At 37.2% G+C, this 57671-nt stretch carries 52 protein-coding genes, 1 pseudogene and 3 CRISPR repeat arrays (2 of these 56 running past the window's edge); of the genes and pseudogenes, 32 read left to right on the top strand and 21 right to left on the bottom strand.

All coding sequences use genetic code 11. From position 1 onward, the window contains the following. Nucleotides 1–888, top strand: the 3' portion of a protein-coding gene (locus D9780_RS17390) for a methyl-accepting chemotaxis protein (RefSeq protein ID WP_121640996.1). 1122 nt of this gene lie to the left of the window's left edge; 888 of the gene's 2010 nt are visible here — the last part of the coding sequence; its start codon lies beyond the left edge, outside the window; it ends in the stop codon at nt 886–888. A 306-nt stretch (nt 889–1194) separates the two neighbouring features. Here D9780_RS17390 and D9780_RS21475 read toward each other — a convergent pair. Then, nucleotides 1195–1329 (bottom strand): annotated as a pseudogene (locus D9780_RS21475) (helicase); the annotation flags it as partial. 338 nt (nt 1330–1667) lie between these two features. After that, entirely contained in the window at nt 1668–1943 is a 276-nt protein-coding gene (locus tag D9780_RS17380; RefSeq protein ID WP_121640994.1) for a hypothetical protein, read from the bottom strand. A gap of 108 nt (nt 1944–2051) precedes the next feature. Here D9780_RS17380 and D9780_RS17375 point away from each other — a divergent pair, with 108 nt between their 5' ends. The 7 genes from D9780_RS17375 to D9780_RS17345 all read left to right on the top strand — a co-directional run bounded on the left by D9780_RS17375 (nt 2052) and on the right by D9780_RS17345 (nt 8396). Then, nucleotides 2052–2435 (top strand): hypothetical protein, encoded by a 384-nt coding sequence (locus D9780_RS17375; RefSeq protein WP_121640993.1) that lies wholly within the window; start codon nt 2052–2054, stop codon nt 2433–2435. A 159-nt stretch (nt 2436–2594) separates the two neighbouring features. After that, nucleotides 2595–3137, top strand: coding sequence for a GbsR/MarR family transcriptional regulator (locus D9780_RS17370; protein WP_121640992.1), 543 nt, complete (start codon nt 2595–2597; stop codon nt 3135–3137). Nucleotides 3138–3719: 582 nt separating this feature from the next. Then, complete coding sequence (locus tag D9780_RS17365) at nt 3720–4988, top strand: PTS sugar transporter subunit IIC (RefSeq protein WP_073008290.1); 1269 nt, start codon at nt 3720–3722, stop codon at nt 4986–4988. 68 nt (nt 4989–5056) lie between these two features. Continuing rightward, nucleotides 5057–7012: a BglG family transcription antiterminator gene (locus D9780_RS17360; protein WP_121640991.1), complete on the top strand. Its 1956-nt coding sequence runs from the start codon at nt 5057–5059 to the stop codon at nt 7010–7012. 91 nt (nt 7013–7103) lie between these two features. Then, entirely contained in the window at nt 7104–7409 is a 306-nt protein-coding gene (locus tag D9780_RS17355; protein ID WP_077701844.1) for a PTS sugar transporter subunit IIB, read from the top strand. A gap of 3 nt (nt 7410–7412) precedes the next feature. After that, a complete protein-coding gene (locus D9780_RS17350; protein ID WP_073008281.1) occupies nt 7413–7727 on the top strand; it encodes a PTS sugar transporter subunit IIA in 315 nt (104 codons plus the stop codon). A gap of 60 nt (nt 7728–7787) precedes the next feature. Next, on the top strand, nt 7788–8396 hold the full coding sequence (locus tag D9780_RS17345; RefSeq protein WP_121640990.1) for a hypothetical protein: 609 nt from the start codon (nt 7788–7790) through the stop codon (nt 8394–8396). A gap of 207 nt (nt 8397–8603) precedes the next feature. Here the strand turns inward: D9780_RS17345 and D9780_RS17340 are convergent, their stop codons facing one another. The 8 genes from D9780_RS17340 to D9780_RS17310 all read right to left on the bottom strand — a co-directional run bounded on the left by D9780_RS17340 (nt 8604) and on the right by D9780_RS17310 (nt 15591). Beyond that, nucleotides 8604–9278, bottom strand: coding sequence for a TetR/AcrR family transcriptional regulator (locus tag D9780_RS17340; RefSeq protein ID WP_121640989.1), 675 nt, complete (start codon nt 9276–9278; stop codon nt 8604–8606). A gap of 171 nt (nt 9279–9449) precedes the next feature. Further along, the gene (locus D9780_RS17335) at nt 9450–10598 is read right to left on the bottom strand and encodes an ABC transporter permease (RefSeq protein ID WP_121640988.1); all 1149 of its coding nucleotides are present in this window, start codon (nt 10596–10598) and stop codon (nt 9450–9452) included. After that, nucleotides 10591–10791 carry an ATP-binding cassette domain-containing protein gene (locus D9780_RS21710; protein WP_371413672.1) on the bottom strand — a complete coding sequence of 67 codons (201 nt, stop codon included), beginning with the start codon at nt 10789–10791 and terminating at the stop codon, nt 10591–10593. The genes D9780_RS17335 and D9780_RS21710 overlap by 8 nt, the downstream gene beginning before the upstream one ends. Nucleotides 10792–10807: 16 nt before the next feature. Beyond that, on the bottom strand, nt 10808–11353 hold the full coding sequence (locus tag D9780_RS17330) for an ABC transporter ATP-binding protein (RefSeq protein WP_371413671.1): 546 nt from the start codon (nt 11351–11353) through the stop codon (nt 10808–10810). 17 nt (nt 11354–11370) lie between these two features. Beyond that, nucleotides 11371–12108 (bottom strand): HlyD family secretion protein, encoded by a 738-nt coding sequence (locus D9780_RS17325; protein ID WP_121640987.1) that lies wholly within the window; start codon nt 12106–12108, stop codon nt 11371–11373. Nucleotides 12109–12474: 366 nt separating this feature from the next. Further along, nucleotides 12475–13359 carry an L-serine ammonia-lyase, iron-sulfur-dependent, subunit alpha gene (sdaAA, locus tag D9780_RS17320; protein ID WP_121640986.1) on the bottom strand — a complete coding sequence of 295 codons (885 nt, stop codon included), beginning with the start codon at nt 13357–13359 and terminating at the stop codon, nt 12475–12477. A gap of 80 nt (nt 13360–13439) precedes the next feature. Next, nucleotides 13440–14102: an L-serine ammonia-lyase, iron-sulfur-dependent subunit beta gene (sdaAB, locus tag D9780_RS17315; RefSeq protein ID WP_121640985.1), complete on the bottom strand. Its 663-nt coding sequence runs from the start codon at nt 14100–14102 to the stop codon at nt 13440–13442. Between the two features lie 814 nt (nt 14103–14916). Then, the gene (locus tag D9780_RS17310) at nt 14917–15591 is read right to left on the bottom strand and encodes a helix-turn-helix transcriptional regulator (protein WP_073008250.1); all 675 of its coding nucleotides are present in this window, start codon (nt 15589–15591) and stop codon (nt 14917–14919) included. Nucleotides 15592–16518: 927 nt separating this feature from the next. On the opposite strand from D9780_RS17310, the gene sdaAB (D9780_RS17305) reads away from it, so the two are divergent. The 5 genes from sdaAB (D9780_RS17305) (at nt 16519) to D9780_RS17285 (ending at nt 23048) form a co-directional block, all read left to right on the top strand. Next, nucleotides 16519–17211 carry an L-serine ammonia-lyase, iron-sulfur-dependent subunit beta gene (gene sdaAB, locus D9780_RS17305; RefSeq protein WP_371413670.1) on the top strand — a complete coding sequence of 231 codons (693 nt, stop codon included), beginning with the start codon at nt 16519–16521 and terminating at the stop codon, nt 17209–17211. Between the two features lie 24 nt (nt 17212–17235). After that, entirely contained in the window at nt 17236–18117 is an 882-nt protein-coding gene (gene sdaAA, locus D9780_RS17300) for an L-serine ammonia-lyase, iron-sulfur-dependent, subunit alpha (protein ID WP_121640984.1), read from the top strand. A gap of 208 nt (nt 18118–18325) precedes the next feature. Continuing rightward, complete coding sequence (locus tag D9780_RS17295; protein ID WP_121640983.1) at nt 18326–19654, top strand: aromatic amino acid transport family protein; 1329 nt, start codon at nt 18326–18328, stop codon at nt 19652–19654. A 584-nt stretch (nt 19655–20238) separates the two neighbouring features. After that, nucleotides 20239–21570: a 6-phospho-alpha-glucosidase gene (locus tag D9780_RS17290; protein ID WP_116279298.1), complete on the top strand. Its 1332-nt coding sequence runs from the start codon at nt 20239–20241 to the stop codon at nt 21568–21570. Between the two features lie 308 nt (nt 21571–21878). After that, nucleotides 21879–23048 (top strand): MFS transporter, encoded by a 1170-nt coding sequence (locus D9780_RS17285; protein WP_121640982.1) that lies wholly within the window; start codon nt 21879–21881, stop codon nt 23046–23048. Between the two features lie 169 nt (nt 23049–23217). On the opposite strand, the gene D9780_RS17280 is transcribed toward D9780_RS17285, so the two are convergent. Together D9780_RS17280 and D9780_RS17270 are read right to left on the bottom strand one after the other, a co-directional pair. After that, nucleotides 23218–24828, bottom strand: a complete 1611-nt coding sequence (locus tag D9780_RS17280) for an IS1182 family transposase (protein WP_121640981.1) — start codon at nt 24826–24828, stop codon at nt 23218–23220. A gap of 907 nt (nt 24829–25735) precedes the next feature. Then, on the bottom strand, nt 25736–26359 hold the full coding sequence (locus D9780_RS17270) for a spore coat protein (RefSeq protein WP_073008230.1): 624 nt from the start codon (nt 26357–26359) through the stop codon (nt 25736–25738). Nucleotides 26360–26505: 146 nt separating this feature from the next. Between D9780_RS17270 and D9780_RS17265 the strand changes: the two genes are divergently transcribed. Further along, nucleotides 26506–27447 (top strand): arginine deiminase family protein, encoded by a 942-nt coding sequence (locus tag D9780_RS17265; protein WP_240458720.1) that lies wholly within the window; start codon nt 26506–26508, stop codon nt 27445–27447. Nucleotides 27448–27452: 5 nt separating this feature from the next. Beyond that, entirely contained in the window at nt 27453–28748 is a 1296-nt protein-coding gene (locus D9780_RS17260) for an amino acid permease (RefSeq protein WP_121640978.1), read from the top strand. A gap of 39 nt (nt 28749–28787) precedes the next feature. Here the strand turns inward: D9780_RS17260 and D9780_RS17255 are convergent, their stop codons facing one another. Both D9780_RS17255 and D9780_RS17250 read right to left on the bottom strand, forming a co-directional pair. Then, entirely contained in the window at nt 28788–29546 is a 759-nt protein-coding gene (locus tag D9780_RS17255; protein WP_121640977.1) for a YqcI/YcgG family protein, read from the bottom strand. Nucleotides 29547–29639: 93 nt separating this feature from the next. Further along, nucleotides 29640–30266, bottom strand: coding sequence for a LysE family translocator (locus D9780_RS17250; RefSeq protein WP_073008462.1), 627 nt, complete (start codon nt 30264–30266; stop codon nt 29640–29642). A 260-nt stretch (nt 30267–30526) separates the two neighbouring features. Between D9780_RS17250 and D9780_RS17245 the strand changes: the two genes are divergently transcribed. The 4 genes from D9780_RS17245 (at nt 30527) to D9780_RS17230 (ending at nt 33843) form a co-directional block, all read left to right on the top strand. Then, nucleotides 30527–30910 carry an SLAP domain-containing protein gene (locus tag D9780_RS17245; RefSeq protein WP_121640976.1) on the top strand — a complete coding sequence of 128 codons (384 nt, stop codon included), beginning with the start codon at nt 30527–30529 and terminating at the stop codon, nt 30908–30910. 215 nt (nt 30911–31125) lie between these two features. Continuing rightward, nucleotides 31126–32088, top strand: coding sequence for a D-2-hydroxyacid dehydrogenase (locus tag D9780_RS17240; RefSeq protein WP_121640975.1), 963 nt, complete (start codon nt 31126–31128; stop codon nt 32086–32088). Between the two features lie 64 nt (nt 32089–32152). After that, a complete protein-coding gene (locus D9780_RS17235; RefSeq protein ID WP_073008196.1) occupies nt 32153–32716 on the top strand; it encodes an HAD-IA family hydrolase in 564 nt (187 codons plus the stop codon). Between the two features lie 308 nt (nt 32717–33024). After that, the gene (locus tag D9780_RS17230; RefSeq protein WP_073008194.1) at nt 33025–33843 is read left to right on the top strand and encodes a formate/nitrite transporter family protein; all 819 of its coding nucleotides are present in this window, start codon (nt 33025–33027) and stop codon (nt 33841–33843) included. An 80-nt stretch (nt 33844–33923) separates the two neighbouring features. Here the strand turns inward: D9780_RS17230 and D9780_RS17225 are convergent, their stop codons facing one another. The 3 genes from D9780_RS17225 to D9780_RS17215 are packed head-to-tail and all read right to left on the bottom strand — an operon-like array spanning nt 33924 to nt 36401. Then, the gene (locus D9780_RS17225; RefSeq protein ID WP_121640974.1) at nt 33924–34427 is read right to left on the bottom strand and encodes a hypothetical protein; all 504 of its coding nucleotides are present in this window, start codon (nt 34425–34427) and stop codon (nt 33924–33926) included. Beyond that, the gene (locus tag D9780_RS17220) at nt 34417–35904 is read right to left on the bottom strand and encodes a PH domain-containing protein (protein ID WP_121640973.1); all 1488 of its coding nucleotides are present in this window, start codon (nt 35902–35904) and stop codon (nt 34417–34419) included. Before D9780_RS17220 ends, D9780_RS17225 begins: the two co-directional genes overlap by 11 nt. Then, on the bottom strand, nt 35904–36401 hold the full coding sequence (locus D9780_RS17215) for a PH domain-containing protein (RefSeq protein ID WP_073008184.1): 498 nt from the start codon (nt 36399–36401) through the stop codon (nt 35904–35906). The genes D9780_RS17220 and D9780_RS17215 overlap by 1 nt, the downstream gene beginning before the upstream one ends. 273 nt (nt 36402–36674) lie before the next feature. Continuing rightward, a CRISPR array of direct repeats spans nt 36675–37770; the repeat unit is 32 nt; unit sequence ATTTCAATCCACGCACCTATACAAGGTGCGAC. Nucleotides 37771–38805: 1035 nt separating this feature from the next. Here D9780_RS17215 and D9780_RS17210 point away from each other — a divergent pair. Continuing rightward, nucleotides 38806–39063, top strand: coding sequence for a hypothetical protein (locus D9780_RS17210; RefSeq protein WP_121640972.1), 258 nt, complete (start codon nt 38806–38808; stop codon nt 39061–39063). On the opposite strand, the gene D9780_RS17205 is transcribed toward D9780_RS17210, so the two are convergent. Beyond that, entirely contained in the window at nt 39060–39515 is a 456-nt protein-coding gene (locus D9780_RS17205) for a hypothetical protein (RefSeq protein WP_116279809.1), read from the bottom strand. The two genes, D9780_RS17210 and D9780_RS17205, sit on opposite strands and share 4 nt — an antisense overlap. Nucleotides 39516–39649: 134 nt before the next feature. After that, nucleotides 39650–41412: a CRISPR direct-repeat array (repeat unit 32 nt; unit sequence ATTTCAATCCACGCACCTATACAAGGTGCGAC). A gap of 458 nt (nt 41413–41870) precedes the next feature. Between D9780_RS17205 and cas3 the strand changes: the two genes are divergently transcribed. The 7 genes from cas3 to cas2 are packed head-to-tail and all read left to right on the top strand — an operon-like array spanning nt 41871 to nt 49751. Next, nucleotides 41871–44300 carry a CRISPR-associated helicase Cas3' gene (gene cas3, locus D9780_RS17200; RefSeq protein WP_121640971.1) on the top strand — a complete coding sequence of 810 codons (2430 nt, stop codon included), beginning with the start codon at nt 41871–41873 and terminating at the stop codon, nt 44298–44300. 42 nt (nt 44301–44342) lie between these two features. After that, complete coding sequence (gene cas5c, locus D9780_RS17195) at nt 44343–45053, top strand: type I-C CRISPR-associated protein Cas5c (protein WP_073008178.1); 711 nt, start codon at nt 44343–44345, stop codon at nt 45051–45053. After that, entirely contained in the window at nt 45054–46937 is a 1884-nt protein-coding gene (gene cas8c, locus D9780_RS17190) for a type I-C CRISPR-associated protein Cas8c/Csd1 (RefSeq protein WP_121640970.1), read from the top strand. Beyond that, complete coding sequence (gene cas7c / locus D9780_RS17185) at nt 46934–47779, top strand: type I-C CRISPR-associated protein Cas7/Csd2 (protein ID WP_121640969.1); 846 nt, start codon at nt 46934–46936, stop codon at nt 47777–47779. Before cas8c ends, cas7c begins: the two co-directional genes overlap by 4 nt. Further along, nucleotides 47769–48425 carry a CRISPR-associated protein Cas4 gene (cas4, locus tag D9780_RS17180; RefSeq protein ID WP_121640968.1) on the top strand — a complete coding sequence of 219 codons (657 nt, stop codon included), beginning with the start codon at nt 47769–47771 and terminating at the stop codon, nt 48423–48425. The genes cas7c and cas4 overlap by 11 nt, the downstream gene beginning before the upstream one ends. After that, on the top strand, nt 48422–49453 hold the full coding sequence (gene cas1c, locus D9780_RS17175) for a type I-C CRISPR-associated endonuclease Cas1c (RefSeq protein WP_121640967.1): 1032 nt from the start codon (nt 48422–48424) through the stop codon (nt 49451–49453). Before cas4 ends, cas1c begins: the two co-directional genes overlap by 4 nt. 7 nt (nt 49454–49460) lie before the next feature. Then, a complete protein-coding gene (gene cas2, locus D9780_RS17170; RefSeq protein WP_073008164.1) occupies nt 49461–49751 on the top strand; it encodes a CRISPR-associated endonuclease Cas2 in 291 nt (96 codons plus the stop codon). Nucleotides 49752–49920: 169 nt separating this feature from the next. Continuing rightward, a CRISPR array of direct repeats spans nt 49921–50419; the repeat unit is 32 nt; unit sequence GTCGCACCTTTCATAGGTGCGTGGATTGAAAT. Nucleotides 50420–50477: 58 nt separating this feature from the next. On the opposite strand, the gene D9780_RS17165 is transcribed toward cas2, so the two are convergent. Next, nucleotides 50478–51038: a TetR/AcrR family transcriptional regulator gene (locus tag D9780_RS17165; RefSeq protein ID WP_121640966.1), complete on the bottom strand. Its 561-nt coding sequence runs from the start codon at nt 51036–51038 to the stop codon at nt 50478–50480. Between the two features lie 182 nt (nt 51039–51220). Here D9780_RS17165 and D9780_RS17160 point away from each other — a divergent pair, with 182 nt between their 5' ends. Then, the gene (locus D9780_RS17160; RefSeq protein WP_121640965.1) at nt 51221–52147 is read left to right on the top strand and encodes a DsbA family protein; all 927 of its coding nucleotides are present in this window, start codon (nt 51221–51223) and stop codon (nt 52145–52147) included. A 69-nt stretch (nt 52148–52216) separates the two neighbouring features. On the opposite strand, the gene D9780_RS17155 is transcribed toward D9780_RS17160, so the two are convergent. Next, nucleotides 52217–53110 (bottom strand): LysR family transcriptional regulator, encoded by an 894-nt coding sequence (locus D9780_RS17155; RefSeq protein WP_121640964.1) that lies wholly within the window; start codon nt 53108–53110, stop codon nt 52217–52219. A gap of 116 nt (nt 53111–53226) precedes the next feature. Between D9780_RS17155 and D9780_RS17150 the strand changes: the two genes are divergently transcribed. The 3 genes from D9780_RS17150 to D9780_RS17140 all read left to right on the top strand — a co-directional run bounded on the left by D9780_RS17150 (nt 53227) and on the right by D9780_RS17140 (nt 55500). Beyond that, a complete protein-coding gene (locus D9780_RS17150; RefSeq protein ID WP_121640962.1) occupies nt 53227–54240 on the top strand; it encodes a YeiH family protein in 1014 nt (337 codons plus the stop codon). 206 nt (nt 54241–54446) lie between these two features. Further along, nucleotides 54447–55013, top strand: coding sequence for a maltose acetyltransferase domain-containing protein (locus D9780_RS17145; protein ID WP_121640959.1), 567 nt, complete (start codon nt 54447–54449; stop codon nt 55011–55013). A 202-nt stretch (nt 55014–55215) separates the two neighbouring features. Further along, nucleotides 55216–55500 carry a phospholipase gene (locus D9780_RS17140; protein WP_121640957.1) on the top strand — a complete coding sequence of 95 codons (285 nt, stop codon included), beginning with the start codon at nt 55216–55218 and terminating at the stop codon, nt 55498–55500. 347 nt (nt 55501–55847) lie between these two features. On the opposite strand, the gene D9780_RS17135 is transcribed toward D9780_RS17140, so the two are convergent. Beyond that, nucleotides 55848–56561 (bottom strand): GntR family transcriptional regulator, encoded by a 714-nt coding sequence (locus D9780_RS17135; protein ID WP_240458719.1) that lies wholly within the window; start codon nt 56559–56561, stop codon nt 55848–55850. A 695-nt stretch (nt 56562–57256) separates the two neighbouring features. On the opposite strand from D9780_RS17135, the gene D9780_RS17130 reads away from it, so the two are divergent. Beyond that, a protein-coding gene (locus D9780_RS17130) for a class I mannose-6-phosphate isomerase (protein ID WP_121640955.1) crosses the window boundary here: on the top strand, nt 57257–57671 show its 5' end (the start). The gene runs 1316 nt beyond the window's last position; only the first 415 of its 1731 coding nucleotides appear in the window; the start codon lies at nt 57257–57259; the stop codon falls past the right edge of the window.

The following is a 57671-nucleotide window of genomic DNA, read 5'->3' as shown; positions in this document are numbered from 1 at the left end:
CATCATAGTGAAGACTTAACGCAATTTGCGAATGAAGTACATGCTGGTACAGACCAAATTGCTGCAACGATGGAGGAACTTGCTGCAGGTTCAGAGACGCAAGCTCATAGTGCGAATCAGTTAGCTCATGGGATGGGTGAATTTGACACGAAAATGAAAGGTGTGAATGAAAAAGGGGAGCTGACGGAGACGAACTCTAAAAAAGTTCAAAACTTAACAGATGAGGGAAACAGGCGAATGCAAGTATCGAAGGAACAAATGGATACCATTTATCATATTGTTCATGAGGCGGTTGAAAAAGTAAGGGGTCTTGATCAGCAGTCAAAACAGATTAGTGAATTAATTACGATCGTTCATGATATTGCAGATCAAACAAATTTATTAGCTTTGAATGCTTCTATAGAAGCTGCTCGTGCAGGCGAACATGGACAAGGCTTTGCCGTAGTAGCCACGGAGATAAGAAAGCTTGCAGAAGAAGTGGCAACATCTGTAACGGATATTACGGAAATTGTCGACAATATTCAACAAGAATCAATGAACGTAACGACATCTTTGCAAACAGGATACCAAGAGGTGGAAGTGGGGGCAAGCCAAATTCAAACGACGTTAGAAACATTTGTACAAATCAACACATCTATCGCTCAAATGGGAGAGCATATTACAAACATGTCCAATCATCTCCGTGATATGACAGCGTCAAGCCAAGTTATGAATCGTTCGATTGAGGAGGTTGCTTCTAGTGCAGAACAGGCTGCTGCTGGAATAGAAGAAATATCTGCGACTACAGAAGAAACAAGTAGTTCTATGGAAGAGATTGTGCGTAATTCAGAAAAAATGGAGAAGTTAGCAGACGAGCTTCATCAGATGATGACGAAGTTTACATTTTAGAGAGATCATTAATAACGTGAAGAAATCGCCATATCGATGGTAGTCATTTATTTGATGTCGCAGTTAGAGCCATACTTGTTAGCAATGAGAACCTATATGGATTAGGTGAGAATATTTGTGTATAGCGGATAAGAAACATCAAATAGGATAGGTTGACTAAACATTTATCCCCTGTTTAATGTTTTGAAAAAAAGCAATTTTATTCCTAGTTTACAGAGGGAATGCATTGCTTTTTTTCACTATAGGAAAGTATAACTTTTTAAATGGTTTATAGCATAAGAAAAATGATAGCTATCGTCATGATAGCTAAGTTTTTCTGAAATTTGTTTGACAAAAAATAAAGTGGTCGCCTGGGTTCCATACGTGCAAATGATCAGCAAGGTAACCTCGAAGCCATAATACATCGTTAATTCTTCTTAGGTAGAACCCTTTAGGGAAATTTATTCAGGCGAACTTTTGTATTGTTATGATAAGAACCCTTCGGAATAAAATCAATTTTAAATTGTGAAAGGTTGCTAGAATCATTAATGGTACTTTTTATCATTCGAACAGCATTTTCACATTTAGTATCTTCTGTATTGCTCGCTGGTTTCGACCAACTTTGACTGTTTTCACGTTTTCGTAGTTATTTCTGATATAGCTTTCTACAGATTTCTCAGCTTTTTGGATGGTTAGGCCATCACTAATATTGTTGGAAGAATTCACATTACATCCAACAAGCATTATGGTGATAACTATAAAGGAAATAAGATGTTTCCACATGGCGAATACCGTCCTGTTTAGTCGCACGCTTTCTCTTGACATTCTTCTTTTATTTTTGGGAACCCTTTTTCTACACTAATGCCATCTACTGAATAATTTTCATTTATGGTTATTGTAAATTTAAACTCTTGATTTACTTTTCCTTTTGACTTCATAGCCCCCATTGGACTACGATATGGCTCTTCTACTTCGATAGTCTCAACGCCTTCAAAATTATTCTTAATAAAATTTTGAGTCGCTTCCTTAGCTTTAGCGATTGTTTGATCATCGTAAATATGCTCTTCTTGGTTCACATTGCAACCTCCTAATAGTATAATAATAGCAGTAATAAAACATAGTAATATTTTAATGTTTTTCAATAAAATCACCTCTTCTATCAATTACAGAAAGGAATGCCTGTCATGAGTTCTACCTCAAAAATTACAGACTTTGAAGCTAGTTTTATATCAGATGAATCGTATGAAGACATTCAAAATAAAATATACATAAAAAACAAAAATGTGTTTATAGCATGGGAAAAGATCGAAACCATCAAAGATAAAGACACCGGCCTTCATGGCTATGTTTTACAGAACCCCGACACAGAGGAAGTTGTTATCAGTTTTCGAGGAACAGAACGCCCAAAGACAACGACAAAACAAGTGGAACAAAAGTATGTTGGTTCCCCCTCTCAAGATGCCCGTCTAGCCGGAGCTGGGGGCGGGGCGAAACTAAAAGATGGTAATCTGATTTATGAAACGAAAGACACGGACTTTTCCGAATATAGCGAATATTATCATATATAGTATAACATATATAAAAAATATATTTTATACTTTTTATAATAGTGTATTCTTATAAATGCTTCATTTTTCTTACAATAGCTACTCCTTTGTCTTTTTGTTTTTAAAATAAACTGTGGTATATTTACTTGTACATAGAAATTGTTCAAGGAGAAAAATGGCATGGAAAACTTGGAAAATCAAATTGAAAAATTAGAGAATCAAGTTGTTGAAAAGATAGCAGATAATGTGTATACATTTGGAGTTTCCAAGACAGTTGGACGTGTATTTGGTATTATTTCGTTAAATAGGGATCCGATGACGCTTGAGCAATTGTCTGAAGCTATGGGAATGAGTAAAATGCGGATGAGCCAGGTTGTTCGGGAAATGATTGAATTAAACCTCGCAGAAAAAGTTTTTATGAAAGGTGTTCGCAAGGATTTAGTAATAGTAGAAAACGATTATTATCAGACGTTTATTGCTTTGTTTACAGCCAATTGGCGGAAAACCATTAGTAAAAGTAAATTGCATGAACATAGCTTATATAAAAAATTGTTGCATGTGCGTGAGGAAGGTATGCTTAACGCAGAATTAGAAGCACAATTGGATAATTTATTAGTAGAAATTAAAGGTTCGCTCGATTACTTGGATTGGATAAGTCGGCTTATTGAATTTTTTGAGTCTGGTGAGATTTTTAAGCATGTGCCAAAAGCCGAGGATAAATGAGACGTCTGTTTGTTATGTATTCGTAAAACGAAGCATAGCTAAAATTATTATGAAGGATAGCATGAATAAATAGGTGTTATAAGTAAAATCTGTGGATTTATGTAAAGCAGACCTGTTCGTATATTAGAACGGGTCTTTTTTTTTATGATCTAGGAAATTATAAAATTTTGCAGCTGTAGATAAACTAACTAAGTTATTTACCACGTCCGACTCCAGCGCCCAGCAACTAGGCGACTTCACTCTATTCCCCTACGCTAAGTCGTCGGTTCGTTCTAAATAGGAAGCCCGCATACTCCTGTTGCAGGAGCATGATTCCTAAAATTTTCGTTGATTCGCGTTCCACTCGCTACGTTGCTAACCGGGCGCCCTGAGCCTTTGTTCTTGCATATAGGAAAGAGGGGATTGTGTGTAACAACATAGCACAATACGCACGGCTTTCATTCTTTTTGACCTAGGATTTTCCCCTACATGTCATGCCGTTTCCTAGCATGGCGGAAAATGTTTATTTGCTGGTAAAAACCGTTTTCAATTATAGTTAAGCTATAACAAGCAAGAAAAATACTTCACAAACAGGAGGTCACCATGAACAGCTCAAAACTTCAGTCCACTTTAATGAAATGGCTGATGCCGATTGCGAATAAAGTGGAGCAACAGAAGCACTTACAAGCAATAAAAGACGGAATGATTGCAATTGTTCCAATTATCATTATAGGTTCGTTTTTTATATTGCCAATTGCATTTATGAACGTATTCCAAAGCGGCCCTATTCATGAGTTTTTTGCTAACCATATTGATAAATTAACGTATCCAGATAAGTTTACAAATGGTTTGTTATCCGTTTATGCTGCATTCTTTATTGCTGATTCCTTGGCGAAAAAGTATGCGATGCATTCTGCGCAATATGGGATTACAGCTGTAATTACCCATGTGATTCTGAGCGGTGTTGTTACGGAAAATGGACTTGATATGACTTATTTAGGAGCACAAGGGTTATTCGTTAGTATTATATCTGCTATTTTAAGCGTTGAAGTGACTCGCTTTATGATTAAGAAAAAAATGGTTGTCCGATTGCCAGACAGCGTACCACAAATGGTAGGAGACAGCTTTAGTAATTTATTCCCAATGATTGTTAATATTCTACTCGGTTCTACTATAGCTATTTTATCGACGAGTTTAGGAGAGGTTGCCTTTCCGCAAGTAATTATGAATGTGCTAGCACCAGCAATCAGTTCGATGGATAGCTTGCCATCCTTATTAATTGTTATATTTCTAACGCAATTTCTTTGGTTTTTTGGTTTACACGGTCCAGCAATTACTTCTGCTGTATGGGCGCCATTTGCGATCACCTACCAAGCGGAAAATATTGCCAACTACGCAGCGGGTGCTGATGTAACCCATATCTTTACATTTGGGTTATACTATAACATATTACAAGTGTCCGGTTCTGGACTTACATTAGGGCTCGTATTACTTATGATGCGTTCAAGAGCGAAAAATTTAAATGCGATTGGAAAAGTGTCCATTATTCCTTCGTTATTTGGAATTAACGAACCACTTATCTTTGGCGCTCCAATCATACTAAATCCATTTATGTTTATTCCTTTTGTCTTTGGTCCACTTATTGTTACGACATTAACTTATTTTGGCATGACATCTGGTCTAATGGGTATGCCAATTGCTAACCCACCAGGATTTTTACCACCTGGGGTAGGAGCCTTCCTCATGACATTGGATTGGCGAGCAGTTGTATTTGTTTTCCTTAGTTTAATTTTAATGACGCTTATCTATTTGCCATTCTTTAAAGCAATGGAAGCAAACGAAATAAAAAAAGAGAGCGAAAAAACAGTTTAAGTGCCGCTTTATAAATGCGTGTCATTAGGAAACCTTAGTAAAATAAAGATAATAAGTAGGTGATATCGATGTTTACGGAACGACAAAAGGAAATTATTGAGTTAATTTTAAAAAATCCAAATGGTATTTTTGGCGCGAAATTAGCTGATAAATTAAATGTGTCCACAAGAACCGTAAGAAACGATATTGCCTCCATCAATAAAACACTAATTCATGAATCGTTGCGCATTTTGTCTTCGAATAAAAAAGGCTATTATCTTTTGCCGGCATATATACAGACTTTAACAGCTTTTATGAATCCTACCACCAACATACAACGTCAAGGATTTCAAAATCAGGAACAACGTTTATATGTTATTTTAGGGAAGGTGCTGTTTTTAAAAGAGCAGGATTGCTTTCAATTAGCGGATGAGCTCTACGTGTCCGAACAAACGATTTTTAAGGACTTAAGCAAAATAAGACAACTCTTGGAAACGAAGTATAAAATACAGCCAATGGAAATCCAGCATAATCAAATTCATTTTTCTGTCTCAGAAGAAGAAATTAGATATTTGTTGTTTAAAATTTTAAAGGAGCTTATTTTATCGGACAAGCCCGATTATTTATCCGATGTCAACCTGTTAGTAGATGGTCACCTTGATCAAAAAGAGTTTGATTTATTAACAATTAAAATGAAAAATTATTTAGCCTCTCAGAAGCTCGTTATAGATGATAAGTCGTTTGAAATGATGGTTGGCGCTATTTATCTTACGGTGTTAAGGAATCGATTTGGATTTACAATAAAGTCTGATGTACAGTCCTATTTTAACGGTAATGTTAGTTCCTTATTACAGGAATTATTGGAATCAGGCATCGATATCAAGGAAAAAGATAAAACGAGTCTTAATCGGTTTTTCTGGTCGCTTAAAATTCCAACAAGTTCAAGTTCGCTAGAAGAAAATATTAGTATAACAGCACTAACCATTTTAAATGAATTTCGTAGAGAAGTATTGGATAAATATAGTATCGATCTAAAGGAAAGCGTAGAAACGATGGAAAATCTGAAAGTGCATATGGAATATATGCTCCGCCGTTTAGATACGAATTATGAACTATCCAATCCAATCATAAATGATATAAAAAAACGGTATCCGTTTTCGTATGAAGTAGCGATGTTAATTGTTCATATTGTATATCGTTATCAAGAGAAGTATTTAGCAGATGATGAAATCTCTTATATTGCGATCTATATTGAAATATTTTTACGAAAAAATAATAACCGTTTGAAGACGATTGTGATTAGCGATACGAGCATGGGAATTAATGATATTATTCAAAATTGGCTCACTAGCAATTTCAGGAACCACGTGGAGGTAGTTGCATGCATGCCATTAATTGCATTAGACAGCTATGTGGAAAATCATCAAGTGGATTTAATCATTACGACGAATATTTTAAACCTTAATCAAGCTATCCCTTGTCATGTTATTGAGCGCATTCCTGAGCGCAGTGATTATTATTCACTTACGAATAAAATACACAAAATTAAAAATAGTAATCGATATGAAAAGCTGATATTGCGCATGTTCAGCGAAGAATTTGTTGACATCTATGAGGAAGATCAGCTCACGTTTGAGGAATTAATTAAAACTATGGCGCAGAAATTAAAACGACATCACCGCATCACGGATATGGAAGGGTATGTAAAGGATGTTATCCAACGTGAGGAAAATTATCCAACAACAATTGGAAAACATTTTATGATCCCACACCCATTGTCTTCATTCGCCAATAAAACAACCGTTCATGTAGCGGTGCTGAAAAAACCTCTTTTGCATAAAGGAGAAAAAATTAGATTGGTGTTTTTGCTAGCCATTGAAAATAAAATGGATGATGACGTAAGCACGTTGTTTCACTTTATGCAGCAATTAGCTTTAGATCAGGATTCCATTGCCAGTTTATTAGATGCAGATGGAAAAGAAGCATTTTTAGAGAAGATTATCGCCTTATCGACATCGTTTTTTAACAAACATTATATAGAGTAGCTTTGTAATAATTTTGTACTAAATTACTGTAGAGGAAAAACGAAAGCTGTTGCCATAAGCTTTACGTTTTTCTAAAAGAGGAGAGAACGAAATGAATATATTATTAGTATGTAATGCTGGAATGTCCAGCTCGATTTTAGTAGATAAAATGAAAAAGGCTGCAGCTGCACAAAATTTGGATGTAGTCGTAGAAGCGAGATCAAATAATGCCATTAACGAAGAAAAAGGAAAATGGGATATTTGTTTAGTAGGCCCACAAATTATCTATGCGGTTGACTCTATTAAAGCAACTTTAGGCATTCCGGTTGCTGCTGTGGAGCCACGAACTTATGCCATGGCGAATGGTGAAGAGGCTTTGAAACAAGCTTTCAAAATGCATGAGGAAGGGAAAGCATAATTTATGTCCAAGGTAGAGCGATTATCAGAAATAGCAATGAAAATTATTACCTGTGCAGGGCTTGCTAAATCGAATTATTTAATGGCTTTAGAAGATGCGAAAAAAGGTAATGTAGAAGAAGCGCAAAAAAAGTTACAAGAAGGTTCCGATGTATTTGCTGAGGCGCATCATGTACATGCCTCTGCATTATCTGATGAAATGAAAGAGTTGGAGCCACAAGTAACATTACTACTTGTGCATGCAGAAGACCAGCTTATGAATGCAGAAACGATAAAAATATTAGTGCAAGAATTAATGGAAATTCATCAGGCAAAATAAGCTAAAATCCTATTAAAAGGATAAGAATAGTAGATTATATAATGAAGGAGATAAATAGACATGAATGAAACGTATAATATCTGGGCGGAAACGAAAACAAGAAATAATTTACAGGTGGATGAAGTTGTTTCATCTTTACAAAAATCTATCCGCAGAGCGATGGTGGAAGAAGCTTGTGCATATGCTTATGAATTATATATTAGCTCCCCGCAATTACTTGATAGAATGTGGAGAAGATTATTAACTATTTCTGTAGAAGATATTGGATTTGGTAACTTGGATGCTGCTATTCATGTGCAAAACTTAAATGAAATGCGTAAAAATTTCCCATACAGTGATGGTGACCAGCCGATGTACTTTATTCATGCCATCCGTATTTTATGTGAAAGCACGAAAGATAGATCGAGTGACTTTTTAAAAAATATTATAATTAAAGGTTTTGCAATGGGGCAAAAACCAGAAATTATGGACGTAGCATTGGATAAGCATACAAAACGAGGAAAAGAAATGGGACGCGGTTCCAAACATTTCTTTGAAGAAGGAACCAAGGTTATCCCACAAATGAAAGTAGACAATGATTATCGTGAGCGTTACGGTAAAATTTTGGAGACGTATGATCCAAAAAATGCAGTGCCAAATGCATTTGTTTATAGCCCAGACCAGTTTTAAGAGCAAAGGCTCGAGTCGCCCGTTTAGTAACGCAGCGAGTGGAACGAAGGAACTAAAGTTTTAGGAATCATGCCACTAAAACAGGGGTATGTGGACGATGGGCGATGAAGCTGGACGTGGCTAATTAGCTTAGTAAGTTTATCCACAGCTGCAAACCATATTATGCTAGAGCGTGAAAAAGGCTGCATCTCTAAGTAGGGGTGCAGCCTATTTTTTAATACCGTGCAGAAATAAATCGATAATTGTTTGGATCATAATTTCTTTGTCATTTGTAAATCCATCTAGTTGGAGCACATGATGACTGATAATATAGCCAAACATGATGTAGAATAGTAGGTCAACGACTGCTTGGCTATTTACATCTCTAAATTCTTCCTTCCTAATTCGATGATTGACAAAATGGAGTGCTTCATGTTGAGCTGGCTTTGTGATGTTATGGATTACAGATTGGCGAACTTGCTCATTATTTAAACATTCTCTAATCAAAACTTTAAGTACACCATCATTTTTTTCTAATAAATCAAGTCTATCTTTCATTAAAGCTTCTAATATTTCTTCTGTATTAACATTTGTAGTATTAAATTGCGTTATAACTTCTTTAAGAATGGAGGGCGAACTAACCTGTATAATTAAAGGAGCTAATAATTGATGTAATAAATTCTTTTTGGATTTAAAGTTGCGAAATAATGTGATTTCAGCTACACCAGCTAATTTAGCTATTTCAGAAGTAGAGCTGTTTTCATAGCCTTTTTCGGAAAATAAATTTTTTGCGGCGTTAAGAATTTTTAATTGGCTTTGTGATAATTGCTTCTCTTCTCTCATGGTATTTGTAAAGTTTTCGATTACTTGCTGCAATTCGTCTGTATCATTTTGCTTATCCATATTTTCACCTCCATTTCTTCCGGATAAAGGTGCTGTAAGACCTATCCCATCAAGAATTGAAAGCTGGGAAATGGATAAAAGTCTAAGGGAAGATACAGCACCTCATTTTCCAATTTGTTTAGAGTCATACCCTTGGGTTGCTCACCATCATGATAAAATGAGAACTTTGCTTTATTTTAGCCGTTTTTTAAAACTCAGTGTAGTTGCTATACATAGTATGACAGTAAAAGTTAGCAGAATCAAAGTTTGTTTCCATAGTTCTTCTATGCCAATACCTTTTAAAAATATCCCGCGTAATATTTCTAGAAAATAAGTAAGTGGAATGAAGCCACCCATAGCTTGAATAATAAAGGGCATAGGTTCTCTTGGAAAGACAAATCCTGAAATAATAACGCTAGGTAAAATAATAGCAAACGCTATTTGCATTGCTTGTAATTGATTTTTTGCTATGGTTGAAACGAGGATACCCATGGCTAACGTCGTAATGAGAAACAAGATGCTTAGTAAAATTAATAAAGGGATACTTCCTTGAATAGGGGCTCCGAACCATAAAACGCCGGATATTAACACAAATAAAAAAGAGATAAACCCAATAACCGTATAGGGCGTTAGTTTTCCTAAAATTAATTCACGAGGTTTAATAGGAGTGACAATAAGTTGTTCCATCGTCCCTCTTTCTTTCTCCCTAACTAAAGAAAAGGCGGTAAGAATTAAAATGACCTCTTGCATAATTAAGCCGATTAACCCAGGGATATTAAACTTCATCATATCCATGTCAGGATTGTAAAAAACACGGCTTTCCTCTTTTATTGGTTGGCTTATTTCTTGAACTCCTTGGTTGTTAAGTTGTTTTTTTTGAATGACTAAAGATGTGTGTTGTGAGATTAAACGAGCATTCTTTAACGCTGTGTTAGCGATATTTGGATCGGAACCATCAATTAATAGTTGGATAGATGCTTCCTGAATGGGGATTTGCTTGGAAAAATTCGGTGGAATAACAATTGCCATACCAATTTTACCATTGTCCAGTAAATGATCAACTTCCTCGTATGATGTTACATGGTATGATGTCGTAAAATAATGACTATTCCCATACTGTTGAATCAGATTTCTACTTTCTTGCGTTTTATTTTGATCCCAAATCGCGATGTCCATATTTTCGACTTCTGAACTTACCGCATATCCTAATAAGAATAAGAGCATGACAGGCAAGACTAAAGCGATTGCTAGGCTTGCTGGATCTTTTTTGATTTGAATGATTTCTTTTTTGACAATAGAAATATAGCGGCCTAGCGAGATGGAGGAAAAACGTTTAGGCATAGGTTAAGCCTCCGTTAAGAAGTGTTTTTTCTTGTTGTTCTTTCACTAATTTTATAAATAAGTCATCTAAATGGTGGACGTTATGCTCTGTTTTTAATTCTTGAGGTGTCCCGGAGACGAGAATGGTGCCATAAAAGATAAAACCAATTTCTGTACACAATTCTGCTTCATCCATATAATGTGTGGTTACCAAGACTGTAATCCCATCTTTAGATAAGTCGGTTATAATGTCCCAAAAAATTTTCCGCGACCCCTGGATCAACACCTGCTGTTGGTTCATCTAAAACTAATAATTCTGGTTTGTGTAGGAGGGCGCAACTAAGAGCTAATCGCTGTTTCCAACCACCTGACAAATTGCTAGCGCGTTGATTTAAGCGTCCAGATAGCCCTGTTACCGTAATTACTTCTTCTTGTCTCGCTTTACTTTCCTTGCCGGTAAGCCCATAAACCCCGGCATAAAAGTCTAAATTCTCTTTCATTGTTAATTCTTCGTATAAACTGAATTTTTGCGACATATAGCCAATCTTTTGCTTAATACGTTCTGATTCTGTTTTTATATCATGGCTTACTACAGTACCCTTTCCTGATGTCGGTTTTAAAACACCACATAGCATTCGAATCATCGTCGACTTGCCCGAACCGTTTGGACCTAAAAACCCGTATATATGCCCTTTGTTAATTTGCAAATTAACTTTGTTTACTGCGAGTATGTTACCAAACTGTTTCGTTAATTGTTTTGTTTCAATGGCTAACAATGTCATACCTCCTTTAGTTAAAGTTCCACGTAAACTGTCATACCTGGTTTTAGCTCGTTTTCTGCGGATATGTCTATCGTAATTGCAAATACACGCTTAGCTGTTTCTTCTTTAGTTTGAATGTTATTAGGTGTAAATTGAGCTTCTGTTGCAATATTTTTCACTTTTCCTGTAAAGGTTTTATCTAAATAAGCATTGGTTGTCAACTCTACACTTTGGTTGTGTTCCAATTTATTAAGGTCTTTCTCAGCAATGTAGACAATTACTTCTTTTATAGAGGGATCAATGATAGATAAAAGGTTTTCTCCAGCGTTTGCCAACTCGCCTTCTGAAATATAGACATCTTGAATTCTTCCTCTAATGGGAGATTTGATGTTGGATCTTTCTTTTTCTAAGGATAATAATTCTTCTTTTATTTTAGCCTGTTTTACAGCCTCGTTCGCTTGTTGTATTAATTCTTCACGTCCGGAAGCTTCAGCCTCTGTTTTTTCTGCTTCGGCAATTTCAATAGCGTACTTTGCTTCTGCGATTTTCAGATTTAGTTTCTCCATATCCAGCGTGAGCAAAGAATCATTTTTACTGACATGTTCCCCTTCGTCAATATCAATGCTATCGACTAGTGCAGTAGTTTCCGCTTGTATGAATTGTTTATGACCTTCTACAGTTCCTGAATAAGTGGTACTGTCATTGTCCGTTGAAGAGCAGCCAAATAAAATAAATAGTATAACTGGCGAAAAAACAATTAATGCCCTCATTAAAAGCACCTCCCAAAATGTTTGTTAGTAATTACTTACATATATAATACGTGAAATGATGGAATACGTAAAGGGCTTAGCAAAGAAACTTTAGAATAATGAAAATGAAAAAAAGATTGTAATATGGAAGTGAATGATTTGTACGTATAAAAAATCTCTTTTCCTGTTCGAAGACAGAAAAAGAGATTTGTGTATACCATTGCAAGATTTTTCACTATAGTAAGCCAAGTTTATCTAGCTTGAAATGAGTTAAATGTATAATATGACAAAAATTTTCGTCGGCAAGTTTGCGAAAGTCTGCTGGTTTATAAGGTATGCGAGTTGGGAGTCACCATAAGTCAAGTGTTTTAAAAATCTAGCTCGTTGTTACAGCCCTGCATTAGTAGCGCCAAATATTCTTTCCTTCAACCAGCGTCCTGTTGGAGTATCGGCAAGTCCGCCTTCTCCTGTTTCTCGTAACGCAGAAGGCATTGTTTTTCCAATTCGATACATAGCTCCAATCACTTCATCACAAGGAATTCTACTTGTAACACCTGCTAATGCCATGTCTGCAGATACAATTGCAAGTGCGGAGCCGCCAGCATTTCGTTTTACACAAGGAACTTCAACAAGGCCTGCTACAGGATCACAGACGAGCCCCAGCATGTTTTTTAAAGTCATGGCAAATGCTTCTGCAGATTGCTGAGGTGTTCCTCCAGCCATTTCCACAATAGCTGCTGAAGCCATAGCGCCAGCTGATCCTACTTCTGCTTGGCAACCACCAGCTGCTCCTGAGATAAATGCATTATTTGCTACGACAAAGCCAAATGCACCGGCAGTAAATAAATAGCGAATCATTTGCTCGCGAGTAGGGTGTAATTGGTTTTTAACTGCAAATAACGTTCCTGGAACACACCCGGCGCTCCCTGCAGTTGGGGTTGCACAAATCGTTCCCATGGCAGCATTTACTTCGTTTGTTCCCATGGCCTTACTTACCCCATCTAAAAGCAGATGACCGGATAGTGGTGTTTTCTCTTTCATATAATTTTGAATTAGGACGGCGTCTCCCCCTGTTAAGCCAGTAACAGATTTCACGCCTTGTAAACTTTCTTCAATGGCATTTTCCATGACTTCAAGATTTTTTTCCATACTTGCGATTACTTCTTCACGCGTTTGTTCTTTAACATCCATTTCTTGTTGGATCATTACTTCTGATAGTAATATATTTTCTTTTTCGGCGATTTCCACCAGTTCGGCTACTGTTCGAAACATAGACAAACTCCTTTCTGTTTTACAGGCTATAATATAAAATAAGCATTATATCGCCTGATTTTTAAATATTTCGTCTTAAATTAACTAATAATTGTACAAACATTAGTAATATGTGGTGCTTGGCGTAATTCATTCAAAAGCGTATCTTTGATATTTTGATCGACTTCAATAACCATTAACGCAGCATCACCAACATCCTTTCGATTTACTTCCATGTGACCAATGTTTATTTCATGTTTGGCTAAAATGGTTGTTACGGAAGCGATCGCGCCAAAGCGGTCATTATGCATGATTAACAGCGCAGGATGGTTGCCAGATAAACGTAGCTTAAAACCATTTAATTCCGTAATTTCGACTTTGCCACCACCAATGGATATGCCGACTAACTCGACTTGGTTTTGATCATTACCAACAATTAATCGGGCTGTATTAGGGTGGTCTACAGCTGCTGTATCTTCAATAAAATCAATGGAAAAATTGCGTTCTTTTACTATTTCTAATGATTGATTCATACGTGGGTCATCTGTTTCAAAGCCAAGCAACCCTCCCACTAAAGCGAAATCTGTGCCATGCCCTTTATGCGTTTTAGCAAATGATTCATATAAATGTATTTTGGCCCAGTTCGGTTCAGACCCTAATAAATTTCTAGCTGCTTTACCAATTCGCGCTGCACCAGCAGTATGGGAACTGGATGGTCCTATCATAACAGGACCAATAATATCGAACACAGAATTGTATTTCATATGTGGTCACCACCTTAAAAAATTGTTTGAAGTATTCCTAGAAATGGGTTATGGATTTTACTGACGTTGTAGATAAATATATCTTGACAGGATTATCGGAGAAATAAGAAGCTTTCCCCGATAAGATAAATTACGTTTTTAGAAAGATAAGAAGTATAAAATCAGGTGCTAGTGGTTCGGAAAAAAACTACTAACACGTCTTGCGTCATTGCCTACCAACTAGGTGACTTCACGAAAACGCTTTACGATACGTCATCATTGCCCCTAAGAGGCACGCCGACTAAAAATGAGCTTGACGGCTAACGGCATCATTTCCCTGTTTTCATGGCATGATTCCTTTTCCCGTTAATTCGTTCCATTCGCAACGCTGTATACAGATGTTTGCACCTTTGTTCATGGCTTCGTGCTTCGTGCTTCATAAATGGCGGTTTTATTCGCGTCAAGTATGTTAGTAACGAACATGATTCCAGAAAATCTAGTTGATCTTATCGTTACCCATTAATGTCAACTAATTCGCGTATACGTTTCATTTTAAAGTTTCTTAAATGGGCTCTGAGCCAAAAAAACTCCATCATGCATGGAATCCTGCCACAAAAAAGAGTAAGCAAGGTGCATTTATTGGGCGTCTATATGTGAAGGATTCTTTATCGCTACCTAAAAATGATAGTCAGGAGCTTTGTCTGCACTTAACATAGTAACTTTTAAACCTGGCCTCCCATCGTACCACAGAAGGCAACTTTTAGACAATCTTATCTATTCCATTTGTTTTCTGGATATTACCACTGTACATATCTGCGTTTAGCAACCCAATATTTCAATTATTGTTATTTTCGTTAAGCGATACGATTCGTAGATAACGGTAAACACTTGATTCAGACATTCCCATGACTTTAGCAACGTCCATTACCGTACCTTTAATATCAAATACACCATGTTCCTTTAATTTGGAAATAACGAGTTTTTTTTGTTCAGTTGATAATTGGGCACCCGATTCTAATATATCTTTGTCTACTTGTGTATAAATAATGTTGTGAATATTTTCGGTCAGTTTTTCAACGGATTGTTCCTGTTCGGTTTGTTTGTCTATATACTCTATATCCCAGCTTAGGTTAGCTAAATGTAATAAATCCTTTGCGACTTTCCGATAGGCATCTGCATCAAAGTTTATACATAAAAGACCTTGTAATTGACCGTTATGGTCTTTGATAAACATGGTAGACGAACGAAATTTCTTACCCTTTGGCCCTTCTCCAACATAATTTACAACAAAATCTTTCTTTAAATATACTTTGTCCTCAATTAATTTTTTTGCATAGTTCGTTAAGGGGCTATTTAATGATCTTCCACTTAATTCGCCATGGATGATGTGACCAATGTGAGAACCTCCATCAGAATCTAAAACATGTAATACGAATTCATAATTAGAACCACAAATTTCACCAAAATAATTCATTATATTTTTATAGTGTCGAAAAAGTTGATCATCCAAATCGGTACTCCTCCTTTTTATAACTCTTTTTTTGAATGATTGGTTATGCATTTTTAAGATAAATTTAAGCGCGAATTGTTTATGTTTATCATCATGAATGTATCACAACTACTGATGATAAAAAGAGTTCAAAAAGGGTTGTTCGTTCTTTAATAAATGCCCATTCTTCATTTATCCCATTCATTTTTCCTTGTTATTCATTGTTATTTAATTCACAATCGGCTAAAACATCTTTCTAAACTTATTAAACAAATTATGCTAGACGAACAAGTTTTGCAATGGAACATCTCGGATTTCAACTGCTAAACAAGAAGATAATAAACATTCTTCATTTAAAAAATTGGTGGAATGGAACGCTTTTTTATACAGATAATTATAACAGATTTTAAAGACAATCCAATATAATAATAATAAATTTTTGTTATAAAAATATTTTATTATTATATGTTGACGCTTTATATTGCATGTGATATTCTTAATTTGTAATAATAAATTATTATGCTAGAAATTTTTTATCAGAACAGTCGTGCGCTATTTAAAAAAAGACTAGGTAACTTGTTCTTGCATCATTTCAAAATAATATTAGGAGGTGAAATCTAAAATAGAAATAACAAACTAGAAACGGTATTCTTATCGATTATTTGACGTATTTTGAAAGCGGTTTTGTTATATGTAGTTCTTGCTATCCGTAATAAAGAAAGTAATTACTACAGTTTTAGAATTATTGCTTTTATTATTTTTCTAGTCTAACAAGTGGTTTAACTTCATATTGTTATAAAATTTAAAATATTTAGTAAACTATTCGCTTTGACCACATTAGAAGCATTTTCAAATAAAATTTAACCGGATTTAAATGCGTTTTCATTTTAATAAATGTTATCTCAAGATTATTCTGTGAAATTAATTAAATTCAAGGGAGGATTGGTCATGAGCGTAGTAACGATGAGAGAAAAAAAGAATGTCAGTTACAAAAGTTGTTTTGATGTGATTGGACCAGTTATGATAGGACCCTCAAGTTCACATACGGCAGGCGCTTTAGCAATGGGATTGATTGCAAATAAATTATTTAAAAAACTTCCAAAAAAAGTGGTAGTAAAGTATTACGAATCTTTTGCAGAAACGCATAAAGGACACGGAACAGATTTAGCGATTATTTCTGGTATATTAGGTTTTGAGGCTGATGATAGCAGGGTGCTAGAGGCTATTAAAATAGCAGAATCTAAAGGTATTGATATTACTTTTTTAGAAAAGTCAGGAGATAGCCCTGCTGGACATCCCAATACTGCTGATATTTACCTCGAGGATGATAGCCGATATATTCGAACAATGGGCATTTCAGTTGGTGGCGGATTGATTAAAGTGAAACATATTGAAATCGATGGATTTACCTTACAACTCGAAGGTTCATTACCGATCATGATAGCAATTTCGGGAAGCGACAATCTGGAACTTGAATTGCACAGAATATTTAAAAAACACGACGTGGACATTAATAACTCTACCAGTTTGGAGAAAGACGGAAAATACTTATACCAATTCGATTTGGATTCACAATTAAGTAGTGATGCTCGGAAAGAATTAGAAAAACTCAGTGAGACAGCTAATGTCATTATACTTTAATTATTACTAGGGGGTGAAACAGGTATGTATATGTCCATTAAAGAAATAGTAGATGCTGCAAATGAAAGACAAGTACCCATTTATACATTAGCAATAGAGCAGGAAATGGAAGTAATGAGATCTACTTTTGATGAAACTTGGAGTAAGATGGAAAAGAATTTAAAAACGATGGAAAATGCTGTGAATAAAAGCACTGAAGGCGATGGCGTATTTTCCCTGACAGGGTTAACTGGAGGAGAAGCGGTAAAAATAAAAAAATATCGTGCTAACGGGAAAACGCTTTCTGGTGATATAATGATGAACGGTGTCCAGAATGCTATAGGTACAAATGAAGTGAACGCAGCTATGGGGGTTATTTGCGCTACGCCAACCGCTGGGGCAAGTGGTACCACACCAGGTGTGCTATTTACTATTAAAGAAACATTACAGTTAAGTCGTGAAGAACAGATTCATTTTCTGTTTACTTCATCATTATTTGGCATGATTGTAGCAAATAATGCGTGCATTGCAGGAGCTTTAGGAGGGTGTCAAGCAGAAGTAGGTAGTGCCTCCGCAATGGCGGCTGCAGCGGCAGTAGAAGCTGCAGGAGGGACACCAGAGCAATCAGCGCACGCTTTCTCGACCGCTCTACAAAATTTACTTGGTTTAGTTTGTGATCCAGTCGCAGGTTTAGTAGAGGTTCCTTGTGTAAAAAGGAATGCCGTTGGAACGGCTAATGCATTAGTGGCAGCAGATTTAGCATTGGCTGGTGTAGAAAATTTAATAAATGCTGATGAAGCAGTTGAGGCAATGTATAAAGTGGGTAGACAGATGCCACGGGAATTAAGGGAAACTGGATTAGGTGGGGTTGCAGACACGCCGACAGGAATTGCTATTAGAAATAAAGTTCTTGGAAAAGAAGAATAAGTTTTATCCTTCATTTGAGTAGGTTAGCGCCCAAAAAGATTATCCAAAAAGCAAGTGAAGTAAAACCACAATTGATAAATCAATATATTAAAATGATGAAGTGACCTTTTTGGGCGAGAACTACATTATAAATAAAACATTTATTTCTAACAAATTGTGAAATTATGAACAATAATTAAAATTTATACCTCACAAGGAGGAAATTAAAATGGGTCAAACTGTGGCTAAAGTACAGGAAGTTGAAAAAACTACAGAAGATGTTAAACAATATAAAAATCCTAATAAATGGCATATGCAAGATACCACTTGGGCAATGAGTCTTTTTGGAACAGCAATTGGGGCAGGGGTACTCTTCTTACCAATTAATGCTGGGGCAGGGGGGATATTATCTTTACTTTTAATTACGGTACTGGCATTTCCTGTCATGTACTTTTCACATCGGGCAATGGCTAAAATGATCTACTCTTCCGAATCTGCTGCTGGCGGGATTACTGCTACAGTGAGGGAATATTTCGGAAAAAAAGCTAGTACGGTTTTTGATATCATCTATTTCTTTTCGATCTATGCCATCTTACTTATGTATGCAGTTTCGTTAACGAATACTGCAGGAAGTTTCATGGAGCACCAATTGAATATGCAGGCGCCATCAAGAATTATCCTATCGCTTATTTTGGTTCTTGGTCTAATTTTTATGGTGAACTTTGGTCATGATGTCACTGTAAAAGTAATGAGCTGGATTGTATATCCATTTATAGCAGCCTTGGTGTTTTTATCTTTATACTTAATTCCCCAATGGGATTTATCAAATTTAAGTTTAGCTGGTAATTTTGCATCTGCAAATGGAGGTGTAGGTTTTACAGATGTTTTAGGAATGACTTGGTTTATCCTACCAATTATCGTATTTTCGTTTAACCATTCTCCTATGATATCTACTTTTGTTATTAAGCAACGGGAAAGTTATGGAATAGAAAATGTAGACCAGAAGTGTGCTAAAATACAAAAAGTTTGTTATATCATAACGATTTCAGTTGTGTTGTTCTTTGTATTCAGTTCTGTTTTAAGTGTCACTACTAGTGAATTGGAAATTGCCAAAGAACAAAACTTACCAATACTTTCGTTTCTTGCTAATAAATACAGTATGCCGTTATTTGCCTATGCAGCTCCTATCATTGCTTTTATTGCTATTACAAAATCGTTTCTTGGCCATTACGTAGGTGCATATGAAGGGCTAGAGGACATTATTGTGCAAGCCTTTAAATCCCGTGGAAAAGATATAAATAGTAAAAGAGTAAAGAATATCATTGTTGGTTTTATGATTGTGACATGCTGGCTAGTTGCTTATGCGAACCCAAGTATTCTTGATCTTATCGATATGATTAATGCACCACTAATTGCGTTGATATTATTCTTATTACCAATGTATGCAATTTATAAAGTGCCTGCACTAGCTAAATACAGAAAACATTATATTACCAACGCATTTGTCATTATTGTGGGTATACTAGTAGTTCTATCAAGTATTAAAGCATTCTTTTAATCTACGAGACTTTTTATTAGATAGTCAGGAGGGGGAGTTTATCTGTCCCAAACGGTTTGAAAAAAATAAGTCCAAACGTCTTGACCTTATTCTTAATTGAATAAGGTTTTTTTACTGTCGCTCGACTAGATTTATCACTTAATAATAGTTTTACAATTTTTATGTTCTCACCTCTTTTAATGGAAGTAGTGATAAAAATTGCCTAAGGTTGAGAAAGTGATAATTAAGTTATGTGCAGTTGCATTGGATGAAGTTACTCTTCATCATTATAAATCACTTTTTCAAAGTACGATGCTCTTTGGATGGTGTTTTCTCCATTAAAATAGAGAAAAAGGACAATGGTATTCATTTATTGAGGTTTTGGCTCTTGTTTAATTGACACTTGTGGAAGATTAGTACAGCTAGTTTGTTTCCTAAGTAAGCGGAAAAAGTTTAATTGAGTGGGTGATACGTTATTGATATGCTAAAGATGCAACCAAGCACCGGTACTTTAAGTCTAGGACAATTCATGAGTGAACGGAACTTCCTTTTCATCTAAAGTACATAAGCTTATGCGATATACTTTATGAAAGTGGGGACGTTGCATGAAAAACAAATTATCTGTCGTTATTGCAGGTGGAGGGAGTACGTATACGCCAGAAATTATTCTAATGCTGTTGGACAACCTAGATCGCCTTCCTTTACGCAAAATTAAGCTATATGATAATGATGAAGCAAGGCAAAATAAGGTTGCTAAAGCATGCGAGATTTTAATTAAAGAAAAAGACCCAACGATTGAATATGTGGCGACAACAGATCCTGAAGAAGCGTATACCGATGTGGATTTTTGTTTAGCGCACATACGTGTAGGTCAATTACCTATGCGTGAATTGGATGAGAAAATACCATTAAAATACGGTTGTGTAGGACAGGAAACATGCGGACCAGGTGGAATAGCATATGGCATGCGTTCTATTGGCGGGGTAATTGAAAACATTGATTATATGGAAAAATATTCTCCGCATTGTTGGATGTTAAACTATTCGAATCCGGCTTCTATTGTGGCAGAAGCGACTCGGAGACTACGACCAAATTCAAGGGTCATTAATATTTGTGATATGCCAATCGGAATGGAACATGGCATTGCTGATATTGTTGGTGTTCCTTCTCGTAAAGATTTAGATATTCGCTATTACGGTCTTAATCATTTCGGGTGGTATACTTCTATAAAAGATAAAACCGGAAAAGAATTACTTCCAGCGTTAATTGAACATATGAAGCAATATGGTTTTATTAATGGGGAAGAAGGAATGGCAACGGAAAATAAAGATAGTTGGTTTGAGACAAATCTATTTGCGAAGCATTTAGTTGCTGTCGAACCTACGACCATTCCAAATACGTATTTAAAATATTACCTCTACCCGGATTATGTGGTAGAACATACAGATCCAAGCTATACACGAGCCAATGAAGTAATCGACGGCAGAGAGACGGAAGTGTTCACAGCTTGTGCGGAAATTGAAAAAAATGGTCATTCCAAAGGCACGAGTCTTGAAATTGGCATACATGCTGAGTTTATTGTTGATTTAGCAACGGCGTTAGCATTTAATACACAAGAACGTATGTTAATTATTGTTGAAAATAAAGGCGCTATTAAAAATTTCCCTGATGATGCTATGGTGGAAATACCTTGTATTGTCGGCAAAGATGGTTATGAGCCGTTAGCAATGGGAGAAATACCTACCTTCCAAAAAGGACTTATGGAGCAGCAGGTAGCTGTTGAAAAGTTAGTAGTAGAAGCATGGATCGATCAGTCATACCAAAAGCTATGGCAAGCTTTAACTTTGTCACAAACCGTTCCAAGTGCAACAGTAGCAAAGCAATTGCTTGATGATTTAATGGAAGCAAATAAGCAATATTGGCCTGAACTTCATTAAAAATGAATGCTATTATGGTAGAATTTAGCTAGCTATCTGTTATAATATTATAGGATAGATGAAAGAGAACTTTCATTTACAACAAGAAAATAATTTTGTTTTTGTGAAACATAGGTCGCGCTTCGTCCTTCCAGTTTTTGCTTAAAATTGGGGATGACAGCGCGTTTATACTTGTACTATAGGAAAACTTGATTTTCTATGGTTTATAGTATAAGAAAAAATACAGCTTCCCCCATAAAGATGTGGCGATAAGCTAAGTTTTGCTAACAAAATATTTTCTTTTCAATTTCTTAGAAAGGCGTCATCTTATGGATAAACGTGTATATTTACTCACTATCGTATCATTTGTAGTTGGAATGGTAGAATTAATCATCGGGGGCATATTAGATTTAGTGGCAGCAGATTTGAATGTCAGTCTTGGTAAAGCGGGGTTGTTAATTACGATATTTTCACTTGTATTTGCCATTACAGCACCAATTCTAATGATTGTCACCGCAAAATTTGAGCGAAAGCGACTTATGCTATTTTTCTTACTGCTTTTTTCTTTAAGTAACTTAGTTGTTGCGTTTAGCTCTGTATATAGCATGTTATTTGTTGGTCGAATGCTTTCAGCAGCAAGTGGATCGCTATTAATTATTCTCTGTTTAACGATCGCTGCTAACATTGGTAGTGAGAAGCACCGTGGACGTGCCATTGGTTTTGTATCAATGGGAATTAGCGGTTCAATCGTTCTAGGTGTACCAATCGGGTTGGTACTGGGCAATACATTTGGTTGGCGTGCTCCATTTTTATTCATTGTCTTATTAACGTTGCTGTCCATGGTCGGTGTTTATTTCTTCATGGACAAAGTACAGCCTAAACCGCAAGTACCGATAAAAGAACAAATTAACTCATTAAAAGAAAGTAAAATATTTTTAGCGCACTCAACTACTTTCTTATTTATGGCTGGACATACAATACTCTATGCTTATTTCACTCCATTTGTAAAAGAAACAATGGGGATTAGTGGTAGTTGGCTTAGCGTAATTTATTTTGTGTTTGGCATTGCAGCTGTTAGTGGTGGAGGCATAGGTGGAACGATATCTGACCGTTTTGGTACAAAGCGAACCATGCTTACAACATTAATTCTTTTTGCTGCATCTATATTTATCCTTCCACTTACAACGTCTATATGGCCGATATTCATTATTGTGATGATTATATGGGGGATGATGAGTTGGGCGATCACCCCAGCATTGCAAAGTTATTTAATTGAATCGGCTCCTGCAACAGCAGATATTCAGCAGAGCTTAAATAATTCTGCCTTACATTTTGGAATTGCGTTTGGTTCTTTTATCGGCAGTATTGTCATTGAACAAGCTCACGTGGAACAAAATGCCTTTGCAGGCGGAGTGCTAATTAGCTTTTCTATCATTACAATATTAATTTCAATGTCCAAGACTGCAGTCACAAGAAAACATAAAGCAATATATAAATAAGAGCAGTAAAAAGCGGAGCTGTCGCAAAATGCATATTATGCATTTGCTGACAGCTCCTTTTTATATATGAGATTGCTCGTTTTAAGATGCATTATTTTATTTATGGTGATAAAGGGAAATTTAATCGGTTTTTGACGCACTTAAATAAGCCTCGCCTATTTTTATTTTTTTAAGCTGTCTTTAATGGATGATAATAGAGGTTTAGGCGATTAGCTTGAATTTTCGTATGTATTTTATTGAGGTTATAACCAAATGCCAGGATTAAAAGTTCGTTTCGTACATTACCTATTCCTCGCGTACGAAATTTCTTCAAATGATAATCTTCCTTCAGTACGCCGAACGTTCCTTCCACTTGAATGGAACGATTCATACGGTACAGTGTGCCTGTTTCTGTTAGAATATTTTCTTGCGCTGTTTCCCGGTATGCCAGAAATTCCTTGGCTACATGCAGTTGGCGATTCCCTTTCGCTTTTGTACATTTTTCTTTGAGCGGACAACCTGTACAATCTTCACATTCGTAGACGGTTACCTTAGATTGATAGCCAGTCTGCGAGGTTCGCGTGTAGTTTCTAATGGCATGCAGCTGCTGGTTATTGGCACAGGTATAGGTATCTGTGCTTTTATCATAAGCCATGTTTTCTCGGTGTCTGATGTCCTTTTTGAAAGAAGCTTTTTTCTTGCGTTCATGATTTTGCGGCTTGATATAGGCCGTCTGTTTTTGCTTCTTTAAATATACGTAATTTTCTTCGCTTTCATATCCAGAATCTGCGACGATGTTGCGATAGGTAAAGGGAAGATGTTCCTTTACGTATTGAAGCATTGGAATCAATGTTGTTGTGTCGTTTCGATCGGAAAACGCATTGATCCCAACGATAAATTCCGCATCCACGGCAGCTTGGACATTATAAGCTGGTTTGAGTTGACCATTCCTCATATGATCATCTTTCATTCGCATAAACGTGGCATTATGGTCTGTTTTAGAATAACTGTTTCGTTTCTCTCCCATAATCTGATTGGAAGTATCGTAGTGTTCTTTACGTTGAAGCATTTCCTTTACTTGTTCATGATAACGTTGAAGGACCGTTTTTCTTTTCCCTTTTCCATAAACGAACGTGATGTTTTCTTTCGCTTTTACTTTCTCCAGGAAAACAAGCACTTTTTTCAAATCTTCTAAAAAAGTCTCGTAAGGACTGGTGAAAATCTGACAGTATGTTGTATTAATCTGTTCCAGCAGGGCTTGCCATTTGGTATACATCTTGGCTTCATGTTTGGTGATTGCCTTTTTCCATACGAAAGAATATCGGTTGGCATACGCTTCGATTTTGGTGCCATCGATATAGATGGTTTCACCGGTAATCGCTTCTTGTTGATAAAGCCACACGACTTGTTGAAAGAAGAGCTGTTCCATCACCGTATCGGTCAGATATTTTTGCTTGAAACGACTGATAGTAGAATGATCAGGAGCTGCATACCCTTGAAGAAGCCAACGGAAATTGATATCCCGACGACATGCTTTTTCTATCCCTCGGGAAGAGTAGATTTTTTGCGAGGCTGCGTAGGTAATGACCTTAAATAGAATGACTGGATCGACTGCTGGTTTTCTCCCTTTGGAAGCGTATGCCTGTAGTAGTTCTCTATAATCCATCCTTTCACATAAGAGGCAGTGGAGCCGGACCGAATCATCCATAGGAATCATTTCTTCTACATCCATCGGTAAATATAATTGATAATTTGCTGCAGTTTGCGTATACTGGGTTTGTGTTATTTGTTTATTGGTCATAAATTAATAATACATGAGAACAGGCCCTTTGTGGTCTGTTTTTTTGTGTATACACAAAAAAGCTGTTACACAATCAATTACTTGATTGTGCAACAGCCCCGCTTTTTTAAGTCGCTCGAGTTCGTCGTCAATTCGCACGCCCCCGCGCGTATTTCGCTCAAACAAGTTTGCAATTCGCCCGCTCCCGCGCGTATTTCGCTCAAGCAAGTTTGCAATTCGCCCGCTCCCGCGCGTATTTCGCTCAAGCAAGCGAGCAATTCGCCCGCCCCCGCGCGTATTCGCTCAAGCAAGTCGGTAATTCGCCCGCTCCCGCGCGTATTTCGCTCCTGCAAGTTTGCAATTCGCCCGTCCTCGCGCGTATTTCGCTCCTGCAAGTTTGCAATTCGCCCGTCCCCGCACGTATTTCGCTCCTGCAAGTTTGCAATGCGCACGCCCCCGCACGTATTTCGCTCCTGCAAGCCGGCAATGCGCACGCCCCCGCACGTATTTCGCTCAAGCAAGCCGGCAATTCGCTCCCCGCGCGTATTTAGCTCCTGCAAGCCGGCAATGCGCACGCCCCCGCGCGTATTTCGCTCAAGCAAGCCGTCAATTCGCTCGCCCCCACGCGTATTCGCTCAAGCAAGTCGGTAATTCGCACGTCCCCACGCGTATTCGCTCATGCAAGTCTGCAATTCGCTCACCCCCGCACGTATTTCGCTCCTGCAAGCCGGCAATGCGCACGCCCCCGCACGTATTTCGCTCCTGCAAGCCGTCAATTCGCCCGTCCCCGCGCGTATTTCGCTCAAGCAAGCGAGCAATTCGCCCGCTCCCGCGCGTATTCGCTCAAGCAAGTCGTCAATTCGCCCGCTCCCGCGCGTATTCGCTCAACCTCGCGGGAAAAGCGCTCATGCCGGTTTCCGTCCGCCATCTAATGTAATTGATTACCTTGCTGCACGATTGTATAGCTGTTTAACATATGTTGCATGTCTTGTGGTGCTAGCTGTGGGACTTGATAGTAGCCATGTTTGTTTTGATATAGAAAGATTTCATAGCTCATTTCGATAAAGTTTGGAACGGTATCTGCAATGACGCGACGCAGTACAGGGTTTGTCATTTCCGTAGCTGTCATCGCTAGTAGTGAACTTAAAGATTTTGTGTTTCCGAGCATGTAAGCAGACAGCCCTTGATCAGATAAGTCGTTAATGGATGCGTTTGGTTTTTTGGGCTGACCCGGGGTTATGCCATAAACGACATTGTTATCTTGCTGCATCTCATATTGTTGTGTTGGCACAGCTGGGTCTTGTCCGGTTTGAAATGTTTGCACAATTGTGTTGTAAGCTTGCGTGACGAAAGCGGTTTGTCGTTGTAAAATATCCTTTAACTCGGGGTCTTGTATATGCTGATCATACATTTGGTATTGGTCAAGCATACTAATTATCCCCGCAATGATTTCATGTGCATCAAATAATTCATGACCTCCATGATTGGTGTTTTGCTGATTTGGCATCGATCCAGGTTGTTGCTGGTTACCTTGCTGATTCATGTTGTGCATAATGAATTCCTCCTTGATGGTGTATTTTCCTTCATAGATTTTCCTGTTTATTTAATTTCATGTATTTAAATTTTTTTTATCGTACACATAACCTTTTATTTTATTGGCAAACATATAACCATAACGCAAAAAGGGTGGTATTCATAGTGCGATTAGAGCAACCAAACTGCTGGTCAGAGCATGGTGCATTACAAACAGTGCTCGTTTGTTCTCCCTCCGTACAAAGTATTCCAAGTCTACAAGTGGCAGAGAATGTACAATGGAATGCTCCAGTTCAACAGGATGTAGCAATGGAAAATCATCATTCACTTATATCTGTTTTGAAACAGGAAGGTGTTCAAGTGATTGATTATGCTTTGTACTTGGATCTGGTCACGAGACAATTAAATGAACAATTAATTAACCGTTTTTTTGTACGTGATTTGGCTTGTGTATTTGGCAACACGATACTCCCGGGCATCGCAGGGACGTTTATGCGGCGAGCAGAATATGATCACGTTCATAAACTTTTGGAAAACTGGTTTCCAGAAACTTTTACTAAAGACGTCACGGAAGGTGTAAAGGCATTAGAATATGGAGATGTCCTCATTCTAAATGCAAATGCTGTTTTTATTAATATTGGTATGCGTACAAGCTTGGAGAGTGTGGAACAAATGATGGGACATATTTTTCAAGCAGGATTTACAGAAATTGGACTGATTAGTTTGCCAAGGCGGGCAGACACGCTTCATTTAGATATGAATTGTAATGTGGCCGCAGAGGATGTCGTCATTGCTAAAAGCTATATGTATTATTTGCCAGTGCAAGTTGTCAATAAAGAAGGAATAAAGGGCTATGACATGACAGAGAAGTTTTTGCATCGTCATGGGTTTGACATATATTGGTTGGACAAATATGAGACAATACCTGATATTAACTTTCTTAATATAAACCCAGATACATTATTAATTAGTAAACAAGCACATAAGCAAATGTTAAAATCCCATCCCAAATTAAAGAACAAACGCTTTATAGAAATAGACGTTTCCGAATTAGAAAAAGCTGGCGGAGGTATCCGTTGTATGACGTTGCCTCTGGTTCGTAAATAGGCAACATGAAAAAAGGGCAAATGAACTGGTGGCAGCTGTCTTTATTAGGTGTGGGATGTACCATTGGAACAGGCTTTTTCCTTGGAAGTAGTATGGCGATTAAAAACAGTGGTCCTCTGGTTATAGTGGCATTTGTTTTAGCGGCAGCAGGAACGTTTATCGTCTACGATTCTTTGGCGAGTATGTCAGTGGATGACCCAAATAAAGGGTCATTTCGCTACTATTCTCAAAAAGCATTTGGCAGTTGGGCAGGTTTTAGCAATGGATGGGTGTATGCTTTTTCAGAAATTCTAATTATGGGTAGCCAACTTATCGCCTTAGGGATATTTACGCAATTCTGGTTTCCAAATGTTTCTTTATGGCTGCTTTGTGCCATATATGGCGCGCTAGGGTTACTGGTCATTTTAACTGGTATGAAAGGGTTTGAAAAAATAGAAGGCTTATTTGGCGTAATGAAAACAGCTGCCATCCTTATGTTTATTTTCGTAGCGGTATTTCTATTAGTGAACTTTGCAGGAGGAGAAAGTTTATCACCTTCCTTCAACAAAACAAACCTATTTTCAGAAGGACCAATCGGTGTTTGGCATGCATTGATTTATGCTTTTTATGCGTTCGGTGGTGTGGAGGTAATGGGGTTACTAGTTATTGATTTAAAAAACACGAAAGAGGCTCCTAAAGCTGGAAGGGTAATGATGATTGTCCTTACTGCTATTTATATTATATCTATTAGTCTCATTCTCGTTCTTATATCATGGCAAACGATCCATGCTGATGAAAGTCCGTTTATTACAGCGCTTAACCCGTTCTCCATTCCTTATGTCACAGATATTTTTACCGGGGTCTTCATTATTGCAGGCTTTTCTACGATGGTTGCAGCACTATTTGCAGTCCTCACGATTTTAGTTTCGTTAGCAGAAGACCACCATGCTCCTTCTATTTTTCAGCATCATGGGAAATGGAATGTGCCTTGGCCAGCATTTTTATGCACGACAGGTGGGTTGGCGGTATCCGTTATTATTGCGCTTGTGTTACCAGAGCGCTTATTTGAATATGTGACGACTGCTGCTGGGTTAATGCTACTCTACAATTGGATGTTTATATTAGCTACGTTCTTAAAACAAAAGCAACAAACAGGGTGGCAAAAAATAAAGCCGCTCATCGGAATGCTACTTATTGCCATAGCTGTATCTGGTACATGGGTGGAGAAAACGAGTAGAATTGGCTTTTTCGTCAGTTTTATTTTTATTTGTTTCATTGCTTTAGCTACTTTCTTGTCTCGTTCCACAAGACAACATGGATAGGCGACGAGCTTCCTATCCATGTGTTCTCTTTACCTTCTTCTATTGTAAGAACGAGCTCATTTTTTCTTTCATACGCATAAACGGACACTTGCTAGGACTCTCATCATCGTCACTTAAGAAGTATTGTTTCCATTCATGATTATCCTCTTCGCCATACCATTTTAAATCGGGGTGGCCAGGTACCCCATCATACTGCAATAGCCGCTTGCGAATAATATTTTTCATTTTGCGCCCAAATGTGGTGTTTCCATTCAGGTCTTCGAATACCCAGCGTGGCTGAAATGCTATCATAAAATAAGGAAAATAGCGGCTTTTCCTTTTTCGATGTGCAGGAGTAGCACAAAAAGCAAAGTAAGGCTCACCTGCAAAACAAAACTCCCACTCATGGTGTTCAGGTTCTTGTGGAATTGCTTCTGGCCACGGTTGTTCATCATAAGCAGTAACTTGATTCAAAGCATTCCAAAACAAATTGCGATAATCTTCTACGGAATAATTGCGAATCATATCCTCTGGTGTCTCAAAGAACACGGCCAATGATGTGTAATTGCCAAAGCTTCTAGCATGATTGCCATATGTTTTTAATGCAGTTGCTAGCTCTTCTGAAGCTTTCGTTTCACGTGGATCGGATACGAAGCAGAAACGAAGCTGATTGTCTAAAAAACCTTGTCTTGCAGGAACGCAAGGGTACGTATTCGTATCTATAAGCATACTAGTGAAGGTCTGATAGGCTTGCTGTTTCCATTGTGGCAAATTGGTTATTTCCTCATGAAGTGAGTGTTTCTCATATAATGCACCCATTTTTCACTTCCCCTTTCTAGTGGTAACTTATGAAAAAAGGGCATCTTAGGTGCTTGCCTATACGCATGATGAAGTGAGGAGTTAAGTAAAATTTCACTTTGTTAACAGCAGGAAAGCCTCGTATCCGAAATAGACGCCAAAGCCGATAAGCATGATCCCAGCTCCAACGGTAATGATATACTGCACTTTTGCATGAAAAAATTTGCGAAAAGAAGTAGCTACACTCGCCATCACCAAATCCCAAATAAGAATACCAAGAAAAATACCACTACTATATATAATTAGCTGGAAATTACTATATAAATCACTTGTTTTTGCCAATACAGCGCCGTAAATACCTAGCCAGAAAATAATGTTTAACGGATTTGAAATAGCAAGTAGAAAACCTGCGCGAAATGATTTGAATTTTGATGTTTGTCGAGAAGAACGATGAATGTGTAATGATTTTTTTGCGCTGACGATACTTTCTATTCCGGTATAAACAAGAATGAAAAAACCAAATAGCCAGAGGAAAGTTTTCATAAGTGGCGTCGTTAAAAATTGCGCCACGCCAAAGTAAATGAGCAACATAAAAACCAGATCGCCAATCATTCCACCGAGCCCAACTAACCAAGCATGGATAAAACCGTGATTCATCCCTTTATTTAATTGTGCCGCGTTTATCGGTCCAACGGGGGCAGAGAGAGAAATTCCTAATAAGATATAGCTAAAGAAATTCATTCGTTCACCTTCTTTTAAAATGATTGGATGGCGCATCATGGAGAAAACAGCTATGTATATTTCCATACTATTGTATTCATAGTATATAGCTTGTACCACTATTTTATTTTTACACGACAGAAATGTATAAAAATCTCAATCGTTACAAAATAAGCTAATCTTTTCTGAAAAGTTTTTTATTTAGGAGTAGTAGAGATACAGATGAATATGCACACAAGAAAGATGACAGATGGTATACTAAGCATAGATGAGGTGAAAAGATGCAACGTTTACTTTTTGAGGCTGCATGGGAAAAGACAATCGATGCTAGAGATCGGGAAGAAATAGAAAAAATTTTTGAACAAGTAAAGGAAATGAAAGAATCGCAATCGTTTTTTATATTAAGCCAAGCGCGTAATCATCGTAACGATTTGCTTGTAACGGTGCTCATTCAAAATGGTTTGGAAACGGACTGGGTTCTTTGTGGGGAGCAAATGTCGTATTACGAAGCAAATAAGCTTATTGCCACGGAAGTTTTTTCTGATAAGCGATTAATCGTTCCTGCCAAGTGTAGCATGCCGTGGACATTGATTTTTTCTGAAAGCTCCGTACAACAGGAACCGAATTTTAAAAAAGGGGCATTACAGATGTTTTCTGAACGATAAAGTCCTCTCTTTCAAGAGGAGGGTGAAAGTTAATCCGGAACAAGATCCTAGGACAAGGTTTTTTCCACTGTAGGAAAGCATTGAAACGCCAGGACTAAAAGTATAGGAAATGGTCATAAATAAATTGGACGAGCTTTTTCCATAAAGCCTTTGGCGACAAGCTAAATTCTTCTATACAAGCAATAACCGTCGTGTATTTAGAAAGGGAGGATGGGATGACTAAGCGGACATTAGTAATGAATGTAGATATAAAAGAAGCACATGTGCAAAGCATTCAGCAGGCATTGCCAGATTGGAAAATTGTGGCAAATAAAGCGTTGGATGATGTGCAGGACGATATAAAAGAAGCTGAAATTATGTTGCATTGGAAAAAAGATATGGAATCCATTGTATTTGAAGAAAACAAGAATTTGCAGTGGGTGCAAACATGGAGTGCGGGGATTGATAACCTGCCATTATCAGAGCTTGAGCAAAGAGGGGTTCACGTTACGAGTGCGAATGGTGTGCATGCTTATCCAATTTCGGAAACCATTTTTGCGCTTATATTGGGACTTACTCGAAAGATTCATACGTATGTGAAGCAGCAACAAGATAAAGTTTGGTATCATGCGCGTTTGAATCAGGAAATACACCACAAGACGATCGGTATTATCGGTGTTGGAGCAATTGGTCAGGAAACAGCTAAAATTGCTAAAGCATTTGGCATGAAAGTGCTGGGAGTGCGTCATTCTGGAAGGCCTACTGCGTATGTGGATAATATGTACAAGCCTGAACAACTAGATCACGTACTTGCAGAGAGCGATATTATTGTTATTACACTGCCATTAACAGAAGAAACGAGACATATGTTTGCAAAAAAACAGTTTGAACAGATGAAAGATTCAGCTCTACTGATAAATATTGGGCGTGGTGCTATTGTGCAGGAGGAGGATTTGATTAAAGCATTGCAAGCAAATGAAATAGCTGGAGCTGGTTTAGATGTTTTTGCTAAAGAGCCTTTGCCAGAAGATAGCCCACTTTGGGAAATGGAAAATGTGATTATAACTCCTCATACTTCTGGATCAACGGAGTATTATGATGAACGAGTTATAGACGATATTTTTCTCCCTAACTTACAGCAATATCTTCAAGGAAAAACACCTAAAGTAAATGCCGTTCATTTTGATAAAGGCTATTAAAATATTGGTAGCTATCTTCTTTATAGGAGATAGCTTCATTATAGGAAGAAATGAGGGGAAATAGATGCACTTATTATGGGACTTTGACGGGACACTGATAAATACGTACCCGATGTATACGAAATGTTTTCAGCAAGTTTTAGGAAAAGGAGTAACAGAGGAGGAAATATATGGGGAACTGAAAAGATCTTTTTCTCATGCCGTTGCACATTTTCATATGACGAAAGAGCAGGAATTAGAGGTGCGCCGTCTTATTAATCAAATTCAACCAGAGGAAGTGAAACCTTTTGACGGTTTGGAGCGCGTATTACAGGCAGCAGATATCAATGTCATTATGACACATAAGGATTATAAAAACGTGAAACGCATCTTGGACTACCATGGTTTGACTTCTTATTTTAATGATATCGTTACAAGTGATGATGGATTTCCACGTAAGCCGGATAGCGCTTCCTATGCTTATTTACATCATAAGCACCGTATTGATATGGCGATAGGAGACAGAGAACTTGATTTGTTACCTGCAAAAGAACTAGGGATTAAGACGTGCAGTTTTCAAAATGAGCATGCAGAAGCAGATTTTCATCTTTCTTACTATCATGATTTTTTTTACACGATAGGGAAGTAGATTATTTAACGTTTTAGCGTATAAGTATAAGTTGTTATAGAGACTTCGTCGTATGCTTCTTTTAGGTGGCAATGTAAAAGGGAGAGAGGTCATTTGCTTTTCGAAGCCATGCTGTTCACCCTCTTTTTTATTGCAATTATGTGAAACATCTTTTCTTTACGTGAATTTTACGGTAATATCTAATTATGTTTGTTTAAACAAATAGCTTCATGGTGAACATTAGGGTTAAACAAACATTGTGTTTCCGACAATATTAATGTGAAATTATTCACTTAATGTTTATATACGTGTAAAAGGAGTGACTTTATATGGAGCGACAGCCAATCGAGCAAGCGGTGAATCTTGCTATAAAAAAGAAGGAATTATTAAATACATCATTCATAAGATATATGCTGCGAGCGGGTTTGTCAGGAATTTATGTGGGTATAGGATTAATATTATCGTTTAAGCTAGCAGAAGGATATTTTGATATTCAATCTCCGACTGCAACGATTATGGCATCGATCTTTTTTGGTGTTGCCCTCGTGTTAATTATTTATGGTGGTGCCGAATTATTTACTGGTAACACGATGTACTTTACGATGAGTACGTTGAGGAAGCAAACGACAGTCAAGGATACGGTGCAAAATTGGCTTGCCTGTTATAGTGGAAATTTGATTGGCGGAGTATTGTTTGCCTTGTTAATTGTTGGAACAGGATTGTATGCTTCCACAGAAAGTAGTCATTATTTAATGAAAACAGCTGCCGCTAAAATGGATTTAGGCATATGGGAACTATTTTTTCGAGGCATATTATGTAATTTGATTGTCTGTTTAGCTGTATGGATTCCTATGCATATTAAAGGCGATGGCGCTAAAATATTTGTTATGCTGTTGTTAGTGTTCGGTTTTGTTGCGTCAGGATTTGAGCATAGTGTTGCCAATATGGTTACTTTTTCATTAGCGTTAACAGCACCTCACCCAGAATCTATTACCTTATTAGGAGCGATTTATAATCTAATTCCTGTTACGATTGGTAATATTGTCGGAGGTGGTTTCTTTTTAGGAGGCATCTACGCTTATTTAGCATCGCCTAGTAAGCAGTATAAACAAACCGTAGAGATAGCACAGGAAAAGAAGCTCGGATAAAGGTATTAGCTTCGTATATAGCAAAAGGAATATAACCTGCATGGTATCTTTCATGCAGGTTTGGTTATTGTCTATGGTTGCTAACTACTAGTAGCCGCCGTTCGATTTTTCTCCATTGCATTAATACCCATGACGACGACAATGAATTCTTCTGTTGATAATTGATCCGTTAAGTTGGTCAGTTCATAAGCGGGAGAAGAGAAAAAACTGTTAACACGTGTGAAGGTTGCCACATCTTGATATCTTTCATCCATAATCGTAAATGATTTCGACAGAACAGGGGAAGTAATGGTGTATTGATGTCCCCTATTATGTGTCGTATACGTATACTTTTTTGCAAATGAAAACCAGTTTGCTTTTAATGTTCCTTGTATTTCTCCAGAGCTACTTACTAACCAGTTACTCGAAAAGAAATGTTTAAACTTCCCTGCTGCAAGCTCTCGGTTGTGGATATCATACACCGTAATACTAGTTGAAAAAGCGGTTTTTAAATCTAGATCGCCAATCCTTTCGTTACGACTGTTTTTAATGCTCGTTTTTCCAGACGAAAAAAAATTATCTTCAATATAAATTTTATTCTCCATCCAATCCTCCTTCTATTCTTGGGTTTCGACCTGTATACCAGATAAATGCACGTTGTGTCATATGCATAGGAATGTTATATAAGGGAGTGGTATGAACAGGTTTACTTCGATTTGCTGTTTCTATATTTGCTAGGTCAAAACGTTTTTGAATAAAATTTTGTTCGAGCTTCAATTCAATGATTTTCTCTCGGGTTGTAATGCTTGTTGTCATGAAGATTCCTCCTGTACGGACTTGCAGTGTTTCTCCATGAATTAAAAAGCGAGTGAAATAATAATCTAGTAAGCGTGACATGATCGTGAATAGGAACAAAATGATTGATATAGGCCACCATTTTGGAAAGAAAATAACAATAATAATGGTGCCAATGATCCAAAGTACAGGTATTTGACACATTCTTGCTACTAACGATTTCTTCGGGAGTGATTCCATATTTGTTTTTACTTGGAATTCAGGTAGTATTTCTTCAATGATCGTATATGCGCGATGAATTGGTAAAAATGGATAAAGGGAATTTACTTCTTCCCCTGAAAGGTCAACCCCACCGGCACTAATTAGCTTTACTTCAGCTATTTTAAGCATGCGTTTTAACAATGATTGTTCAATATGAACGGCTTGCACATTTTGCTTTCGAATGGAAAAGTGTTGCTCGTTTAATACACCTTTACGAATATAAACCCGCTCATGATCAGATGAGATTTCATAACGACCATATTTTAAGTAAGTACGAATTATTCCAAAACCAATTGCAACGATAATAAATAGGGTGATTAGAGTACCAATCCAAAACCAGGAGTCCTTTACAAATTGAATAATCTTATTTCCCGTTGCAGATAGATCATATACTTCGTCAATATTACTAAACAATGATGCTAATACAGGGATAAGCAATAAATAGCTAAATGATAAGACAGAAGCTTTTAAAATGTCTTTTTTTGTTGGATTAAAGTGGACAATTTTTTCTTCTCTTGTCATGGTTTGGGCTTCGTCTGTTTGTGTTATATTTGTGTCTATCGCATCTGAATTTTTCTGTTTTGTGTAATGGTCTAAAACATATTCAATTTGTTTAGCTTCGTCCTTCGTAATGGCTGTAAAAGTGAAGGATGAATCCTCATCTTCCGCCCCCGTTTCTAACGTCAGCGTTGTTACATGAAATGGTCGTAAATAAAACGGGGTATTTGTTTGGACATTTTGAATTCGATCATACGGAATTTGATGATGTTTACGTGTGAAAAGGCCTTGCTCGATTTCAATGAAACTTTCGTTGATGGTATATGTAGTACGCCACCACGTTATAATAACGGAAACAAATTTATAAATTAGGTAGACAAAAAATAAGATTCTACCAATTTCTACCCACGTTGCTTCCGAGGAGTAGTTAATTACAAATAAAATAATAAATACGAAAAAGATATCCTTTAATGATGCAAAAAATGATACAGGCATCATCATGGGGTGCATGCGCTTTTTTTGATCCATTAGTTCTCCACTTCCTTCACTTTGGCGAGTTCAGCAATTTCATTTCGAATAGCCTTTGCTTCGTCCTCTTGTATAGCAGGTATTTCATGAGTGGAAGCCATGGTACCAATGGAGATACTTGATAGTCCGTATTTTCGTAAAATGGGTCCTTGTTGTAGACTAACATATTGAATTTTTGTCATAGGGATAACTTGGTGTGCCAAATTCCATCTTCCGTGCTTTAATTGGACAAATTCCTTATTCAAACCATACCGCCAATATTTTTGTAGTAATGTCGGTTCAAAAACTATACTCCAAACAGCAGAGATAATCGTAAAACCTAATAAGCCCCATAATACATAACTAATCCAGCTATACCAAGCAAAGTGGGAGTCCATGATAAGTAAAACGACTAAAATAAGGAGAAATATAGTATGTCCGATTGTGTTTGTAATCCGCCATACATTAATAGCGTATGGTGAAATTTTTCGTTTCGGTTCTTCTATGTTTTTGTACAAAATAAACCCTTCCTTTGCAGTCTTTTATAAGATAGTTTTCTAAATAAGATTATAAATGCAGTAGAAATATCTTCTTTTCTATTTATGTTTATTACGATTTAGATAGGGTGTGGGTTTCAATATGTTTTTATGAAATTATACCTGAAAAGGTTTTTAATGGAATTTAAATGTGGCAGCAGGTGAGGCTTAACCGCTTTTAATTGCTGATAGAACTAACCAAGCCGAACATTTATATTGTTCGGCTTGGCTGTATTTTGGAAAGTGGCTTGATTTATTTCATTTCACGCACCTATACAAGGTGCGACTGATCAGATGATGTTCAAACTGCAAATGGAGTTTAATTTCAATCCACGCACCTAAACAAGGTGCGACTTTGTCACACTTAAATTTAGCAAGTGATGATAAAAGAGATTTCAATCCACGCACCTAAACAAGGTGCGACATTTAGTCAAGGTGATGATGTAAAAGCGATTTTAATTTCAATCCACGCACCTATACAAGGTGCGACCGTGGCCCGATGAAATCACGAAATGGGACCACACATTTCAATCCACGCACCTATACAAGGTTGCTCAATTTCTAAAACTTCTGTGTTTGTGATTTCAATCCACGCACCTATACAAGGTGCGACTTGAAATACTCGGAAATGCTTGCAGAAGGCACAAGTATTTCAATCCACGCACCTATACAAGGTGCGACTAAAGAATTGTGGTGCAAGACAGACGAAACAGACATTTCAATCCACGCACCTATACAAGGTGCGACTTTCTTGTTCGATTTTCTTTCGTAATCTCTTAATCTTATTTCAATCCACGCACCTATACAAGGTGCGACGATGGGGCAAAACCTAACCAACCAAAAACGGTACGATTTCAATCCACGCACCTATACAAGGTGCGACATATAAATTGTAACCAGATACATCAGACTCTATAATTTCAATCCACGCACCTATACAAGGTGCGACGGCGCAGCTATCGCATTTACGGCTAAGGTTGTCGATTTCAATCCACGCACCTATACAAGGTGCGACGCATACGTTACGAGTGCGTAATCCTTATCGGCTTTATTTCAATCCACGCACCTATACAAGGTGCGACTGAAATATCACTAATGTCGATGGATAAAAGTCCTGATTTCAATCCACGCACCTATACAAGGTGCGACATCGGTTCGGTGGGCGAGAGTTAACGAATACCTTGTCATTTCAATCCACGCACCTATACAAGGTGCGACGCTTGACGGCACAACGCTAATACGTAGTGGCATAATATTTCAATCCACGCACCTATACAAGGTGCGACGAGGCTGGTGTGCCACTTGATTTGGAATTAGTGATTTCAATCCACGCACCTATACAAGGTGCGACAGCGATTTCTTCCTATAAAATTCAATTTTATGGATTTAATTGGGTTTTTATAAGTGTAAATCAAGTAAGTAAAGGTTTGTATTGCAATTTTTTGTTATATAAAATCCATATTTCCCCATTTGATTGGTGCGAATCCCCCGGGGATTTCATGTGCACTTGGGGTTCGCACTAAAAGTATAAAAGCCCTTCTATTAATTATTGTAGTATATTGTGGCTAGATTTCAATAATTTTATCGTTTTACTATGTATGAAATTTTTAGTTTTATAGTATAAGGAGACCAATGCTTTCTCCATAAAACTTAACGACAAGTCAAGCTTCTCTAATGTAGCAAAAAAATAAAAATATATACTTATTCATCCGTAGTCAATAGAGGAGGTTTGTGGTACAATTTACCCAAGAACAACATGGCATTATTTTCCTATCTACCCTAATAAAATAAACGATAGGCTGTGATTACATGAGTTATATTGCACATATTCGACAAAGTGACAACGAAGTTCAACTGTAAAGGACCACTTGTTAGAAGTCATCCCCCCTCCTTTCTTGGAGGAGAGGTTTTCTACTAGAAAACTTTTGATAGAACTCCACCTACAGCAACAACTATTACTAAAAACCAAGTTGTATCCATGAAATCTTTCTTTTCATCTTCTTTCGTGTTAACCATTTTTTCACCCCCTTTCATTTAAAAAATTAAATTTGACTAATTATGTGAACTCAATCACTACTCTATTAGTTAATATTAACCATATATGTAAATATTATCAAAATTGTCAAGAGGGGGGTAAGTTTTAAAATCATGCAAAGATAAGTTTACGTGCTCTATGTCACAGTTAGTTGTTCTTGAAAAGCCAAGCTACACATATAAAAATGCTAAGGTCTTGTAGTGATAACATGCACTTACCTCCCCGTGATTTGTAGTGTATATAGGCTCCTTCAAAAATAGATTACTACTTTAAAACGAAAGATGAAAGGCATAACGCTCCATTTTCATGGGTTGTTGTGCCTTGTGCAAAGCGAAAGGAATGATTATAAATATGGGTAAACTTGCAAGAGGAGCTCCTAAAGCAATTGACCAGGTGTGGCTAGCTGGGCTGGATAGGAAGTTGGAGAATAATTTTTCAATTAAATCTGAAAAAGAAAAGGGGGTAAAATTTATGTTGGGACGATTTGGTAAGGCTTTTTTAGGTGGAGTATCTGAAGGGGCGACTTACATATCTATTATAAAAAAACACGGATATACAATATATGTTGTTTTAAATGTTAACGCATTTTTGTTGTATATGTTCAATTAACGCAAAAAGAATTTTTTCTTCGCGTATTTCATAGTTTTTTCCATCAAAACGCGTTCTCCATCATAAAGAAAGGCATCTAGTAAATACGGTATACGAGGTTTAGACGCTCCTCTTTTATGTTCCTTTACTTCATCCCATACTTCATGGGCAAACTTTTTCGAGTGATCTGCATGTTCTACGCATTCATACATTCTTGTTTTCTTGATATCAATAAATCCTTCAAAAATATTTTGTCGAACAAGTTCCCACCACATTAATTCCCGTGCTTGTTGTTCTATTAAAGTTTCTTTTAGTTTTTCGTTTGTAACATATGTTTTGTTAGAAAACAGTATTTCTTCTGGCAAACGCTTTTTGATAAACGCTTGTAAATCCTCTTCTGTAATTCGCCAGCCTTCTTTGCGTGATTTTGGCGGTATTCCTTTGATGACACCGGTACGGAGCCATTTGCGCACACTTTCTTTGTTAATTGTAATCTTGTATTACTTCAGTAATGCAAAAGCTTGATCGACATCATAGATTTCCATTCTTACACCAACATTTTAGACAACAATTGTTTAATAAATGATATCTTTATAATACAACATGTGATGTATGAATGCAGCCTATACAAGGTGCGACAGGGTACATGCAGAGGTTATACAAGCGAGCCGCGATTTCAATCCACGCACCTATACAAGGTGCGACAAATCGGTAAAATCCTTACCTAAGTTCCTTTTCATATTTCAATCCACGCACCTATACAAGGTGCGACAAGGTACAGAAAAAGAATTAAATAAATATGTAGAAATTTCAATCCACGCACCTATACAAGGTGCGACCAGGAAGAACCGTCAAAATCAGATATTATTACTCATGATTTCAATCCACGCACCTATACAAGGTGCGACTTGGATAGATGTACACAATGCAGTCAAGCATTGATTTCAATCCACGCACCTATACAAGGTGCGACTTGCCACTAATTGTTACATTTTCCGGGTAATCATATTTCAATCCACGCACCTATACAAGGTGCGACCATACACTAGCGCAACATCTAAGTCAATTTCGTTATTTCAATCCACGCACCTATACAAGGTGCGACAAGCTGTGCCTGCAAAGGTGATTTTCAACCATGAGATTTCAATCCACGCACCTATACAAGGTGCGACCCGTGATTACATTGTGGACAGTAATCTAATCCATTATTTCAATCCACGCACCTATACAAGGTGCGACAATGCTGCGACGTAGAGTTAGCGTGGGTAAAATGATTTCAATCCACGCACCTATACAAGGTGCGACTAAAGGGATACGACAGCATCGAAAAATCGGCAAAATTTCAATCCACGCACCTATACAAGGTGCGACACAAAAGAAAAAGTGGGGTAACTGTAACAAAAGATTTCAATCCACGCACCTATACAAGGTGCGACAGTATCATATTTAAATATATTAGTTAAAGCAACAATTTCAATCCACGCACCTATACAAGGTGCGACCCGAATACGCAACAGATACCGGCGAAACGCAAGATTTCAATCCACGCACCTATACAAGGTGCGACCACTTTCCTACATGCTGAAAACCACGTTGTTCTAATTTCAATCCACGCACCTATACAAGGTGCGACGCGATAAACAACTAGACTTTGTCAAAAAGTTGCTAATTTCAATCCACGCACCTATACAAGGTGCGACGCGATAAACAACTAGACTTTGTCAAAAAGTTGCTAATTTCAATCCACGCACCTATACAAGGTGCGACATAGAATCAGCTAATCCTAGTACATTAACAGTTACAATTTCAATCCACGCACCTATACAAGGTGCGACAATGCAATCAAAAACTTTTGAAAGTCTTGCAACGGATTTCAATCCACGCACCTATACAAGGTGCGACAACCTTTCTAATGGTTCATTACGAGCTTCCAAGTATTTCAATCCACGCACCTATACAAGGTGCGACGCTAAAATCGTTAATATGGGATTAGAAAAACTAAAAATTTCAATCCACGCACCTATACAAGGTGCGACGATCTTTTAGTAGAAACATTACTTCCGGGTTGTTATTTCAATCCACGCACCTATACAAGGTGCGACGGTTTGTTGTGGGAAAAAACTTGCAGTGAAGGTTATTTCAATCCACGCACCTATACAAGGTGCGACGCGGAATTAGTTGTGGTGTTTCTATACGTTCTAGGTATTTCAATCCACGCACCTATACAAGGTGCGACAGCTCATTTTTTGCAATAGCTTTAAACAAACCATCATTTCAATCCACGCACCTATACAAGGTGCGACTTAACAATTCACCCCGATGGGCAAGGACGAGAACAATTTCAATCCACGCACCTATACAAGGTGCGACTGCGATTTCTTCCTATAAAATTCAATTTTATGGAATTAATTGGGTTTTTATAAGTATAAATCAAGTAAGTAAAGGCTTGTATTGCAATTTTTTGTTATATAAAATCCATATTTCCCCATTTGATTGGTGCGAATCCCCCGGGGATTTCATGTGCACTTGGGGTTCGCACTAAAAGTATAAAAGCCCTTCTATTAATTATTGTAGTATATTGTGGCTAGATTTCAATAATTTTATCGTTTTACTATGTATGAAATTTTTAGTTTTATAGTATAAGGAGACCAATGCTTTCTCCATAAGACTTAACGACAAGTCAAGCTTCTCTAATGTAGCAAAAAAATAAAAATATATACTTATTCATCCGTAGTCAATAGAGGAGGTTTGTGGTACAATTTACCTAAGAACAACATGGCATTATTTTCCTATCCACCCTAATAAAATAAACGATAGGCTGTGATTACATGAGTTTTATTGCGCATATTCGACAAAGTGACAACGAAGTTCAAACTGTAAAGGATCACTTGTTAGAAGTCCAAGCATTGGCAGAAAAGTATGGTGAGCCGATAGGGATGAAACATTTGTGTGGGCTTGCAGGGTTGCTTCATGACTTTGGCAAGTATAGCCAGGAATTTCTTCATTATATTCATGCTGCTGTATATCATTCGGAAGATGCCCCTAAACGAGGCAGTGTTGACCATTCCACGGCTGGTGCAAAACTACTATATACATTATTACACACAAAAGATATGACACCTAGTAAGGCGCTAGTGGCTGAGGTTGTCGGTAATGCTATTATATCCCATCACTCTTATCTACATGATTTTTTAACCCCTGAACTAGAGTCAAAATATTTAACTCGTGTTCGTGATAAGCCTTTGCATGAGTTTGATCAAATGAAAGAGAACTTTTTCGTAAATGTTATGAAGAAGAACGAACTTGACCAATACATAGAAAAAGCTACCCAAGAATTACTTCCGTTCATTCAAAACGTTCCTAAGGAAGACACTGAAAAGCAGTTAATGTTTGTTACGAAGTTTGTATTTAGTGCGCTTATTGATGCAGATCGTACGAATACGAGGTTATTTGAAGAAGATGAAACACCATTGAATCCTGATCATAAGGCATTGTTTGAAACGTATTACGAACGATTACATGAAAAAATAATGGCATTTCAAAACCACCCAAATGCAAATACACCCATTAATCGCTTGCGTTCGAAAATGTCAGAGCAATGTGAAGCGGCTGCAGTAAAAGAGTCTGGTATTTATACGCTGTCTATTCCTACGGGTGGAGGGAAAACATTAGCTAGTTTGCGATATGCATTAAAGCATGCTTTATTACACCATAAAAAGCGAATTATCTATGTCGTACCATATACCACCATTATTGAACAAAATGCGGAAGAAGTGCGAAGTATATTAAAAGATACAGAAAACATTTTAGAGCATCATTCTAATGTTATCTTAGATGATGATGATAATGATGAGCATCTAGACGGTACGATGACAGAAAAACAGAAGTTGAAACTAGCTAAAGATAATTGGGATGCGCCAATTATTTTTACAACGATGGTACAGTTTTTAAATGTATTTTACGCAAAAGGCAGTCGTAATATCCGTCGCTTACATCATTTGAGTGAAGCAATTATCGTCTTTGATGAAGTGCAAAAAGTGCCTGTCAAATGTATTTCGTTATTTAATGAAGCGCTTAATTTCTTGAAAAATAATTGTAAATCAAGTATCTTGCTTTGCACAGCAACGCAACCAGCGTTAGATTTTGTACAAAACAAACTAGAAATGAAGACAGATGCGGAAATCGTTGAAAATTTAACGGATGTGGTTGACGCTTTTAAACGAGTGGAAATTATAGACAAAGCAACCGATAGAGCGGTATTAACGAGTGATTTAGTCTCATTTATTGATCAACAGTTAGAACGTGTGCAAAGTGTACTCGTTGTGTTAAACACGAAAAAAGTTGTGAAAACGCTTTATGAAGAATTGCAACAAAATAGAGGTGATGACACCAAGATTTATCATTTAAGTACGTCCATGTGTGCGGCACATCGAAATGATATTTTAAGCAAATTAAGACAGGACTTGGATAATAATATTCCGGTTATTTGTATTAGCACCCAGCTAATTGAGGCTGGCGTAGATATTAGTTTTGATTGTGTTATCCGATCTTTAGCTGGTTTAGATTCGATTGCTCAAGCTGCAGGACGTTGTAATCGACATGGGGAAAAGGATATGCAGGAAGTATACGTGATAGATCATCAAGAAGAGCAGCTAAAGCATTTAAAAGAGATTGAAATTGGGAAACAAATTACGAGGCGCATTTTAATTGATATGAAGCGAAACCAAAATGAGCATGGGGGCAATATACTTTCGCCGCAAGCGATGGAACGCTATTTTCAAGAGCTTTACTTAGCTTTTGCTAATGATTTGAATTATTTCATCCCCGCTTTAAAGAAAGACATGATGGAATTATTAACTGCTCCAAAAAATGAATTTAGCTATGTACAGGCATACCGAAGTAAGTATAGTGCTGAGGTGCCGTTATTTATTACAAATAGCTACCGAACAGCTGCCGAACATTTCCATGTTATCGATAACGTGACAACTTCTGTTATTGTTCCTTATGAGCATGGGGGGAAAGAATTGATAACAGAATTGAGTGGCAATATATCAATGGAAGATTTAGGACGCATTATGCGATATGCCCAGCATTATACAATTAACCTTTACAAATATGAGCTTGATTTAGTCATGAAAAATAATGGCTTGGTATCATTCTTTGATGGGAAAATCTATGCATTAGCAGATGGTGCCTATAGTAATGAATTTGGATTCGATGTAGAAGGGGATAGCACGGATGAGGTGTATATGATATAAAGGATTAAATATTAAAAACACGCTTTGAAAGGGGGTGAACGAATGCGAAATGCAATGGAATTTGAAGTGTGGGGAGACTATGCCCTGTTTACCGACCCGCTTACGAAGATAGGTGGGGAAAAATTGACGTATCAAGTGCCTACATACCAAGCGTTAAAAGGCATTGTGGAGTCCGTCTACTGGAAGCCGACCATCGTTATGGTCGTAGATGCTGTACGAATTATGAACCCAATTCAAATGGAATCAAAAGGCATTCGCCCGATTGAATATAAAGGTGGGAATACGTTAGCTAACTATACGTACTTAAAACAGCCAAGATATCAAGTAAGGGCGCATTTTGAGTTTAACCTTCATCGTCCTGATATGGCTTTTGATCGAAATGAGAACAAGCATTATAGCATTATGAAACGTGCTTTAAAAGCTGGCGGAAGAAGAGATGTATTCCTTGGTGCTAGAGAATGCCAAGCGTATGTTGAACCGTGCGTGTTTGGTGAAGGAGAAGGATTTTACGACAATTATGAGGAAATTCATTTTGGGACCATGGTGCATGGAATGAATTACCCAGATGAGACAGGGGATAACCAAATGGAAGTTCGCCTTTGGAATGCTGTGATGAAGCATGGCGTCATCACATTTCCACGACCTGAGGAATGTAGTCTCACTCGTCCAATAAAAAAGATGAAAGCAAAGCAATTCAATGAAACCAATGTACAGTCGGCTAATGCATTACTTGATGAGATAGGAGGTGAGTAAATGAGTTGGCTACACCAATTATATGAAACGTATGAAGCGAATTTGGATCGTGTCGGTGAAATTGAAAAAACAAGAGGCAATAAAAGTTATACATTACTACCGATTTCTCATACGACACAAAATGCGCATATTGAAGTCACTGTAACGGAAGATGGAGAGTTTCATTCAGCCACTGTTTTAGATAAAGTGAATACATTAATTCCTACTACGGAAAGCTCTGCAAGTAGGTCAGGATCTAAAGTAGCACCCTATCCACTTCACGATAAATTAAGCTATGTTGCTGGTGATTTTGTAAAGTACGGTGGAAAAATAAAAAAAGAAGAGCCATTTGCTAGTTACATAGAACAACTAGAAGATTGGGTGACATCACCGTACGGGCATCCAAAGGTAAAAAGTATTTTTACATACTTACAAAAGAAACAACTCATTAAAGATTTAGTGGGAGCAAACATCCTTTTTTTAGATGAACAAGATCAGTTAATCGGAAAGTGGAATAAAAAATATGAAGGCTTACATGGTGAAAAACCAACTATTTTCTCTGCTATTACTGGCGGACAAGAGAGCGCTTTTGTTCGGTTTAATGTATACTCGCCAAGCAAACACTTAACCAATGTGTGGGATGATAAAGAAATCTATGAATCGTTTATTCATTATTATAATAATTTAGTTGTTGAAAAGGATATTTGTTTTTTAACCGGAACATGGCAAGCAAGTACGGAAAGACACGCAAATAAAATAAGGCATGCTGCAGATAAAGCGAAACTAATATCTGCAAACGATGATGCTGGATTTACGTTTAGAGGTCGATTTAATAAAAGTTATGAAGCAGCAAGTATTAGTTATGACGTGTCGCAAAAAGCGCATAATGCTTTGAAGTGGTTAATTTTACGCCAAGGCTATATGATCGATGAACGGGTTTTTCTTGTATGGGGAAACGACCAATTGCAAACCGTCACGCCAATTGATGATACGTTTTCGATTCATCCAACTGCAGCGGTTGTAGAGGAAAGCAAAACAAACACATTAGATCACTTTGCCAATGAAGTGGCGAAAGCATTTGCAGGCTACAAACATGATGTATCGATTACATCTAATGTAACGATCTTAATTCTTGACTCTGCTACTACTGGGAGACTAGGAGTCTTATACTATCGAAATATGAATAAAGAATTGTATTTACAGAGACTAGAACATTGGCATGCTACGTGTGTTTGGGAACATCGCTATCGCAAAAATGAGGATGGCAAGTTTGTGAAATTTTTTGGAGCGCCAGCAACGAAAGACATTGCATTCGCCGCTTATGGTTCACGAGCAAGTGATAAATTCGTGAAGGATTTAATGTCAAGAATGCTACCGTGTATTGTTGATAACAGGAAAATACCGACAGATATAGTAAATAGTACATTTTACCGGGCGTCTAACCCAGTCGCGATGGAAAAATGGGAGTGGGAAAAAACGTTAAGTATCGCATGTGCATTAATTAATAAAAGGGAGGGAATGGATGTGGCTTTAGATCGTGAATTGGATGATCGTGATTATTTATTTGGCCGATTATTAGCGTTAGCGGATGTATTAGAAAGAAGGGCACTGGATCAAGATGAGACACGTGCTACGAATGCGATTCGTTATATGAATGCTTTTTCAAAACATCCTGCTCGTACTTGGAAGACGCTTCAGGAAAGTATACAGCCATATCAAGCGAGACTTGGAAAACGAGGTAATTATCTAGCTAGTTTAATTGATGAGGTTGGTTCGAAATTAACGATAGAAGATTTCAACGACAAACCGTTGTCAGGGAAATATTTACTTGGGTTTTATAGTCAGCGTAGGGATTTATACCAAAAAAAGACAGTAGAAAATAATAGCGAGGAGAATGGGAAATGACGACATTAGATCATAAAATAGATTTTGCGGTAGTTGTATCTGTGAACAATGCGAACCCAAATGGAGATCCATTAAATGGAAATAGACCTAGGCAAAACTACGATGGGCATGGAGAAATTTCTGACGTTGCCTTAAAGCGTAAAATTAGAAATCGCTTTTTAGATATGGGTGAGAAAGTATTTGTGCAATCGAATGATTATAAAGTAGACCAATATAAAAGTTTAAAAGAGCGAGCAGATGCTCATGAAGAACTTAATAAAGCTTCCAAAGCAAAAGATAATGAAACGTTTGCTAGATTAGCGTGTGAAGAATGGATTGATGTACGTAGTTTTGGGCAAGTATTTGCTTTTAAAGGTTCTGATGTATCTGTTGGTGTTCGAGGTCCAGTATCTGTTCATACTGCGACAAGTATCGATCCGGTTGATATAACAAGTATGCAAATTACAAAAAGTGTAAATTCCGTTACTGGGGATAAAAAAGGGTCAGATACGATGGGGATGAAGCATCGCGTGGATTTTGGATTATATGTTTTTTATGGGAGTATTAATACGCAATTAGCAGAAAAAACAGGTTTTTCCACAAAAGATGCTGAGAAGTTGAAACAAGCTTTAATTAATTTGTTCGAAAATGATGCATCATCAGCAAGGCCAGATGGAAGTATGGAAGTTCACCACGTGTATTGGTGGGAACATAACTCTAAATTAGGGCAATACTCATCAGCTAAAGTACACAGAACAGTAAAAATTGAACCGAAAGTGGAATCTCCTAAGAGCTATGATGACTATTCCATCACTGTTGAAGAATTGGACGGGCTACCTGTAGAGGTATTGGATGGCAAATAAAGAAGAAGACTTTTTAATGCTTTCTGGGATTCAACATTTCGAGTTTTGTCGTCGTCAATGGGCGCTAATCCATATTGAGCAACAATGGGAAGAAAACGTGAAAACAATTGAAGGACATTACTTACATCGCAAAGCGGACGAGCCGATGATACGTGAAAAGAGGGGCAATAAATTAATTATTAGAGCTTTGCCAGTAAAGTCGAAAACGTTAAAAATAAGCGGGATTTGCGATGTCGTTGAATTTATACAAGATGAAAGGGGTATTGACATTCACGGGGAAGAAGGAAGTTATCTTCCTTTCCCTGTGGAATACAAACGAGGGCGACCGAAAAGAGATGATGCGGACATCTTACAATTAACTGCTCAAGCGATATGTTTAGAAGAGATGCTACTCTGTCAAATAGAAAAAGGGTTTATGTATTATCATGAGATCAAGCACAGGGTGGAAGTTCCTTTTACCGATTATCTTAGACAAAGAGTAAAAGACATTACGGCTGAGATGCATGAATATTATCAGAGAAGGCATACGCCAAAAGTGAAGACAGGTTCCTTTTGCAAAAGCTGTTCACTGCAGCATATATGTTTGCCAAAGCTCATGAATACACGATTGGTAAAAAGTTATATTGAAGGGAAAATAAATGAATGAGGAAGCTTCTTAACACGCTTTTTATTACGCAAGCCGATGTTTATTTATCTCTGGATGGAGACAATATTGTCTTATTAAAGGAACAAGAAAAATTAGCGAGATTGCCACTTCATAATTTAGAATCCATTGTATCGTTTGGGTATACAGGTGCAAGTCCTGCATTAATGGGTTACTGTGCAAAACGTAACATCTCGATCGTTTTCATGACCATGAATGGAAGTTTTCTTGCTAGAGTAATTGGGGAGAGTAAAGGAAATGTTGTTTTAAGAAAACGTCAATATCAGCTTTCTGAAGACGAAGACCAATCAGCTATAATAGCTCGCAACTTTATTGTAGGAAAAATTTTCAATCATAAGTGGATGATTGAACGGATGACTCGGGATTACCCTTTGCGAATCGATGTAGCTGCGTTTAAAGAAGTGTCAGCCCAATTATCAAATGTGATGCAAGAAGTAAGAGCTTGCCGTGATTTAGAAAGCTTAAGAGGGTGGGAAGGGCAGGCTGCGTATAGTTATAATAAGGTTTTTGATCAAATGATACTGCAGCAGAAAGAAGTTTTTTTCTTTCATTCTCGTTCACGAAGACCGCCTTTAGATAAGGTGAATGCCATGCTGTCATTTGCATATACACTACTTGCGAATGATATGGCAGCAGCACTAGAATCCGTTGGTCTTGATGCATATGTTGGATTTTTACATCGTGATCGTCCAGGAAGAGCTTCATTAGCCTTGGATGTTATGGAAGAGTTAAGGGGAATTTATGCCGATCGGTTTGTTATTTCATTGGTGAATAAGAAAGCAATAAAACAGGAAGATTTTCTACATAAGGAAAATGGTGCGGTTATTATGACGGATGATGGAAGGAAAAAGTTTCTATCAGCTTGGCAAACGAAAAAGCAAGAGAAGATGACGCATCCTTATCTAGGTGAAAAAATAACGTGGGGGTTGGTTCCTTATGCGCAATCACTATTGTTAGCACGCTATCTACGGGGAGACTTAGACGAGTATCCACCATTTTTGTGGAAGTAGGGATAAAATGTTAGTATTAGTTACATACGATGTAAACACGTCAAGTGATGGTGGACAAAAGCGATTGCGGAAAGTAGCTAAAGTATGTCAAAATTATGGTCAGCGTGTTCAGCATTCTGTTTTTGAATGTATTGTTGACGATATGCAATTTGCGACATTAAAAATTGAACTTAGAGAATTAATCGATGAGGAAAGAGATAGTTTGCGTTTTTATCGGTTAGGGAACAATTATAAAACGAAGGTAGAACATGTTGGGGCAAAGGAAACCATTCAATTAGAAGATCCATTAATTTTTTAGTGCGAACCCTAAGTGCACATGAAATCCCCGGGGGATTCGCACCAATAAAAGTGGAAAATATAGTTTGTTTTTAACAAAATTTAGCTGTTTTAAATGTAAATTACCTGGATTCTCTATTATAAAAACCCATTTAATTCCATAAAAAGTAATTTTATAGGAAGAAATCGCAGTCGCACCTTTCATAGGTGCGTGGATTGAAATTCATTAACAGAAGCAATAAAAATTAAGCGTTACTGTCGCACCTTTCATAGGTGCGTGGATTGAAATTGCGATTAGCGCCGAACTTTTTCGCCCTTTCCCAGTCGCACCTTTCATAGGTGCGTGGATTGAAATACCTCTTATTGGATAGTGTCGTATTCTAATTTTTCGGTCGCACCTTTCATAGGTGCGTGGATTGAAATATAATGGAATATCCATCTTCATCAGCTTTTTCATCGTCGCACCTTTCATAGGTGCGTGGATTGAAATTGAAACTACAATAGTTCCACCACTCAAATTAATAAGTCGCACCTTTCATAGGTGCGTGGATTGAAATTTTACGTGTTGGCTTGTCATTTTCCGCTAAAAACAGTCGCACCTTTCATAGGTGCGTGGATTGAAATTGACCCGATCTTCGTTTTTGACTTGCTAATAGGTGTCGCATCTTTCATAGGTGCGATATATATCTTCCCAGCATGCATTAAACACGTCCCGTTATTTTAGGAGATGAACCATTTATTTTCCATCTTATTGCTTTTTGTTAACCCCAAGGAGAATGTAAGGAATGATTGGTTGAATAAATGCTTTTCTCGATTGTTGACGGTTTGTTCGCCATTCAACAGAAACGCCATACATCCCCCAGCTTAGCATGATGGCCGTGTTTTTTAAGGCGGAACTTTCAGAAATGGAGTGCTGCTTTAATAATATGGGAAAAAATATGTTCGTTAATTTATCTATAATGATACGAGATATGGTATCCTCATAGCCTGATTGGCAGCGGTGAGCCAATGAATTCCAAAAGTTAGTAATAGCAATAAAAGTACTAATAATCATATCTTCATTGATTGCTTCATAATCACTTAAATCAAAAGTGATATTTGTTATTAATCCCTCTTCTAAAGCCTGCTCCAACAGATCAAATTTATCTTCAAAATGATAATAAAAAGTAGCTCGATTAATAGTTGCTTCATTCGTAATATCCGTAACTGTGATATTTTTAAATTCTTTTTTATTAGAAAGCGTGATGAAAGAATCCATAATTAATTTTCGTGTCCGACGCATTCGAGGATCTGTGTTTGGGTTACTCATATATTTTTCCACCTCTTTTTCAACAAATTATTAATAGTGTTGGATAAGCAACATATCCAACGAAATATCGATACTAATGAATTAAATTATGTACTACAATACGAATAGAAAGCAACTCACGTACCTTCATGAGTTGAGGAAAATGTTCATAGATAGTTTTTTAAACGAGGAGGTTTTCAAATATGTCAAACAAGGATCAAATGATCTGTGATTTAGAGACGGGCGTGTGCGGTGAGGTTGAAGACAAAGAAATGGAAATAATGGATTTCGGCCAACCGGATAATTCAATTGATTTGTACTATGTAACGGATCCTATCTGTTCACACTGTTGGGCATTAGAACCTGTTCTTCGCAGATTTGTGAAGCAATATGGTTCGTATGTTAATGTTCGAGTTGTAATGGGAGGGTTATTGGAGAAATGGGAAGGGTTTGGCGACCATAAGAATGGCATTTCTAAGCCAGAAGATGTAGCTTTACATTGGAAAGAAGTTGGTGAGCATAGTCGAATGCCAATTGACGGTACACTTTGGTACGATAACCCTGTTCAATCGTCCTACCCTCCTTCCCGTGTGTATAAAGTCATTCAAAAACAGAGTGAAGCATTAGCGGAAGTATATCTGCGTCGAGTTCGAGAAGCTGTATTTGCGTTGAATCAAACGGTTTCTGAACGCTCCGTGCTTGTTGACATTGTAAATAGAATGGGATTGGATGGAGAAACAATCGTTGATGAAGCTGGGTCTGCTCGTGCGCAACAGTTATTGAATGAAGATTTTCAGCTTGCGGCAAGTTTAGGTGTCAGAGGTTTCCCTACAATCATTATGATGAATGAAGAAAATAAAGGAGTTAAAATAGTAGGTGCTAGAGAGCTGAATAATTATATTGCTGGATTACAGAAAGTGATAGGTGTGGAGGATTTAAAAGCAGAGAGACGACCTTCCCTGCCCACTTTGTTACAGGAGGAAAAGCTCTTATTCGCGAAGGAAGTTGAGGAAATGTATGATTTATCTCCGACTGATTTCCCTGATTTTGTAAAAAAAGAGCTACCTACAAACCAATATCAGATGAAAGAAATTTTAGGAGAGACGTACTTATCTAGTATAGAGTTATAGATGCCTTTGTGGATGTTAGTATTGCAGTAGGAGGTAGCAAGACCATCCTACTGCATGCTGTTATGCGTGTTAATTATCATAAGGCCACTTCTGCTGCAACATCTTGATAAAAGTGGCTACGTTTCGCTTGTTTTTCATAATAGGTGAATAAACATAGGAAAATGTCCGTTTGAAATGCATGTCTTCCATCTGCAAAATGGCGAGTTGTTTTAATTGAACATCTCTCTCAATCACACTGTAAGAAAGTAAAGAAAGTCCCATCCCATTAATAACACTTTCCTTTACCCCTTGATTACTACCAATGGTGATAATGGATTCCACTTTTAACCCGTTGGAGCGAATGACATGTTCTAAATACTCCCGTGTCCCCGACCCTTCCTCGCGAGAAATCCATGCTTGGCTTTGTAAATCTGAAGTAGTTACTTTCGCCTTATTTGCTAATTTATGCTGATGAGGTGCAACAATCCATAATTCATCTTCCATAAACGGGCATACGGCTAATTCTTTATCGCTCGTTTGCCCTTCAATAAGTCCAATATCCACTTGAAAATGTTTTGTTTGCTGGACAATTTCTTCTGTATTGCCAATAACTATTTCCAATTCAAGGCCGGGATAAGCTATATGTACATCTGCAAGTAAAGCTGGCAACATATACTCCCCAATCGTAAAGCTGGCACCTATCTTTAACCTACCTTTTACGACTTCTTGTTGTTCTAATATATCACGTTTGGTTTGTTCATAAATCTTCAATATTTGCTTGGCGCGTTCATACAAGATTTCCCCTGTTGGTGATAGTTGCAATGATTTTCGGGAACGAACTACTAGTTCTGTTGCTAGTTCACGTTCCAGATTCTTTATATGTAAGCTGACACTTGGCTGCGATATGTGCAAGACTTGCGCTGTTTTGGTGAAATTCTTTACTTCTGCCAAAGTAATGAAAGTACGTAATGCATCATAATACATGTCGCCATCCCCTTTTTTTTATTAATAAAAATAATAATAACGATTATTTATATGTATTTTACTAATAATATATCGTTCGGTAAAGTAAAAGGGAGAGAGAAAAGGAAGTGAATGTGATGGAGAATAAAAAAAAGAGAACGGGACGTCTTGCATTTATTCAAGGAATAGGCATTACATTAATCATTGCTATTATAGCTAATTATGTTGCGAAACTGCCTTTTTTATCGATTATGGGTCAGCTTGTTATTGCTATTATTATAGGTATGCTGTGGAAGCAGGTAGTTGGTGTTCCAAGTCATCTCCAAAAAGGAGTTACATTTTCTAATAAAAAGCTACTTCGTTTCGGAATTATTTTATTAGGTATGCGACTCAACCTAGTAGATATCTATGAAGCGGGAATAAGTGTATTTATGATTGCTACTATTTGTTTAGTATTTACTTTATTTGTTGTCTACGGTTTAACAAGGTGGTTTGGAGTAGGCAAACGACTAGGGATTTTAACAGCATGTGGGACAGCGATTTGTGGTGCTGCAGCAGTGGTTGCGGTTGCACCACAAGTAAAAGCAAAAGATGATGAGACAGCTGTTGGTGCAGCTACAGTTGCAGTGTTAGGAACACTGTTTACGTTAATTTACAGTGTCATTTATACGATGTTACATTTATCACCGACTGGATATGGCATTTTTACAGGTGCTACACTGCATGAAATAGCACATGTAATAGCAGCGGCTGATGTTGCCGGAAGTGAAGCTGTCGATTTAGCTGTTATTGTTAAATTAACGAGAGTGGCATTATTAGTTCCGGTTGTGATTGTCGTCGGTTACTTGTTTCAGCGAGGTGGGGAAGAAACGGGTAAAAAAGTATCGATGTCCATTATTCCTTGGTTTATCTTAGGTTTTCTTGCAATGAGTGGATTTAATACACTTGGCATTGTATCACAATCTGTTGCGGATTTGATTGTTGCTACTGCCTATTTGCTTATTGCCATGGCGATGGCAGGTCTTGGCTTGAATGTTGATTTAAAGACGTTTAGAAGACTTGGAATGAAGTCTTTTGCAGCGGGGGTTGTTGGATCTGTTTTGCTTGTAGTATTAGGGTACTCACTCGTCATGCTATTTCAGCTAAATTAAAACATGAATTCAGTCGTAAAAATATAGCTTTTTAACGTTTCATGAAGTTGGTATCGATTATATCGAATGTGAATCATGGATGAGTAGAAAAAATAGGCTTGTTGCCAAGTTTTATAGCGAAAAAACACTGTCGTTTTTTTATATGATAAACCTTTAGACTTTCCTATAGTATAATAAAAGCAAAAGACAGCGAGGAGCTACCGTAAATGACATCAGAAAAACAAAAAATGATTAAAGGTGAATTATACAATCCAGCTGATCCAATACTTGTTCATGATCGAGAAACTTGCCGAATGAAAACGCGGCTGTTTAATCAAACCATAGAAACGGAGCTAGCAAAACGTAAGGAGTTGTTACAAGATTTATTTGGTTCTACGGGAAATGAACTGTACATCGAGCCAACATTGTGTTGTGATTACGGATATAACATTCATGTAGGCAATCATTTTTACGCTAATTTTGATTGTGTCATGTTAGATGTTTGTGAAATTAAAATCGGCGATAACTGTATGCTGGCTCCAGGAGTACATATTTATACAGCGACACATCCCTTAAAAGCGGATGAAAGAAATGCCGGGAGGGAGTATGGAAAGCCTGTAACAATTGGCGACAATGTTTGGATTGGTGGGCGTGCGATTATTAATCCAGGCATACATATTGGCGATAATGCTGTCATTGCCTCAGGTTCGATCGTAGTAAAAGATGTTCCCGCAAATACGGTCGTTGGTGGAAATCCAGCTAGAGTGTTAAAGCAAATTGATAATCATTTATAAAATGTTCCAGGCGCTATAATGAGTACATTATGGCGCCTTATCGTATAAAAGAAACGATTGTTTAAGTATAAAGAGGAACAATTTTAATAAAAAAAGTGTTGATGATACTCTTTTAATGAAAAGTACAGGGCATTCGCAGCGGCTAATGGATGCACACTGGAATATAGTATTGTAAAAGCTTTTTGGGAGGGGGTTTTTTACAATGCGGAGACAGCGTAAGGCAGCCTTCTGTTTCCCGGGCGGATACCGTTGGTGTGGTCCTGGATGCAGTGGTCCGGGTGAACCTATAAATGATGTAGATGCAATTTGCAAGGAACATGATTTGTGTTATAGACGTACTGGAGATCGTTGTAAATGTGATCAAGCATTTCTCGAGCAGATGCAGTTGAAAATAGATCCTACAACTGTAAAGGGGAGGCATGCACGTACCATGTATCATTACATGAGATACCAAAGCTTATTTACGTGTGGGTTTAGAAAAATGTAATATGGTCCCAGTTAATAACCATGGAATGTTCAAAGCCCCTATAAAAGAGTAGACTGTTCTAGGAGAAGTTTGATCGCATAGGATGTTTTTTTAAAAAAGGCTAATTTTGTTATTTAACTAGCTGAAAACATCCATTTTTATCTTAAGATCAGTCACTCTTTCGGAATACTATATAACTGTTTCTATCACCAGTTTTAAGGTTGTATCAACCTGCCGCTATCTCGTCTGAAATAAATGTTATCTTGCTTGAGTCATATTCCCTTAAGATAGAAGGAAAATGTTCTTAGTCATGAATTATAATCCTATAAAGCTTCACTTGAGGGTTGGTTGAACCTCTTCGATAACTTTTAATTGAAGTCTAAGTAATATTTATAGGACTTCCCGATATAGTAGTTTATTGTGTATTCATAAAAATTTTGGGGTTTACATGAAGTGAAGCGTGTTCGTTTTAAAACAGGTTCATGTTTGTTGATACTTAATGCTGTTCGTACTTCATAATTAGGTAGTACAGCTTCTACAACTTCACTATTATCTTTCACTTGAATGCCGTGTTGGTGAAGGTATGAGTAAAAAGAATCGTAATAATCATTGGGATCTAAAGAGAAATTTTCATGCTTTTTAAAGTATGATACCGAATAAACAAAGGCTTGTTTCGAATCTCCTCGGATTCTTTTTAAAATCATTACCTTATCACCGATATTCATGTTTAAGTACATCGCAAGTTTTTTATCAGCATCGGTTATCTCTAATTTGACATCCATTGTCCGTGCTTTTTCCCCTAATTCTCTCATCTCTTCTGTGAAGCTTTTTACAACGGTGAAATTATCTGAAGGTTCAACGAAATCGGTTACAAAGGTTCCCTTAGCCCTTTGACGACGGAGCAAATCTTCTTTCACCAATTCATCGATTGCCTTTCTTATTGTAATTCTACTCACATCATATATTTTACACAATTCCACTTCGGTGGGGATTTTGTTCCCTTCTTTCCATTTCCCCATTTTAATATTATCTCGCAAACGATCTGCAATTTGAACGTATAAGGGGATTGCATTACTAGCCAAAATTTTTCCTCCTATCAATATGGTGTATTGTTATAACATTATATCATATTGAGTGGTATAGTTCATACAAAATACATGAAAAGGCCAGAAATATTTACCAAAAACATATATGTAACTAAATGTTTTATCAAATAAGGAAATATAGGGGCAAATACGCCAAACCAAAACAGAGACTTTGCAAGAAAAATACCATTATTAGGGATTATTCTTACTCGAATATATATGCTGTCGCCATAAGAAAGAGTAGCTTTCAACGCCCTTTATGGTAAGGTTTTGTTCCATCCCACCCACACATCCATTTTTATAGTGCCTCGAGATCGGGCCTGATAGTATAAGAAAACCTACAGCTTCAACATAGAGGATAGCGGGTGACGAGTGGCGTTCTTTACACTATAAGAAAGGTAAAACTACGGCTAACGCGAGAACGACTTGGTGACAAGCCAAGTTTTTCTAAAAACGGAAGAACACCACTACGTCAAATATTGTTTGCACTTCCTTTGCTTTTAGAAGTCATTTCCTTTAAATTTCTGCTGTTAATATATTTTTTACTCCCAAATTAAAGATATGAATAATTTAGGTGGGTTTACAAAAAAATATAATATCTATTGCAACCTATAGTTAAGTCTGATATTATTTACCTTAATGTTATATGGTTATAACATTAATACAATGGAGTAAAGAAGGGAGCAGTTAGTATGGCTTATGATTTATATCCTCAGATTGATATGAAGGGAGGCATTGATCTATACACTGGATATGATGAAATATGGAAAAAAGTAGATGATGCCATAAAACAAAGAAAAGCTAATGTTATTACAATAGAATGTTACCCAGGAACCTTGGAAGAAGAATTGGAGCAGTTAATAAATCAGCTCAAACCAGACCTAATCATTCATGCTGATGAAATCTTTTTATCCAGTGAGGAAATTACTGTTAAAATACAAGATCATTTAACAGACGATCGTGTATTTGGGGTTATGAGCAATCATGCTTTAGCTGATTTTATAGACGGAGAAAAATTTAATAAAACATTGGATAAAATTAATAAAGCTAAAGATAAAAGAATTGTTATTTATGGAGTGGGCGCATCTTTAGTAGCTCCTTCTGATT

The organism is Virgibacillus sp. Bac330, from assembly GCF_003667845.1.
In the GTDB taxonomy this organism is placed as follows: Bacteria; Bacillota; Bacilli; order Bacillales; family Amphibacillaceae; genus Virgibacillus; species Virgibacillus chiguensis.
This window is presented reverse-complemented; position numbering and strand designations above follow the sequence as displayed.

Coding starts and splice junctions, on each gene's coding strand:
- D9780_RS17375 (WP_121640993.1), top strand. CDS start 2,052: ATGAGTTCTACCTCAAAAATTACAGACTTTGAAGCTAGTTTTATATCA.
- D9780_RS17370 (WP_121640992.1), top strand. CDS start 2,595: ATGGAAAACTTGGAAAATCAAATTGAAAAATTAGAGAATCAAGTTGTT.
- D9780_RS17365 (WP_073008290.1), top strand. CDS start 3,720: ATGAACAGCTCAAAACTTCAGTCCACTTTAATGAAATGGCTGATGCCG.
- D9780_RS17360 (WP_121640991.1), top strand. CDS start 5,057: ATGTTTACGGAACGACAAAAGGAAATTATTGAGTTAATTTTAAAAAAT.
- D9780_RS17355 (WP_077701844.1), top strand. CDS start 7,104: ATGAATATATTATTAGTATGTAATGCTGGAATGTCCAGCTCGATTTTA.
- D9780_RS17350 (WP_073008281.1), top strand. CDS start 7,413: ATGTCCAAGGTAGAGCGATTATCAGAAATAGCAATGAAAATTATTACC.
- D9780_RS17345 (WP_121640990.1), top strand. CDS start 7,788: ATGAATGAAACGTATAATATCTGGGCGGAAACGAAAACAAGAAATAAT.
- D9780_RS17340 (WP_121640989.1), bottom strand. CDS start 9,278: ATGGATAAGCAAAATGATACAGACGAATTGCAGCAAGTAATCGAAAAC.
- D9780_RS17335 (WP_121640988.1), bottom strand. CDS start 10,598: ATGCCTAAACGTTTTTCCTCCATCTCGCTAGGCCGCTATATTTCTATT.
- D9780_RS17325 (WP_121640987.1), bottom strand. CDS start 12,108: ATGAGGGCATTAATTGTTTTTTCGCCAGTTATACTATTTATTTTATTT.
- sdaAA (WP_121640986.1), bottom strand. CDS start 13,359: ATGTTTCGAACAGTAGCCGAACTGGTGGAAATCGCCGAAAAAGAAAAT.
- sdaAB (WP_121640985.1), bottom strand. CDS start 14,102: ATGAAATACAATTCTGTGTTCGATATTATTGGTCCTGTTATGATAGGA.
- sdaAB (WP_371413670.1), top strand. CDS start 16,519: ATGAGCGTAGTAACGATGAGAGAAAAAAAGAATGTCAGTTACAAAAGT.
- sdaAA (WP_121640984.1), top strand. CDS start 17,236: ATGTATATGTCCATTAAAGAAATAGTAGATGCTGCAAATGAAAGACAA.
- D9780_RS17295 (WP_121640983.1), top strand. CDS start 18,326: ATGGGTCAAACTGTGGCTAAAGTACAGGAAGTTGAAAAAACTACAGAA.
- D9780_RS17290 (WP_116279298.1), top strand. CDS start 20,239: ATGAAAAACAAATTATCTGTCGTTATTGCAGGTGGAGGGAGTACGTAT.
- D9780_RS17285 (WP_121640982.1), top strand. CDS start 21,879: ATGGATAAACGTGTATATTTACTCACTATCGTATCATTTGTAGTTGGA.
- D9780_RS17280 (WP_121640981.1), bottom strand. CDS start 24,828: ATGACCAATAAACAAATAACACAAACCCAGTATACGCAAACTGCAGCA.
- D9780_RS17270 (WP_073008230.1), bottom strand. CDS start 26,359: ATGCACAACATGAATCAGCAAGGTAACCAGCAACAACCTGGATCGATG.
- D9780_RS17260 (WP_121640978.1), top strand. CDS start 27,453: ATGAAAAAAGGGCAAATGAACTGGTGGCAGCTGTCTTTATTAGGTGTG.
- D9780_RS17255 (WP_121640977.1), bottom strand. CDS start 29,546: ATGGGTGCATTATATGAGAAACACTCACTTCATGAGGAAATAACCAAT.
- D9780_RS17250 (WP_073008462.1), bottom strand. CDS start 30,266: ATGAATTTCTTTAGCTATATCTTATTAGGAATTTCTCTCTCTGCCCCC.
- D9780_RS17245 (WP_121640976.1), top strand. CDS start 30,527: ATGCAACGTTTACTTTTTGAGGCTGCATGGGAAAAGACAATCGATGCT.
- D9780_RS17240 (WP_121640975.1), top strand. CDS start 31,126: ATGACTAAGCGGACATTAGTAATGAATGTAGATATAAAAGAAGCACAT.
- D9780_RS17235 (WP_073008196.1), top strand. CDS start 32,153: ATGCACTTATTATGGGACTTTGACGGGACACTGATAAATACGTACCCG.
- D9780_RS17230 (WP_073008194.1), top strand. CDS start 33,025: ATGGAGCGACAGCCAATCGAGCAAGCGGTGAATCTTGCTATAAAAAAG.
- D9780_RS17225 (WP_121640974.1), bottom strand. CDS start 34,427: ATGGAGAATAAAATTTATATTGAAGATAATTTTTTTTCGTCTGGAAAA.
- D9780_RS17220 (WP_121640973.1), bottom strand. CDS start 35,904: ATGGATCAAAAAAAGCGCATGCACCCCATGATGATGCCTGTATCATTT.
- D9780_RS17210 (WP_121640972.1), top strand. CDS start 38,806: ATGGGTAAACTTGCAAGAGGAGCTCCTAAAGCAATTGACCAGGTGTGG.
- cas3 (WP_121640971.1), top strand. CDS start 41,871: ATGAGTTTTATTGCGCATATTCGACAAAGTGACAACGAAGTTCAAACT.
- cas5c (WP_073008178.1), top strand. CDS start 44,343: ATGCGAAATGCAATGGAATTTGAAGTGTGGGGAGACTATGCCCTGTTT.
- cas8c (WP_121640970.1), top strand. CDS start 45,054: ATGAGTTGGCTACACCAATTATATGAAACGTATGAAGCGAATTTGGAT.
- cas7c (WP_121640969.1), top strand. CDS start 46,934: ATGACGACATTAGATCATAAAATAGATTTTGCGGTAGTTGTATCTGTG.
- cas4 (WP_121640968.1), top strand. CDS start 47,769: ATGGCAAATAAAGAAGAAGACTTTTTAATGCTTTCTGGGATTCAACAT.
- cas1c (WP_121640967.1), top strand. CDS start 48,422: ATGAGGAAGCTTCTTAACACGCTTTTTATTACGCAAGCCGATGTTTAT.
- cas2 (WP_073008164.1), top strand. CDS start 49,461: ATGTTAGTATTAGTTACATACGATGTAAACACGTCAAGTGATGGTGGA.
- D9780_RS17165 (WP_121640966.1), bottom strand. CDS start 51,038: ATGAGTAACCCAAACACAGATCCTCGAATGCGTCGGACACGAAAATTA.
- D9780_RS17160 (WP_121640965.1), top strand. CDS start 51,221: ATGTCAAACAAGGATCAAATGATCTGTGATTTAGAGACGGGCGTGTGC.
- D9780_RS17155 (WP_121640964.1), bottom strand. CDS start 53,110: ATGTATTATGATGCATTACGTACTTTCATTACTTTGGCAGAAGTAAAG.
- D9780_RS17150 (WP_121640962.1), top strand. CDS start 53,227: ATGGAGAATAAAAAAAAGAGAACGGGACGTCTTGCATTTATTCAAGGA.
- D9780_RS17145 (WP_121640959.1), top strand. CDS start 54,447: ATGACATCAGAAAAACAAAAAATGATTAAAGGTGAATTATACAATCCA.
- D9780_RS17140 (WP_121640957.1), top strand. CDS start 55,216: ATGCGGAGACAGCGTAAGGCAGCCTTCTGTTTCCCGGGCGGATACCGT.